The organism is Limisphaera ngatamarikiensis, from assembly GCF_011044775.1.
Taxonomy (GTDB): domain Bacteria; phylum Verrucomicrobiota; class Verrucomicrobiia; order Limisphaerales; family Limisphaeraceae; genus Limisphaera; species Limisphaera ngatamarikiensis.
This window is the reverse complement of sequence record NZ_JAAKYA010000027.1, coordinates 1-57,671: the sequence shown is the minus strand read 5'-3', so window position 1 is coordinate 57,671 and position 57,671 is coordinate 1. Positions and strand designations below refer to the sequence as shown.

Genomic DNA, 57,671 nt, shown 5'->3' with positions numbered 1-57,671 from the left:
TCCCTCCCCGATCCGCAACAAGATCAACGAGATCATCGGCGCCTACAAAAAGAAGTTCGATGATCTGCAGATGCAGTTTGACGAGGAGATGGAGCGGCTGGAGTCGGGCGAGGGCCGCGACACCGGCATCATCAAGTCGGTCAAGGTTTACATCGCCTCCAAGCGGAAGCTGTCGGTGGGCGACAAGATGGCCGGCCGGCACGGGAACAAGGGTGTGGTGGCCAAGATCGTGCCGGAGGAGGACATGCCCTTTTTGGCGGACGGCACGCCGGTGGACATCGTCCTGAACCCTCTGGGCGTGCCCTCCCGGATGAACGTGGGTCAGTTGCTGGAGACCCACCTGGGTTGGGCGGCGCACGTGCTGGGTCTGCGATTCGCCACGCCGGTCTTCGACGGCATCAAGGAAAAGGAGATCCGCGAGTACCTGCGCCAGGCCGGCGAAAAACAGAAGGCGGAAGGCCAGCCCGTGCTGGTCAACGAGGCCGGCAAGGCCATCCTGTACGACGGCCGGACCGGCGAGCCGTTTGATCAGGAGGTCGTGGTCGGTTACATCTACATGATGAAACTGGGCCACCTCGTGGCCGACAAGATCCATGCCCGTGCCGTGGGACCGTACTCCCTCGTCACCCAGCAACCCCTGGGCGGCAAGGCCCAGTACGGTGGCCAGCGCTTCGGCGAGATGGAGGTGTGGGCCATGGAAGCCTACGGTGCAGCCTACTCCCTGCAGGAGTTGCTGACCGTCAAGTCCGACGATGTCCAGGGTCGTACCCGCGTGTACGAAAGCATCGTCAAGGGCGACAACGTGTTGGAGGCCGGCATCCCCGAGTCCTTCAACGTTCTGGTGAAGGAAATGCAGGCCCTCGGCCTGGATGTGCGGGTCGGCATGGCCCGGCCGGCCGAGGCTCCGCCGGAACCGGCGCGTCTCCTCAGCACGTTGTGAGCGACGCACCGGTGACTCCCAACGCCATCGACAGCTTTGCGAGCGGAATTGGCAACCTATGATCAGCACCAGTAAAGAAAGCGCCCGTGAACTCCTCGGCCTGGACAGGGTCAACCAGGTCGAGTACGTCTCCATCTCCATCGCCTCGCCCGAAACCATCCGTTCCTGGTCCAAGGGCGAGGTGAAGAACCCGGAGACCATCAACTACCGGACCTTCAAGCCGGAGAAGGGCGGTCTGTTCTGCGAACGCATTTTCGGTCCCGTCAAGGACTGGGAGTGCTCCTGTGGCAAATACAAGCGCATCAAACACCGGGGCGTGGTTTGCGACCGGTGCGGCGTGGAGGTCACCCTGGCCCGTGTGCGCCGCGAACGCATGGGGCACATTGAACTGGCCGTGCCGGTGGTCCACATCTGGTTCTTCAAATGCATGCCCTCCCGGATCGGGTTGGTCCTCGACATGACCGCCCGCGACCTGGAACGGGTCATCTACTACGAGGACTACCTGGTGGTGGACCCCGGCCAGACCCCGCTGCAGCCCAACCAGTTGCTGACCGAACAGGAACTGCGCGAGGCCCGCGAAACCTACGGGGCCGATGCCTTCGTCGCCAAAATGGGCGGCGAAGCCATCCGGGATGCGCTGGCACGGGTGGACCTGCCCAAGCTCATCGAAAAGCTGCAGCAGGAAATGAACGAAACCCGCAGCAAACAGACCCGGAAAAAACTGGCCAAGCGGATCAAACTGCTGCAGGCGTTCGTGCAGGCCAACGTCAAGCCCGAGTGGATGGTGCTCACCGTGCTGCCGGTCATCCCGCCCGACCTCCGGCCCCTGGTGCCGCTGGAGGGTGGCCGCTTTGCCACGTCCGACCTCAACGATCTCTACCGCCGCGTCATCAACCGGAACAACCGGCTCAAGAACCTCCTCCAGCTCAAGACACCGGAGGTCATCATACGGAACGAGAAACGCATGTTGCAGGAGGCCGTGGATGCCCTGTTCGACAACGGTCGCCACGGCCGGCCCGTCACCGGTGCGGGCAACCGCCCGCTCAAGTCCCTGTCCGACATGCTCAAGGGCAAGAGCGGCCGGTTCCGCCAGAACCTGCTCGGCAAACGCGTGGACTATTCCGGTCGTTCCGTGATCGTCATCGGGCCGGAACTCAAGCTGCATCAATGCGGCCTGCCCAAAAAGATGGCCCTGGTCCTGTTCGAGCCGTTCATCATCCGGCGGCTCAAGGAGCTCGGCTACGTCCATACCGTCCGTTCGGCCAAGAAACTCATCGAACGCCAGACCAAGGAGGTGTGGGACATCCTGGAAGAGGTGACCAAGGGGCATCCGGTCCTGCTCAACCGCGCCCCCACGCTCCACCGGCTTTCCATCCAGGCCTTCGAGCCGGTCCTCATCGAGGGCGAGGCCATCCGCATCCACCCTCTGGTCTGCACCGCGTACAACGCCGACTTCGACGGTGACCAGATGGCGGTGCACGTGCCGCTCTCCATTGAGGCCCAGTTGGAAGCCCGGCTGCTGATGATGGCGCCGCTGAACATCTTCAGCCCCTCCAGCGGCAAGCCCATCATCACCCCCACCCAGGACATCACCCTGGGTTGCTTCTACCTGACGGCCGAACCGCGCACACCGCGCAAACCGGACCAGCGCCTGCCCCTGTTCGGCAGCAAACACGAGGTCCTCTTTGCCTACGACGAGGGCGACCTGCGCACCCACGACCGCATCCGGCTGGCCAATCCGGATTACGGCCGTCAGACCGTCTACGGCGTGCCCGACAAGAAAATCATCGAAACCACCGTGGGCCGGGTCATCTTCAGCGAGGTCTGGCCCGAGGAACTCGGTTTCTTCAACAAGGTCGCCGGCAAGAACGAACTCGGGGACATCATCTGGAACTGTTACAAGGTCTGCGGACACGAAAAAACCATCATCGCCCTGGACAAGCTCAAGGAACTCGGCTTCCGCGAGGCCACGCGGGCGGGGGTCTCCATCGGCATTGACGACATGATCGTGCCGAAGGAGAAACAGAAGATCATCGAGGAATCCCTCCGCCAGATCCGCGAGGTGGAGAAACAGCACCGCCGCGGCATCATCACCTCCGGCGAGCGTTACAACAAGATCGTGGACATCTGGACGCACGCCACCGACGAAATCACCGCGGCGCTCATGAAGACCCTGGAGGCCAACCAGGGCAAACGCGAGTACAACCCCATCTGGCTGATGATGGACTCGGGCGCTCGCGGCAACCGACAACAGGTCCGTCAGCTGGCCGGCCTGCGCGGGCTGATGGCCAAGCCCAGCGGCGACATCATCGAGAAACCGATTCTGTCCAACTTCCGCGAGGGCCTGACCGTGCTGGAGTACTTCATCTCCACCCACGGCGCCCGCAAGGGTCTGGCCGACACCGCGCTCAAGACCGCCGACTCCGGCTACCTCACCCGCAAGCTGGTGGACGTGGCCCAGGATGTCCTCATCCGGGAGACCGACTGCGGCACCACCAACGGCATCTGGGTGCAGGCCATCTACGAGGGCGAGGACGAGGTGGTCCGGTTGTCGGAACGCATCGTGGGCCGGGTGGCCTGCGAGGACATCCCGAACCCGTCCAACCCGAAGGAATTCCTGGTCCGGGCCAACGAGGAGATCGACGAGGAACGGGCCAAAGTCATCGAGCAGATGGGCATCGAACGGGTCAAGATCCGTTCACCGCTCACCTGCGAAACCAAGCGCGGTCTTTGCCAGCTCTGCTACGGCCGGAACCCGGCCACGGGCCGCATGGTGAGCCCCGGCGAAGCCGTGGGGATCATCGCCGCCCAGTCCATCGGCGAGCCCGGCACCCAGCTGACCATGCGGACCTTCCACATCGGTGGCGTGGCCGCGGGCACCTTCAAGCAACCCATCATCAAGGCCAAGTCCGACGGCATCGTGCATTACCATGACGTCCGGTACGTCACCCTCCAGGACGGCAACAACATCGTCCTGAACAAGAACGGGTACCTCACGGTCGTGGACGAGACCGGGCGGGAGCTGGAAACGCACAACATCGTCATTGGCGCGGTCGTCATGGTCCAACCCGGCGCACGCGTCCGCAAGGGCGACACTCTGGCCCAGTGGGACCCGCACAACGTGCCCATCCTCTCCGAAAAGCCCGGACGCGTGAAGTTCCACGACATCATCGAGGGTGTCACCATGCGCTACGAGGTGGACGAAACCACCGGTCAACAGGCCATGGTGGTCATTGAGCACAAGGAGGAGCTGCACCCGCAGATCCTGGTGCTGGACGACGCCGGCGAGGTGGTGGCCAGCTATGGCATCCCGGCCGATGCCCACATCGTGGTGGAGGAGGGCGACGAGATCGTGGCCGGGTCGCTCCTGGCCAAGACCCCGCGCAAGCAGGCCAAGACCAAGGACATCACCGGTGGTTTGCCGCGGGTGGCCGAGCTGTTCGAAGCGCGCCGACCCAAGGACGCCGCCGAAATCTCCAGGATTGACGGCGTGGTGGACTTCGGCCCCACCGTCCGCGGCAAACGTTGCATCATCATCCGGGATCCCAAGACCGGCCTGACCGAGGAGCATCTCATCCCCATCGGCAAGCACATCATCGTCTTCAAGGGCGACATGGTGAAGAAGGGTCAGCAGCTCACCGAGGGCCCGCTCGACCCGCACGAGATCCTGGAAGTCTGCGGCGCCCAGGAACTGCAGGAACACCTGGTCAACGAGGTGCAGGAGGTCTACCGACTCCAGGGCGTCACCATCAACGACAAACACATCGAGATCATCGTCCGTCAGATGCTGCGCAAGGTGCGGATCACCGAGCCCGGCGACACCCAGTTCCTCTGGGGCGAGCAGGTGGACCGCATCGAGTTCGATGAGGAAAACGCCCGGGTCGAAAAAATGGGCGGCAAACCGGCCGAGGCCCAACCGGTCCTGCTCGGCATCACCAAGGCCTCGCTGGAGACGGACAGCTGGCTCAGCGCGGCTTCCTTCCAGGACACCACCCGGGTGCTCACCGACGCGGCCACGCGTTCCAAGGTGGATTACCTGCGCGGTTTCAAGGAGAACGTCATCATGGGACACATCATCCCTGCCGGGACCGGCTTTGCGAAGTACCGCAAGGTCCGCGTCCGGCCGGCGGTGATGCCCACCGAGGAGGAATCCGCGCCCGAACCCGAGCCCTCCCAGCCCAATGCGCTGGAGCAGGTGCTGCTGGGCGGTGGCGACGGTGGCAACAACCCGGCGGAGGAACAGACCGCGTCCGATTCCCGGGAGAACGAGAGCGGGAGTTAGGAGTTGTCAAAATTCGGGGCTTTGAGCAAAATGCACGTTCCTTCGGGCTGCGGGCAGAAGGTCCCGGCCCGAACACGGTAGAAGGTAACCATGCCGACGATCAATCAACTGGTTCGCAAAGGCCGCAAGCGGCTGAAGGCCAAGAGCAAGGCGCCGGCCCTGCAGGGGGCGCCCTTCCGCCGCGGCGTCTGCATTCAGGTCATGACCCGTACCCCCAAGAAGCCGAACTCGGCCATGCGCAAGGTGGCCAAGGTCCGGCTCACCAACGGTTACGAGGTGATCGCCTACATCCCGGACGAAGGGCACAACCTGCAGGAACACTCCATCGTGCTCGTGCGCGGGGGTCGTGTGAAGGACCTGCCCGGTGTCCGCTACCATATCGTGCGCGGTGTCCTGGACTGCGCCGGCGTGGAAAAACGCCGGGTCAGCCGCTCCAAGTACGGCGTGAAACGGCCCAAGGCCACGGCCAAACCGGCCGCCTGATCCCGCGCGGCTCGTCAACCTGAACGGAGAAACATTCCATGGCCCGACGTCGTCGAGCAATCAAACGACCCATTCCACCGGATTCACGGTATAACAGCCCCCTGGTGATGCGGCTGGTCAACACCGTCATGCGCCGGGGCAAGAAAAGCCTGGCCATGCGCATCGTGTACGCCGCCCTCGACAAGGTGGCGGAAAAAAGCGGTGGCGCCAACCCGTTGGACGTGCTCCAACGCGCGGTGGAAAATGCCAAACCGCGGATCGAAACCAAGGCCCGCCGCGTGGGCGGTGCCACCTACCAGGTCCCCATGGAGGTGCCGCCGGACCGGCAGCTCTCGCTGGCCCTGCGCTGGATCGTTGGCTTCGCCGACGACCGGAAGGGCATCCCGATGAAGGATGCCCTGGCCGCGGAAATCCTGGACGCCTACCAGGGCCAGGGCAGCGCCATCCGGAAACGGGATGAGGTCCACAAGATGGCCCAGGCCAACAAGGCTTTCGCGCATTTCCGCTGGTAACCACCGTTCTGATCCACGCCCCGTCGCCTCCAACCCGGCCGTTCGGGGCGTTTTTATTCCCGACCTATGTCCATGCAATCCACTGTGGCCAATAATAAGACCGTCGTATCCGACACCCGATTGAATGCGCCGGACCGTCCGTATCCGCTGGAGCGGACGCGCAACATTGGCATTGCCGCGCACATTGACGCGGGCAAAACCACCACCACCGAGCGAATCCTCTTTTACACCGGCGTCACCCATCGCATGGGCGATGTGGATGACGGCAACACGGTGACGGACTGGATGGAACAGGAGCGCGAGCGCGGCATCACCATCACCTCCGCCGCCACCACCTGCTACTGGACCCAGAAGGAGGACGGCCTGGTGAAGCTGTTTACCGGTGTGGGGCACCGGATCAACATCATTGACACGCCCGGTCACGTGGATTTCACGGCGGAGGTGGAACGGTCCATGCGGGTTCTGGACGGGGCCATTGCCGTGTTCTGCGGCGTGGCCGGGGTCCAGCCCCAGTCGGAAACCGTCTGGCGCCAGGCCACCAAGTATCGGGTCCCCCGAATCGCCTTTGTGAACAAGATGGACCGGGTGGGCGCCAACTTTGAAAAGGCCGTGGACGAAATGCGGCGCCGACTGGGGGCATACGCCTGGCCCGTGGTCCTGCCCCTGGGCAAGGAGGACAATCTGCGCGGTGTGATCGACGTGATCAACCAGCGCGCCCTCATTTACGATCCCGAGGACGAGTTCGGGATGAAATTCGAGATCACCGACATCCCGGCCGGGGAACAGGAACGGGCGCGTCAGGCGCTCCGGGAACTGATTGAGGCGGTGGCCAACAAGGACGACGAGGTGGCGGAGCTGGTGATCGAGGACAAGCCGGTGCCGCCGGCCCTGCTGAAGAAGGCCATCCGACGACTGACCTGCGCCCTGGAGTTTGTGCCGGTGCTGGCCGGGTCGGCCTTCCGCAAGCGCGGCGTTCAGCCCTTGATCGATGCGGTGGTGGATTATCTGCCCTCGCCCCTGGACATCCCGCCCGCCGTGGGTTGGAAACCCGGCACCGACGAGAAGGTCGAGGTGCCCACGACGGATTTCGGTCCGTTTTGTGCGCTGGCCTTCAAGCTGTGGAGCGACCCCTACGTGGGCAAGCTGGTCTTCTTCCGCGTCTACAGCGGGCAGCTCAAGAAGGGCGACGTGATCTACAACCCGCGCACCGGCAAACGCGAACGCGTCAGCCGCGTGATGATGGTGCAGGCGGACAAACGGATCGATGTGGAGAAGGTGTTCGCCGGCGACATCGCCGCCCTGGTCGGGCTGCGCAACATCACCACGGGCGACACCCTGTGCGACGAGAAGTTCGACATCATTCTGGAGCCGCCCACCTTCCCCGAACCGGTCATCAGCATGGCGGTGGAGCCCAAGACGCAGGGCGACCGGGACCGGCTCATGGAAGGCTTGCAGCGACTGGCCGAGGAGGATCCCACCTTCCGCGTGTTCACCAATGAGGAGACCGGTCAGTTGATCATTGCCGGCATGGGCGAGCTGCATTTGGAGATCATCCGCGACCGCCTGTTCCGCGAGTTCAAGGTGGAGGCGGTGGCCGGCGCTCCGCAAATCGCCTATCGGGAAACCATCACCCGGACGGCCACCGGCGAGGGCAAGTTCATCCGTCAGACCGGCGGCCGTGGCCAGTACGGCCACGTCATCATCGAGATCGCCCCGAACGAGCGCGGCAAGGGCATCGAGATCGAGAACAAGATCGTGGGCGGTGTCATTCCCAAGGAGTACATCCCCGCGGTCATTGCCGGTCTCAACGAGGGGATTCAGGGCGGCGTTCTGGCCGGCTACCCGTTGGTGGACCTCAAAATCGCCATCGTCGACGGTTCGTATCACGAGGTCGACTCCAGCGAGCTGGCCTTCAAGATGGCCGGTATCTTCGCCCTGAAAGACGCCTGCAAGAAGGCCAACGTGATCATTCTGGAGCCGATCATGAAGGTCGAGGTCACCACCCCGGACGAGTACCAGGGCGACATCATGGGTGACCTGAACCGGCGGCGCGGCCGCATCACCGGGATCGAGGCCAAGGACACTGCCATGGTCATTTCGGCCGAGGTGCCCCTGGCCGAGATGTTCGGATACGCCACGGCCATACGGTCCCTCTCCAAGGGCCGGGCGTCCTACTCCATGGAACCGCTCCGGTTCGAGCCCGTGCCGTCGCAGATTCTGGAGAAGATCCTCGACATGACCAAGGATCGCCCGGCAGCCCGCACCTGAGGTGCCGGGTCGGTCAGACACCTCCGGGCAGGTGCCGTGCGGCATGCAGGCAGGGTCCTCGTTGTTCCCGCGTCCCCGGAACGACCACACGGTGCACTGGTGCCGGAGGGTCGACGTCCACTGCCGGACAGGACCGGCCTGAGGCCCGGGGCGACGTCGTTCCCGGGGTGTTGCGCACGGCCCGCCGGCAGTGCCAAAGGACCGGTCTGGTGCGCGATTTTATGATTCACACCGCCCGGGGCCGCCCGTTACAGTGGGGTCACAAACGATCCGGCTGCCATCGTTCGGCACGACTTGCAGCAGGGGTGTGTTTATGATCGGGCTGGTATCGTGGCTGGAAAGCCCGGGAGATTGGGGCCGGGCGCTGCTGGTGGCTGTGGGGGCATATGCCCTGGGCTGCCTGGCCGGCGGCTATTACCTGGTCCGATGGACCACCGGGCAGGACATGCGCCGGATCGGCAGTGGCAGCGTGGGCGCCCGCAACGTCAGCACCGTGCTCGGAGCCCGGGGGTTCGCAGCCACCCTGCTGTGGGATGTGTTGAAGGGTGTCCTGGCGGTGTGGGGTGCGCGCATTTTCACCGGAGACCCACGCATGGAAGGAGTGGCGTTGCTGGCCGTGTTGGCCGGGCACCTGTGGCCGGTGCAACTGGCCTTCCGCGGCGGCAAGGGCGTGGCGACGTCCCTGGGCGGTCTGCTGGTGTACGATCCGCAACTGTTGCTGGCCCTGGGTTTGTTGTTTTTGCCGCCCTGGGCCGGGTTGCGGCGTACCATCCTGCCCGGCATGATCGCTTACGCGCTGTTGCCGGCGGTTGCGTGGTTTCTGGAGGCGGATCGGTTCCGTTTCGCCGTTGTGACGGCGGTTACGGTTCTGGTCCTGTTTGCGCACAGGCGAAACCTGGTGGAGGAATGGACTGCGCTGGGATGGGGCGCACGTCCGGCAGTCAATTCCGACAAGGCGTGAGGTACTACCATGCAGGAACGTCAGCCTTTGGTCTTCAAGTTTGCCGGTGAAGACTGGGAGTTTGAGGCCATTCACCGGCTCAACTACAAGACCTTTGTGGAGGAGATCCCCCAGCACGAACGATCCCCCTCCCAGCGGCTGGTGGACAAGTTCCACAACGAAAACACCTACCTGATCTGCCTGTGCGGTCGCGAGCTGGCCGGCATGCTGGCCGTGCGCGGGAACCGGCCGTTTTCCCTGGATCAGAAACTGCCCAACCTCGACAGCTACCTGCCGCCCGGGCGGCGGATCTGCGAGGTGCGGTTGCTGGCGATCGAGAAAAAGTACCGCGGCACCCGGGGCGGTCAGATCCTGGCCGGCTTGCTGGCGTTGTTGTGGCAGCACGGGATCGAGAAGGGCTACGACCTGGCCATCATTTCCGGCACCACGCGCCAACTGAAGCTGTATCAGCACCTGGGATTCGTGCCGTTCGGACCCGTGGTGGGCTCGGGCGAGGCACAGTTCCAGCCCATGTACATTACCCTGGAGACCTTCGAGGTCCGGGCCCGCGAATTCCTGCGGAACGCGCCGGCGCGGTCGTTCCATCCTTCCGCGGTCAATTTCCTGCCCGGGCCGGTGGCGGTGCGGCGCGAGGTACGGCGGGCCTTTGAACAGTCGCCCGAATCGCATCGCAGCCCGGTCTTCATGGCCGACTTCCACGCCACGCGGCGGTCCCTGTGCGAGCTGACCGGGGCGGCCGACTGCCAGATCCTCGTGGGGTCCGGCACCCTCGCCAACGACACGGTGGGAGGACAACTGGCCCTGGAGGGCGGACGCGGCCTGGTGCTCAACAACGGCGAGTTCGGCTCGCGCCTGGTGGATCATGCCCGGCGATGGGGCCTGGATTTTGAAGTGTACGAAGTCCCGTGGGGGGCACCGCTGGATCTGGGTGAGGTGCGGCGTCGGATGGAGAACCTTCCCGGCCTGCGATGGGTCTGGGCGGTCCATTGCGAGACCTCGACCGGCGTGTTGAACGACCTGGACGCCCTCAAAGCGCTGTGCGCCGAGTTTGGCCTGAAACTCTGCGTGGACTGCATCAGTTCCCTGGGCACGGTTCCGGTGGACCTGCGGGGTGTGTATCTGGCCACGGGCGCCAGTGGCAAGGGCCTGCGGAGTTATCCGGGCCTGAGCATGGTATTCCATCATCATCCATTGCGGCCTGCACCCGACCGGTTGCCGCGGTATCTGGACCTGGGCTACTACGCCGCCCAGGACGGTGTGCCTTTCACCTTCTGCTCGAATCTGCTGCACGCCTTGCGGGTGGCCATCCGGCATGTCGATTGGGAACGCCGTTTTGCCCAGGTGGCCGAGCTGGGGGCCGAGTTGCGTCAGCGCCTGCAGGAGGCCGGTTTCCAGATCCTTGCGCCGCCGGCCGTGTCTACCCCGGCCGTGGTCACGCTGGTTTTACCTCCGGAGATTTCGTCCGTGGAACTGGGCCGGCGGATGGAGGAAAACGGTTTCCTGCTCAGCTACAACAGCGAGTATCTACGGCGCCGGAACTGGATTCAGATCGCCCTCATGGGCGAGTGCGCCCGGGAAAAGGTGGTTTCGGTGGTGAATGTCCTGAAGCGGGTGGTCTTTCAGGGGACGGGCGCCCGCCGTGCCGTGCCGGTGGCGGAGTAGGACCGGGTGGTCCCGGGGTTTTGCCCTGCTGGATGGTTCCCGGGGATTGCCGTGCCCGGCCCGGGCAGTGCGAGAGCTACACCAGGCCCTCGAGGATGTGCGGCAGCCGTTCGAGGCTGCGCTGGAGGGAGGCCAGGGCAATGGCCTGATCGGATTCCCTGGGATTCGGGAACAGTACGTGCCAACCGGCGCTGTTCTGGCATTGTTCCCGGGTCACGGGCACGAAATTTCCGCTGCAGCCGATGCCCTCGGCACGCAGAAGAAGGTCCGCCACCTGAACCGACGCCACCAGCGCCTGGTAACGTTCGGCCTTTTCGGGCTGGTGATGGTATCGGGCGGCCTGGATCATGAGATCCGGCAGGCGTTGGCGTTCGAGGTAGAGGCCACCCAGGTTGGCATGGTCCATGCCCAGCACCTCGCGTTCGATTTCAATCAGATCGCGCGTCCCGGCCACGGCCTGACGATGGATTTCGGCAAAATGATCGGGGAAGGCCCATGCCATGACGATCTTGCCCACGTCATGGACCAGTCCCGCAACGTAATCGGACTCGTCCATGGGGGTCTGGACGGTGCTGAGTACCTCGCGGGTGAGGATGGCCACCCCGATGCAGTGTTGCCAGAACTCGCGCCACGGGAACTGGCACTGGCGGGTGAGCCGCTGGAAATCCTCAATGATGGGCGTGACCAGGGCAAGCTGCCGGATTTGACGTATGCCCAGGTAGAAAACCGCCTCTTCGATGCTGTTGACCGGCTGGGCCAGACCGTAATAGACGGAGTTCACCAACCGGAGCAGCCGGGAGGTCAGGCTGGGATCGCGCCGGATGATTTCGGAAATCTGCGCGGAGTAACGCTGTTCCGCACCCAACAGCTCCTGCAACGCCTTGTTGATGCTGCCGAGGGATGGTAGGGAAGGGCACCGCGCCACCTGGGCCTGGATCTGGCTCAGGCTCAGCGGCCGCACGTCTGCTTTGGTCGTGACTTCCTGCATGGCGCCTCAAGGTTTTTGCCAATCCTACATCGGATGGTTCAGCCCTGAACCTAAGGAGAAAATCCGGGTTCGCCCCCTCGGGATATGAACCGGCCCGGGATCCAACTCCTCCATCACCGGGCCACCCCGCTGCGTCGGTCCAGTGCGGGGCGGCCGGGCCGGACAAGGTGTGTCGAAATGTCCCGAAGGGTGGCTGACGGCGCGGGGTGGCGGCCCGTTGCGGCTGTCGCGGATCGGTCAGGAATCCGTTGTCTGGTCCGGGCAGCATTGCGGACCATGGCCCTTTCTGAAAGGGGGCACGAATTTGTGTGAATCCCGGACTGCCCGGGGCCGTCTGGTTTGGTATGACCGCGCCTCAACCCGTTCACGAAATGACCCGACGCACCTTTTTGGGTGTTTTGGCAGGGCTGGCCGCCCTGGGCCGGTTGACGGCCGCACCGGGGCGAAGTCAGGTGCCGGAGACCCGGCTCCGGCGGCTGGCTCCGGGGGCCAATGTCTGCCGGTGGTTCCGTTTCCCGCGACGTGCCTCGGCCGAACATTTCCAGGGTTACATGACGGCCGGGGAAATGGCGTGCATGCGGCAAATCGGTTTGCGACACGTGCGACTTTGCGTGGCACCGGGGGTGATCCTGGACGCGCGGGAGGGTCGGCCACGGCCGGAGGTACTGCCGCATCTGGAGGAGGCCATTCGGCGGTTTCACCACGCGGATCTGGCGGTGGTGGTGGACATTCACAACGAAGACCGGGAGGCGGAGCTGAATCCGGACTGGCAGGCGGCCTTTGAGAAGTTCTGGGATTCGCTGGCCGCGCGACTGGCGGAGCTGGATCCCGAGCTGACCTTTCTGGAGGTCATCAACGAACCGGTGTTTGCCGGACGGGAGGAGGAGTGGATCCGATGGAACGCGAGATTGGTGGCCACGATCCGGCGCAGGGCGGCCGCGCATACCATCATCACCTCGGGACCGAACTGGGGCGGGATCCAGGGTTTGCGGCGGATGGAACCGGTGGCCGACGGCAACGTGGTGTATTCGTTTCACTTTTACGAGCCGTTCATTTTCACGCATCAGGGTGCCACGTGGTCGAGTGAGGAGGTCAAACCCCTGCGGCAGGTGCCGTACCCGTCCAGTCCGGAGGCCGTGGAGCCGTTGTTGGAGGAGCTGGCAGGGCATCCGCGGTCGAGGGCGATGCTGGAGCGGTACGGTCAGCAGCGGTGGGACGGCGAACGGTTGGCGGCGCAGTTTCGACAGGCCATGGAATGGGGCGAGCGGCACGGGGTACCGTTGTATTGCGGGGAGTTTGGTGTGTTTCAGCGTTATGCGCGGCCGGAGCATCGGGCCCAATGGTTCCGCGATTTTGGACGGATCCTGCGCGCGCACGATTTGGGCTGGGCGGTGTGGGGGTGGGACGAGGGCTTTGGGTTGGCGCGGCAACATGTGGAGGGTCGGCCGGTGGTGGACCCCGTGGTGGCGGAGGCACTCGGTTTGCAGCCCGGCTGTTGAGGCGTGGTGGGGCGTTCAAACCGCCGCCAGCCATTCGTTGCACAGGGCCTCGGTCTGCTCGAGCACGGTATCCGTGGCCTTTTGCTGCTTGTCCGGAGGGTAGCCGTGTTTGCGGAGCACGCGCTTGACGAGCACCCGGAGCCGTGCCCGGGCGTTCTCCTTAAAGGGATAAAGGAGGCTTTTGGCAGCACGTCCCGAATGCGTGGCCGAAGCCGCCGATGAACTCGTACTGGTTACCTCGCGCTGCCGGGTTCGTTGTAGGTCAGTGCGAATACCGTATCGGTCAGCCAGCGACGGAACGACTCATTGTCGCTGAACTGCTTGAAGAGTTCGGTGTCGTCCTTGAGCAGCGCAATCATGACCCGCTGAAGAGCCTTGTCGTGCTCGATGCGGGCGTTCTGTTTGTCGGAATGCTTGCGGGCGTTCTGATAGGCGGTGTCGGCCGCTACGCGTGCAGGAATCTCCTCGGTGATCAATTTGCGCACCCGATCGGCGTCGGTCCAGGGGATATTGCCGAACTGCTCGTTAAAGGTCCTGATGATGTTCGAGAGACGGTCGAGCTCCGGTTCGGGCTTGTAACCACCGCTTGCGGTGGGCACCGGTTCGATCTCGGCATCCGCGTCGGGAAGCGCAATCCTCATGGTGGCCTGCTTTTCAACCCGGTAGCTGTCCATGTCGATCGCCTCGAGGATGCCCTTGGACAGGTCTTCCTCTTTGGGCGCCGGCAGCTTGGGTACCAGGAAGTTGAGGAAGATCGATAGCTTCTCCCACTCGGCATTGGTGTAGGGGAGAATCGTGGACAGGAAGCTGTAGGTTCGCAGAAACGCCTTGGCCTTGCCTTTGAAGTCGATCTGAGCGTCCTCATCGAGCTGCTCCAGGTAGGCGGCGACGCAGGCGTCAAGGATCGGGTCGAGCTGGTCGCGATCGGCGCCGGCGAGGTAGCACCGTACCAGTTCATTCACTTGCTCAGGGGCATATACCTGGTAGCCGTCCAGATCCGCCTTGAGGTCGTGCAGCTTGTTCGGGTCGGTTTCGTCGGCGAGAATGGTCGTCCGGTAGTAGGGCTCGAAGGCCTTTCGGATCGTCTCCGGGTCGTTGACGAAGTCGAGGATAAAGGTGTCGTGCTTTTGCGGGTGGGCGCGGTTGAGGCGAGAAAGGGTCTGCACCGCCTTGACCCCGGAGAGATGCTTGTCCACGTACATCGTGTGCAAGAGCGGCTCGTCGTAGCCGGTTTGGAACTTGTCGGCACAAATCAGGAACCGGTAGGGATCTTCCCGGATCTTGTCGGGGATCTGGTTCGAGGGGAAACCGTTCAAGCTGGCCTCGGTGACCTTCACGCCGCCGTATTCATGCTCGCCCGAGAAGGCCACGATGGCCTGATACGGGCTTTTGCGCTCGGCAAGGTACTTCTGAAAAGCGTGGAAGTACTCGATTGCACGCTCGATGCTGCCGGTCACCACCATCGCCCGCGCCTGGCCGCCGATCTTGCCCCTGGCAAGTACCTGCTCATGAAAGTGGTCCACCATGATCTCGGCCTTGAGCCGGATGGCGTACTCGTGCCCCTCGACGAAGCGGCGCAGCTTCTTCTGCGCCTTTTTGACGTCGAACTCGGGGTCATCCTCGATGGTCTTGACGAGCTTGTAGTAGCTTTTGACGGGCGTGTAGTTTGCCAGCACGTCCAGGATAAAGCCTTCCTAGATGGCCTGTTTCATGGTGTAGCTATGGAACGGCCGGTGCTTCACCGTACCGTCGGGCTGCGGATCGGGTGTGCCGAAGATTTCCAGCGTTTTGTTTTTTGGCGTGGCGGTGAAGGCGAAGTAGCTGGCGTTGGGCAAAAGCTTCCGGGACTCCATCAATCGGTTGATCTGGTCCTCGAACGTGTCCTCCTCATCCTCACCAATCGAGCCGGAAAGGGCCTGGTGCATCTTGGCCGTTGTTCGCCCGCCCTGGCTCGAATGCGCCTCGTCGATGATGATCGCAAATCGGCGCCCGCGATGCTCGTTGCCGATGTCGTCGAGGATGAACGGGAACTTCTGCAGCGTCGTGATGATGATCTTCTTGCCACTCTCGATGAAGCGCCGCAGGTCGCCGGAATGCTCGGCGTGCCCCACCGTGGCGCTCACCTGGGCGAACTGCTTGACCGTGTCCCGGATCTGCTGGTCCAGGATGCGCCGGTCGGTCACGACGATGATGGAATCGAAGACGGGCTTTCCATCTTTGGCGAGACCGATGAGCTGGTGGGCCAACCAGGCGATGGAATTCGACTTGCCGCTCCCCGCCGAATGCTGGATGAGATAGCGCCGGCCTGCGCCATGTTCCCGTGCATCGGCAAGCAGCTTGCGCACCACGTCGAGCTGGTGGTAGCGGGGGAAGATTTGCTTCCGCGACCGCTTCCCGGTCTTCGGGTCCTTCTGCTCAACCAGTTGCGCGTAGTTCTCGAGGATGTCGGTCAGGCTCTCGCGGGTGAGGATCTCCCGCCACAGGTAGTCGGTCTTGAGCCCGCGCGGATTGGGGGGATTGCCCGCGCCGTCGTTCCATCCCTTGTTGAACGGCAGAAACCACGACGCCTTGCCCTGAAGGTGCGTGCAGAACCACACCTCGTTGTCGTCCAGGGCGAAGTGCGCCACACACCGTCCCAATCAAATAGCTTCTCGCGCGGGTTTCGGTCGCGCTTGTACTGCTCGATGGCATCATGCACCGTTTGTTTGGTCAGGCGGTTCTTGAGCTCGAACGTGAAAACCGGCAGGCCGTTGATGAAGAGAACCAGATCCAGCGCCCGCTGCCTCTCGTCGCGGCTGTAGCGAAGCTGGCGGGTGACAGTGAAGCGGTTCTGCTCATGGAGCGCCCGCGCGTACTCGTTTCCAGGCGAAGGCGTGCCGAAGAAAAGCTCGATGCGGTGCGGCCCGTGCTGGATGCCGTTGCGTAACACGTCCACCACGCCGCGCTTGCTCACCTCGCCCTGGAGCCGCGCCAGAAACTTCCGCCGCGTGGGACTGTCCTGGTCGAGATCGAGTGCCGCGGCCACCTTGGGCTGGGTGGCACGCAGAAACGCCGCAAGCTGAACCAGATCGACGCAGTACTCGCGGTCGTAATCGGCCGGATCGCCCGGCAACCAGCCCATACCGCCGTAGGGCGCCGCGGTTTCGGCGACGACCGCCGGGGAACCGGCGGCCCGGGGTGTGCAGTCACTGCCCGTCAGCACCCGGCAGATCAGGGTTTCAAGGCCGGCTTCACTGGTGTCGGTGGGTTTCATCGCTTCATTGCGTCACTTCGCATAAACCTTCCAGTTTCTTTAGCCATTCGTTGAAGTGAGTACATTGTTCACGGATGGTTTCGAGGCCGATATCCTTGATGACGAGAGGGCCATGCAATCTCCTCTGGTATCCTCGGAAGTGTTGCAAAATACGAGCAGATGGGTGAGTTTGAGGGCCGTCATTGACTTCTTCCGGCGGGATGCCGCGGATATTCTTCACCAGAGCTTGCAGTTGGTTTTCATATTGGGGCAATACCTTGCCAAGATTCTCAGGTTTCACAAGCACAAGGGTCTCAAACTCGTGCAAGACCAGGAAAGGCAGGAAGCGAGGATCTCCAATATCGTTCGCGAACGCATTCTCCAAGTGGCGTACACGGACGTATGGGGTGCCAGCGGGAAGCGTATCTTTGCCCGGAAAATTATCCGGCAAACCGTAATAATCTATCATCGTTGTAACCAGTGCGGCATTACTATCTCCTAAAAGTCTTTGGATATCTCCTTTAACCTGCGCATAGGAGACAATGCCGCCCTTGAACGTTTGGCCAGATTTTGTGTGCTTGGTGCGAGCCAACGTTGGCTTCAGCTCGATCTGGCACGTCTTCATCAAGTGGGGCGCCAGCACATCTCGCACGAAAGTCTCTTCGGTCTGCCCTTCAACATAAATAAGTACCCTTTTCATTGTGATGGCCGCCCTCCCAGCAGGTTTTTCTCCCACAGATCGCCCAGACCATAATCTTCCAGCCAGGCGGTCATTTCATCTTTGGCGAGACGGCGAAACACCGTTTTCCCTTGGTCCCGGTCAACGACCAGAATGTCTTCGGGCTGGAACTGGTTGACGAGCGTGACAGATTGAGTTGCCAGGATGACCTGTGTGTGCTGCGAAGCACTGTGCACCATGTCCGCAAGCAGAGCAATCGCGTAGGGATGCAGGCCGAGCTCGGGTTCGTCCAAGACAATGGTAGTGGGGAGACGGTCTGGCGGCTGCAAAAAGAGCGTAGCCAGGCAGATGAGCCGGAGCGTGCCATCAGAAAGCGCATGGGGGCCAAAGAGGAGGTCCGAACCACGCTCCTGCCATTCCAGTCGGATTTTTTCCGGGTTGAACGGCGATGGACGCAACACGAAATCACCAAAAAACGGCGCCGCCAAGCGGACCGTTTCCACAATGTTGCGGTAGTAGGCTTGTTGGGTTTCCCGCAGCAAATACAGGTAGGCGGCCAGGTTAGACGCATTAGGGCGCAGGAAGAGATTATCGTGCAAGTCTCCGGTTTGCTTGACTTTGGCTGAGGCACTTGTGTCGTGGAAGTGATACACTTGCCAGGAATTCAGAGCGCTCAAGACGTAATAAGCCACACGGTCGCCGCTTTGCCTCCAATCCATGAGGAGCGTTTCCTTGTGGGCCTGGTCAGAGTGAATGCTGAGGTAGGGTCGCTCATATCGCTGGCGGCTATGAAAATAAACCCCCTCCTCTTGAAAAACCAGAAAATCATCGGCGGTGGGAAGCAGAGTACATTCATATCTGTTGGCCAAGTCCTCATCCTGACGAAACCAGAGTTCGATGTGCAGCCTCTCGGTGGTCTTACGGCCGTAGTGCAGAAGCTGGTCGGCCCCACCAGCCTGCGCTACGTAGGTCTGCAGTTCCCGGCTCACGAGGCGGTTCATGAACCGAAACAGGCTCACGAAGTTCGATTTGCCAGCCCCGTTTGCGCCGATTAGCACATTTATCCGACGGAGTGAAACATCCGCATTCTCGATTGATTTATAGCCTTGAAGGACGATTCGTTCTAGCATGGTCGTTCTCGTTCACCTTTTCCACGGATGCTTTTGGATACGGACGAATGTATCATTCTACGTCTCCCAAGATACGTCTGAAGATGCAATTGTGTCATCGTCGTTGCCCTCAGGTACCTCTATTTCTGTAAGTTCTGATTCAAGCTGCGGCTCCTCAGGCAACCGCGCTGCCACCTCGCGAACGTCCACCTTGCCGGTGACCACATCGGCAATCAGCCGCTCGCGATATTCGCGCAGGAGTTCGATTTCGCGGCGGAGGGCGGCAATGGCGGCGTCGATTTTGGCCGTTTGCGCGTCGAGGTATTCCACGATGGCGGTTTGTTCAGCGAGGGGAGGAAGGGGAAATAGCATTGCCCCAACGAACGTCCAATCGGCTCGGGGCATCTTGGCACCGTAAGTTGAGCTGTTTATGAAATCAATAGCCGGTGCCGATCGCAGAGCCACCTCCAAATACTGAGGTGCAAGAACGGGCCTTGCGCGCAAGACAAAAAACTCACCAACGCAGACGCCACTCTGTTTGGGACGAACAACCTTAGCAAGATATGGCCTAAGCTTTCCGAAAAGAACATCTCCAGCTCGGAAGCGCTTCACTTGACTGTCAAACTGCGCTTCTCCGGTTGGCAACAGAAGGCGACCTGTCCAACTCTCAACGTGCTCTAATGCTATGTAGAGATCCTCATCGGTCTTGAAACTCGTCTGTTCGTTTATGTGATCGACTGCTGTCTTAAGCCGTCGCACCTCCCAATGCTCCGGCACTTGGCCGAGCCACTCGACGCCGGAGTCTTTGTAGGCGGGGTAGGGTTTGCCCGTGCGGACGTCGATTTGGCCGGTAACGGCCTGGTGGATGAGGGCCTGCCGGTACTCGTCGAGCAGTGTGATGTGCCGCTGCCGGGCGTGGACGACGCGCCAAACCCGCCGGTCCATGTAGTCGAGGAAACGGACGATGGCGGTTTGTTCGGGGAGGGGGGGAAGTGAGAAGTAGACACACTTGAATTCCTCTGCCCGCAGACTCCACTGATCCGAAGTAATGCCATACGACCATCGCTCCGCCTCCGCAGCGAATAGGGGTGTACGAAGGAGAAAGTGCATGTAGCGAGGCAAGTTCTCGGCGCTTCTTAGCCGCTGGACGATGTAAGCCGGGCTCACGATTCCACGGTAAGCCGAGACACCAACCGCCCCCTGCCAGGCTCGCATCTTGTTGTACACCAGGTCATCCGGTTGAACGAGTTTGTAGGTGGACTTGTCCTCGTTCGAGGAGTCTTTCTTGGAGCTGGTCGCGAGCAAGTGCTGCTGACGGACTACGCCGCGTTTGATGGTTACCGACAGCATCTGTTCGTCAGGGTGACCACGGTCATTGATTTCACGAAATACCGCGCGTCCCGGCAACACCTCCCAATGCTCCGGCACTTGGCCGAGCCACGGCACCCCGGAGTCTTTGTAGGCGGGGTAGGGTGTCAGCGCGTCGATCATAATTCGTCCTCCCCATCGCCCATCTGCTTCTCGAAGGCTTGGCGCACGAGTCCCATGACATAGGGCAGATCCTCGGCGCGACTGAGCATAACTTCGACGTCGCCATTGCCCCAGCGGCCAAGGTTGCTGACGTCTCGACATATACCGCGCGGGTCGTGCACCTCATGGAACTTCATGTTGAGCTTAAGACGCAGGCGGCTCTTCTGCGGCACCACGTCCACGAAGTTTGTTTCGGCCTTATAGGCGACGTACAGCTTGAGGAACTCCTCGGTGATGCAGGGGTCGAGAGCGAGTACTTCCCTGCGAAAGGCCTGGAAGAGATCGGCCATGGGGCCAGAGACCAGGTAGGGGTGATCCTCGATTGTGTATGCCGCCTGGACTTCACGCTTCGGACGGTAGCGCTCGAGAACGTCCTCAGAGAGACTGGGAGCGGGCCAGACCTCGAGGGCACGCTTCGCCAGCCGATCGGCACGAGCTCGTATTGCGTCTGCGTTCCAGACCTCCACCTGGGCAAGCCCCTTGTTCAACCAAAGCGGGCTTTCGCGAAAGCCGCCGGACATGTCGCGCTTCTCGGGAAAGGGCCGGTCGCTGTACTCGGCGTTGTATCCGGTCAGGGTGAGATTGCCGAGGGTGTGGAGCCAAGTCTGTTGGATGCGTTGCCAGTCGGGGCCAAGGGCATCGCGCCATGCCTGCGAGAGATTTTCATTCTGTGGCAGGATGTGCTCAACAGTGTATTCCTCCGTCGGCACCGGCTCCTTGCGGCCGTGGTTCTCAAGGCGGCGCAACAAGTAGGAACGGCTACGGAAGTTGTAGAGATCGCGGACCTTGAGTTCGCGTTCGAACTCGTCGTCGCGCGGGAATCGCCGATAGGACGGGAGCAGCAGGAAGTGCGCTTCGATGCTCTCGAGGTACCGCTCCTTGTCGAGGGCGCGCCGGAAGGTCGCAAAGGTCTTGTTGAGCGAGTTCGTGGGGATGCCGCAGACGGCGCGCCGGAAGACGTAGGACTCGACCAGCCGCACCGCCCGCAGAAAATCCGAGTGTGAGAGGATTCCCTGCCGGTAGTCGTCGTACAGCTCGAGCAAGAATGGCCAGGCGACGTCGACCTTGAGCTCACGCAGGTCGCTGAGGGCGGCGCTGAGCGCCTTGTCCTGCTCCTTGCCGAGCGCCATAGCGCAGTAGTGGCTGGCGAAGCGGTGGATTTCAGCCACCAGGGAATCGATCCCCGCAGAATCGATCCCCGCAGCCGCCACCTCAGGACGACCGGCGTACGCCTTGAATGTCTCGTAGACTTCGTTGAGTTTCGGGATCTCGCCCGTCTTGAGCGTCAGAAAGTGGCGCATGAAGGCATCGAACTCGCGACTGTATGCTTCCTGGCCGAAGGCATGTTCCATAGGCTGCCAGTGGTCGGCGTAGAGGCGGTCCTGGTGCTCGGGCTCCAAGCCCATCAAAATGAAGTTGCGGATTAGGTCCGCCTGCGTCAGCTCAAGCCCGGTTGAGTTCATACTCTCGAAGATGAGCTGCGGGTTGTCCTTGTCGCGGCTCAAAGCGATATCCACGATCACGAGCTTGGCGAGCCCGTGGCAGAGTGGCCTCAGATCGTCACCGAGATTTTTAACCTGCTCTTGGAAGAACTCAAAGTTCTTAGCGATGCGGATCGAATGCTCGGCAGGAAGAGCCTTCTGACGCACCAATGCAAGCAGGGTATCGCGGTCGGTATCTGTGAGTAGGAGTTTGTAGGCGCGGTCACCCTTCTCCAGCGGATTCAGCAGGTAGTAGTGGCGGATCTTCTCAGCGGAGAAGCCCTCGACCGGCTCTCCATCACCGATGTGTCGCGCCAAAGCCTCTAGGAGAAGGGAGATCGTGGTCAGCCGCTGCTGGCCGTCAATGACGAGCAGGGGCGCTTGGCTAGTGACCTGATAGAGTCCTTTTTCGATGTAGACGATCGATCCCAAGAAGTGGGCAGCGACCTGCTCGCTCGCACCAGTGCGCAAGATATCGTCCCAGAGGCGGCGACACTGGCGCTCACCCCAGGAGTAGGTGCGTTGAAAGATAGGCACGATGAACTGCGGCGATTTCCGGAGGAAGTCGAGAAGTTTCGCTTCGGTGGCCTTCATACCAAGTGCCCTCCAAAAATGTCGTTTAATAACCCTTGCACCTCCTTCTCCACCGCGAAGAGGTCGGCGCGGATCTCCTCGAGCGTGCGCAGGGCCTTGGGTTTGTAGAAGTAGCGGTTGAAGTTGATTTCGTAGCCGACCTTGAGGCTGGCCGGGTCGTACCAGGCGTCTGGCGCGTAGGGCAGCACCTCACGGCGCAAGAAAGCTTCGATGGCCGTGCGCTCGTCCTCCGCGCTCGGCAGGTGGCCGGGCGTATGGCAGGCTTGGCACTCGAGGAACGGGATCTGCTCGGTGTCGCGCAGTTCGGTGTCGGGTTCATACTCCACCACCCGGGGCTTGCCGTGAATGGTCACCTCAAACAGGCCGCGCAGCGGGTCAGGCACGGTGCCGGGTTTGTGAAGCTTCTTGATCACCGGCGGCGCGTCGTCGGCACGCTCGGCCGACTCCCGAAGCGCCTTGAGCTCCCTGGGGGTGTAGGCGCGCTCGGGCTCGATGCCTTTCAGGCGCAACGGGCGCTCCACCGTCACCTTCCAGTAACCGAAGGCGGCGTTGCGGAGGATCATGGAGTGCTCGGTCTGCTCGAATTGGAGGAAGGTGTCCACAATGAGGCGGATCTCCTCCTCACCGAGCTCGCGGTTTTTCTTGCCGAGGTTTCTGGACAAGGGCTTGTACCACTCGGTGGCATTGATGAGCAGGACGCGGCCTTTGCGGCGGGCGGGTTTGCGGTTGGTGAGCACCCAGACGTAGGTGGCGGTGCCGGTGTTGGAGAACATGTTGAGCGGCAGGGCAACGATGGCCTCGAGCCAGTCGTTTTCGATGATCCAGCGGCGGATGTTGCTTTCGCCCTGGCCGGCGTCCCCCGCAAAGAGCGACGAGCCGTCGTGGACCGCCGCGATGCGACTGCCGAGCGGGGTGTCGTGCTTCATCTTGGAGAGCATGTTCACCAGGAACAGCATCTGTCCGTCGCTCGAGCGGGTGATGAGCGACAGCTCCTCGCCCCGGTGTTGCACGACAAAGCGCGGATCTCTGATGCCGTCCTTGCCGCCCATGCGCTCGAGGTCGCTCTTCCAACTCTTGCCGTAGGGCGGGTTGGAGAGCATGAAGTCGAAGGTGCGGCCGGGGAAGGCGTCGTTGGAGAGGGTCGAGTGTTCCGGCCCGCCGACGATGTTGTCGGCGGCATCGCCTTCGCCCTTCATGAGCAGGTCGGCCTTGCAGATGGCGTAGGTTTCGGCGTTGATCTCCTGGCCAAAAAGGTGCACCGAGACCTGTTTGCCGCGTTCGCGCGCCAGTTGCAAGAGGGTTTCCTCGGCCACGGTGAGCATCCCGCCGGTGCCGCAGGCGCCGTCGTAGAGCAGGTAGGTGCCATCGGTGATCTGGTCGGCGATGGGCTCGAAGATCAGGCGGGCCATGAGTTTCACTGCGTCGCGCGGGGTCCAGTGTTCACCGGCTTCTTCATTGTTCTCTTCGTTGAAGCGGCGCACGAGCTCCTCGAAGATCGTGCCCATCGCGTGGTTGTCGAGGCCGGGCAGCCGGACGGTGCCGTCGCTGTTGAGCACCGGGTAGGGACTGAGGTTGATCGAGGGGTCAAGGAACTTTTCGATGAGGGCGCCCAGTGCGTCGGCTTTGGCCAGGCGGGGGATTTGGTTGCGGAACTCGAAGTTGTCGATGATCTCCTGGACGTTGGACGAGAAGCCATCCAGGTAGGCGCGGAAGTCGGCCTCCAGTTGCTGGCGGTTACCGCGTGCCTTGAGATCGCGCAGCGTGAAGGGAGAGGTGTTGTAGAAGGCCTGACCGGCGGCCTGGCGCAGGGCGGCGTCCTGGTTCGTAATGCCGGCTCTGTCGAGCGCGGCCTTCATGTCGAGCACCGCCTGTTTGGTGGGTTCCAGGACCGCGTCCAGTCGGCGGATGACGGTCATGGGGAGAATGACGTCGCGGTACTTGCCGCGCACGTAGAGGTCGCGCAGGACATCGTCGGCAATGCCCCAGATGAAGTTGGTGATCCAGGTGAGTTGGCCGTTTTCCATGTCAAACGTTCCTCCAGAAAGGTTGCAACGTGTTCACGGTTGCGCTTCCTCCGGTTCCTCGAATAGCTCGAGGTACGGTTCGAAACGAAACCGCCGGTTGCGCGCGTGGCCGGTGATTTCGCGCAGCAGGCCGATTGCTTCGAGGCGGTTGACGATCTGGTTTGCGCCAACGGGGGTGATCCCGAGCCAGTCGCGCACGGTGGCCATTGTGATGATGAGGTGGTCAAACAAGTGGTCCATCCCACGGTGGCCGTTGGCGGCAGCACGACCGAGGTGTTCGGTGATGCGGTTTCGATAGTCCTCACGCATACGCAGGATGGCGGCGGCGGTGGCTGTGGCCGCGGCACTGACTTCGGCCACGCCGCGCAGGAAGAATTCGAGCCAGCCCTCCCAATCGCCCGCGTCGCGCACGGCTTGCGGGCGGTCATAGTACCCGGCCCGGTGTCGTTTGAAATAATGCGAGAGGTAGAGCACGGGCTTCCTGAGGAGGCGTTTTTCGGTGAGGAGAAAGGTGATCAAAAGTCGCCCGGGGCGGCCGTTGCCGTCGAGCAAAGGGTGGATGGTCTCGAACCGGGCATGGGCCCGGCCCACCTGGATGAGTGGCGGCAGACTTGGGTCGCTGAGGAGGAATCTTTCGAGGTACGCGAGTGCCTGCGACACTTTGTGCGGCGGCGGGGGGACGAACGTGGCCGTGCTGGGCGTGGCACCCGCCGGGCCGATCCAGTTTTGACTCGTGCGCAGTTCCCCCGGTGTGAGCCGCCCGCCGCGCAGCCCTGCCATCAGCATGGCGTGAATTTCGCGGATCAACCGCACCGACACCGGCAGCTCGGCCGGGCGCGCGAGGCCATGGTTCAGGGCACGCACGTAGTTGGCCACTTCCTGCACGCCTTTGGGCATTTCGGGATCGAACAGTTGCGCCTCGGCGGCCGGCAGGTTTTGTAACGACGACCCGGTGCCTTCGATCCGGCTGGAGAGCACGGCCTCCTTGCGCACGTACATGAATACGAACAGATCGGGATTGGGCAGGGTGAGCACGGCGCCATCCAACCGTCCCAAGGCGCAGTCGGCAGCGGAGGGCGCCTCCTGCAAGGAGCCGGACAGGGCGAGAGGAGGGTCGGGCGGCAGCGGCGCGGGGATGAAGGCGCGGTAACCAGCGGGCTGGCGCACAGAACGACCTGCGCGTGTGGTCTTGTTATGGGTCGCGTTGATCATGGCGCAGGAGCGGCCCCTGAGCTAAACGCTGCGTTTACCATAGAAAGCCGTTCGGCATCGAATCAACGTTGCATTGAAAACCCCGGCATGCGCGGCATGGCTTCGATGGCCGCTTCCAGCTCTTGCTGCCTCTGCCTGCTGTTTTTGGAGTTGCTTCCCGAGCCGCGCCATCTTCTCCCCAAAGGGCTCATGATCATCGTCGCGGACTTCGGCACCGACATGCCGGCGGGGGTACGGACCTGGCCGTGCTTGCGCACCTCCTTGAGCGTTGGGTTCTTGCAGAAGCCGGGGATTTCCCGGTGCTGGCCCGCGTTGTGTTCGCCCTGCCAGGCGTGGTTGGTGCGGGCAATGTTCTGGATCTCCTCCTTGGTGAGTTCCCGAGGGACGCGGTCCATCATCCGGCCCATCCGGCGGGCGTCGATGAAGAGCACCGCCCCCCGGCGGTCCCACAGCGGCTTTTTCTGTCCGGCGGGTGGCCGAGTCGCTGGTTGTTCAGGGCCGGGTAGGCGTAGTCCCTGGCCAGCAGGCCCTTGAGGGGCGGGTTGTCTCGTGCCACCGCCTCCATGGCCTCGTCCACCATCTGACCGATGGTGGGCTGGAGGGGGTTCTGCCGCAGGCACTCCCAGTGGGCTTGGGGATCTTTCACTTTATCCAGCAGCACGCAGTTGTGGAGCCATGAGATTTGGGCAAGACCCTCTTGCACAATTGGGCGATTCAACCGGGCGGTGGCAGGGGCGAATCTGCCGGGACTCTCTGTGGTTTCGGCTTGTTGGATTCAGCGGCCATACCCCGGCTCCTCCAATCGTTTCAGCAATCGTTCCATGGGAGGTTTGAGTGCCGGGACGTCGCGCCGGGCAGTATCCCAGACGAGATCCCGGTCGATATCGAAATAGCCGTGGACCAGGACATTGCGCATACCGATGATTTTGGTCCACTCAATGTCGGGCGCCAACGCCCGCACTTCCTCGGGCAGTGCCCTTGCGGCCTCGCCGATGATCTGCAGGTGCCGGACAAACCAGCCCTGCAGGAGCTCGTCCTGCTCGAAGGCGGCCCGGCCTCTATCCAGATAGCGCTCAATGGCCGCGATCGACTCCAGGATGTCCCGTATCCGTTCTTTGGGGTCTCTCACAGCGGCACCGACTCCTGAACCACGCGGTCACGGATCCGCACCTTGAGCCCGCGTTCGGTCACGACGTCCACCGGGCAGCCGAGCAGTTGCTCCAGATCGTATTGGAGCCCGCCCAGGTCGAAGAGGGTCCGCCCCGGTTCCAGCTCGACAAGGAAGTCCAGGTCGCTTTGTGCGTCCGCTTCCCCACGCGCCACCGAACCGAAGACGCGGACATTCCGCGCGCCGTACCTGGCGCAAACGAGCAAGATGTCTTCACGCTTTTCTCTGAGTAGTTGTTCAAGGGTCATAGCGAAGTCCCTCTTGGCTCCGCCAGATCGCTTCCGCCAGCCGTCCGGCCATGGCCATCTGGTCACGGAGCTGTGCGGTGAGGCGGCGCATCGTCTCGTCAAAGGGCTTGTCGTGTCCGACATCCACCACCGTGCCCACATATCGTCCCGGGGTGAACGTACCCGTGCTGGCGGATCTCCTCCAGCGTGGCGCTCTTGCAGAAACCGGGGACGTCCCAGTGCTGGCCCGTGTCCTGTTCGCCCCGCCAGGCGTGGTAGGTGCGGGCAATGTTCTGGATCTCCTCCTTGGTGAGCTCCCGCTGGACGCGGTGCACCATCCGGCCCATCCGGCGGGCGTCGATGAAGAGCACCGCCCCACGGCGGTCCCGCAGCGGCTTTTTCTGTCTGGCGGGTGGCCGAGTCGCTGCTTGTCGAGGGCCGGGCGGGCGTAGTCCTTGGGGAGGACCCCCTTGAGGGACGGGTTGTCTTGTTCCACGGCCTCCATGGCCTCGTCCACGATTTGCCCGATGGTGGGCTGGCGGGCGTTCTGCTGAAGCCGCTCCCAGCGGGCTTCGGGCGGTACCCAGAAGACGTTCGCGGCCCGGTACTCGTCGGGGTCTTCCGGGTCCGCGTAGGGCTCCTGCTCGAGCCGCTTGCGGTGCTCCTCGAAGGCGTCGGAGATGTACTTCAGGAAGATGAGGCCGAGCACCACGTGCTTGTATTCGGCCGCGTCCATCGAGCCGCGGAGGGCATTTGCTGCCTGCCAGAGGCTGGGCTCGAAACCGAGGTTGGCCCCCGTGGAGGCGGGGCGGTTTTTCGAGCTGTTTTGCCTGGTTCTGGTTTTGGGCATGGTGAAGAGTTGGTGCAGCGGTTCAGGGTTGTACCGGGAGGGAGGTGTTTCCGGGTGTTGAGGTTTGGTGGGCTTCCTGTGGGATGGAGTTGGTCCCTGGAGGATTGGGCCATTGCCCTTTCATTGCGAGGGTCAGTGGTGTTGTTGGCCGTGCTGTCATGGGGTGCTGCGGTTTGTGTTGCGCGCGGCGATCGTAGCAAAGGAGGTTCGCACGAGGAAGGGCGCAGGCACTGGTGGTAGGGGTTGGGGCGATTGGTTGGGTGGTGGTTGGGCGGTGCCGGGTTGGTTAGAAGGATTGTTTGGATGTACGGGGCTTGTGTCCGTGTAAAACCCGGTGTGCGGTGGCCGCGCCGGGCGGGTCCGACCCCGGGTGTTGGCTGGTTTTCACGGTTGCGGGGGCGGGGACGGGTTGGGGGCGTCCTCAGGGTCGGGCGAGGACGGCCTGGCGTTCGGCGGGGGTGAGGATGCGCCAGTGACCCGGGGGAAGGGAACCGAGCCAGAATTGGCCGATGCGGACGCGGATGAGGCGGAGGGTGGGGTGTCCGACGGCGGCGGTCATGCGGCGGACCTGTCGGTTTTTGCCTTCGTGGAGTTCGAGGGCGATCCAGCAATCCGGCACGGTTTTGCGGTATCGGACGGGCGGGTTGCGTGCGGGCAGGATGAACGGGGGCTGGGGGCCGAGGGCGATGGGGTGTTGGGCGGGGTCGGCTTCGGGCGGGAGGATTTGGGGTGGTGGTTCGAGGAAACGGGCGCGGCAGGGTCGGGTGAGGTGGTTGCCGATGCGCACGCCGCGTTCGAGCTGGCGGAGGGTTTCCGGGGTTGGGATGCGTTCGATTTGGACCCAGTATTCGCGCGGGTGTGCGTGGCGCGGGTCGAGGATACGTGCGGTGAGGGCGGGTTCATCGGAGAGGAGGAGAAGGCCTTCGGAGTCGGCGTCGAGGCGGCCGATGGGGTAGACGCGGGGTGGGAACCCGAACTGTGCGAGGGTCAATTGGCCGGGGTGATCGGGTGTGAATTGGGAGAGGACGCCGCAGGGCTTGTGGAAGGCGATGAGCATGGAGGGGGTGCGGGCTCAGGGTGTGCCTTCGACGGGGACGGCGTGGAGTCGGGCGAGTTGTTGGAGGGCGTGTTGGAACCAGGCGGGGTCGGGCAATGCGTAGGGTCGGAAGGTTTCGATCCAGCCTTCCTGTCCGTGGAAGAGGAGGGCGCGGTGGAGGCCGAGGCGGTTGGCCTGGGGTGAGTCGATGAGGCTGGCGGAGTCGTTGGCGCTCATTTGGAAGAGGACGCGCAGTTCGAATTCGGCGATGGCCTTGCGGCTGAGCTGGCGGAGGAGGTTGGCGTAGGTGTCGCACGTGAGGAGGACGTGGCAACCGAGGTTACCGCCCTGGGTGATGAGGCGGTCGAAGATGAGGCCGGGGTGTTCGGTGGCGGCGTCGGAGTCGAGGGCGAAGGCTGCGTCCTCGTCGTAGCGGAGTTTTTTGTGGTACTGGATGCGGTGGACGAGGAGGAAGAGTTGGGGCTGGTCCGGGGCGGGGTTTTCGGTGCGTTGTTGGATTTCGGCCAGGAGGGCGCGGAGGGTGTGGTCGGTGTCGGAGGGTCGGACGAGGTGGGCGGGGTGTGGGAGTTGGGGCAGGAGGTTTTGGAGCAGGCGGGTTTCGGGTGCGTCGGGCGGGCTGGCATCGAAGAAGTAGAAGCGTGCGGCGTGGCGGGGGAGTTGGGCGGCGAGCATGATGGGGGCGAGGGCGAGCATGGTGAAGGCGGGTTCGTCGCGGGGTCCGATGATGAGGAGGTGATTCCCGCTCTGGCGGCGGAAGGTGATTTCGGTGGGGCCCTTGATGGCGTTGGGTTCGCCGAGCCAGAGTCGCGGTGTGGTTGAGGGTTGGAGTGCGGGTGCCGAGAGGAGTTGGCGGAGGGGGCGGTTGGAATCGATGTGAGCGGGTGCGTTGCCTTCGAAGACGACGGGCTCGCGTGCGGCGAAGCGGCGGCCGTGGTGGGGATGGTTTTCGGCCAGTTGGCGGATTTGGCGGAGCCAATGGTCGCGTTCGTCCTCGGGGAGCCAGACGACCTGGAAGGGGCTGTTGCCCTGGAGGGCGCCGCCTTCGTCGTTGTAGATGGCCTCGCCGGGGCGTGTGAGGTGGCGCGGGGCGGGGTTGTCTTCGTTGAGGATGAGGAGGGCGTCGGCTTCGTTGCATTGGAGGGCGATGCGGACGACCATTTGGCCCATGGTGGAGCGGGCGAGGGTGTAGGCGCCGCCGAGGGTTTGGGAGCCGAGCAGGACGTGGATGCCGAAGGCGCGGCCCTGTCGGACGATGCGGTCGAGCAGGAGTGCGGCGGTTTGGGCGATGCGGTCGTCCTCGACGAAGAACTCCTGGAATTCGTCGATGAGGAGGAGGATGCGCGGGAGCGGTTCGGGTGGGTTGAGGCGGCGGTAGCCGGGGAGGTCCTGGACGCCGAGTTTGCGGAACAGGTCGCCGCGCCGGCGCAGTTCCTCGTCTACGCGTTGGAGCACGCTGAGGCCGAATTCGCGGTCGCTTTCGATGGCGACGACGCGTGCGTGGGGGAGTTTGTGGGTGGCGTAGCATTTGAATTCGACGCCCTTTTTGAAGTCGACGAGGTAGAACTCGACCTCGTCGGGGCTGTACCAGAGGGCGAGGTTGGTGATGATGACGTGGAAGAGGGTGGATTTGCCGGAGCCGGTTTTGCCGGCGACGAGGCCGTGCTGGCGGGTGCCGCGGCCGAGGGCGAGGTATTGGAGTTTGGTGGCGCCGGTGCGGCCGATGGGGACGCGGATTTCCTCGGTGGCGTCGGCGGACCAGAACTGGTCGGGGGTGGGTGCGGCGTCGATGAAGGGGGTTTCGACCCTGAAGGCGTCGCGGCTGTTTTGGCCGATGCGATGGAGCAGTTCGGTGGCGAGGTCGGGCGGGGGCGGGGATTCGAGTTCGAGTCGGGTGCCTTCGAAATCGGCGTCGGCGAGGCGGAAGGAATCCTGGTGGGCGACGATGCGGCGTGCGGCTTTGCGGAGTTCGTCGGGGACGAGTTCGGGCGGGTTGGGTCGGCGGAGGTCCCAGTGGAGGAGGAGGTAGACGCCGCAGCGGGGCCCGCTGGTGGCGAGGCTGAGGAGGCGTTTGACGGCGAGGTCGGTGAAGTTGACGGGGAAATGGGCGACGACGAGGAAGTGGTATTTTTCGGCGAGGCGGCCGGCGCGTTGGTTGTATTCGGTGAGGGTGGCGTAGTCGTTGCGGAGGTACATCTGGGTGACTTTTTCGATGTGTTCGTTGAGTTCGGCGAGGCGGTCTTCGATTTGGGCGGGCTGGGTCCAGATGCGGCCGTGGATGAGGCGGTCTTCGTAGTCGGCCAGGTGCATGAGGCCGGCGAAGTTCTGCCCGAGGCCGACGGGGTCGAGGATGGTGAAGGCGATGCGGCCCGGGGGTGCGGCGGTGAGGAGTCGGAGGATGAGGTTGTTGAGGGTGGCGATGGCGGTTTCGGCGCCGGTTTGGGCGGTTTCGAGGATGAGGGAACCCTCGTGGGGCAGGGTGAGGAGGAGGGGGAGTCGGAGTTCGTGGGGTTGGGGGAGGGCGAGGCCGTGGGCGGTCAACTCGGTGCCGCAGAGGGCGGGCAATGCGACCGAGAGGTGGGCGAACAGGGCGGCATGAGGGAATTCGGGGGGGGGTGACCAGTGGATCCAGACGGGGTCGGACCATGGCGGGAAGGCGCGCTCGGCGGTGCGGGCTTGCTCGAGGAGTTGGGCGTGGAGGGGCAGGGCGGTTTGGTTCCATTCGGTGCGGATTTGTTCCCATCCTTCGCGGTGGGCGTCCTGGAGCCGCTGGAGCTGCTGGCGGGTGGCGGTTTCGAGGGTCTGGCACTGTCGTTGGAATTCCTCGTCCAGCCGGGCGAGCTGGTGGGCGAGGTCGGTTTCCAGTTGTTGGATTCGGAGAGCGTGGAGGCGCTGGTTGGTCTGGTGAGCGCGGCGTGCCTGGTGTTCGATGCGTTCGATGGCCTCGTTTTGGAGGTGGCGGGTTTCTTCGCGGAGCTGGCGCCAGCTGGCGTTGAGGGTTTCGATTGTGCGGTGGTGGAGGGTTTGAATGGCGGTGGTGCGGGCCTGGTATTCGGTTTCGGCATGTTGGGCGGTGGCCTCGATCCATGCGGCGCATTCGGCGAGTTGGCGGCTCAGGGCGAGGGCCACGGGCCGGGTCAGGCTCCGGCCCACGGTATGGAGCAGGGGCCAGAGGAGCAGGGCGGCGGTCCAGAGGCCCCAGCTTGTGGGGCTCAGCGTGCCGGGGTGGATCCTGAGGAGGCCGAAGAGGATCAGGGCGGGGAGCGTGGCGGTGAGGATGACGCCCAGCCACCATGGGCAGTATCGCAGGAACAGGGGCAGGAGGAGTCGGCGGCCTTTTTGGAGGGTTTTGTCGAGTTCCCGCAGGCGGGTGTCGAGTTCGGCGTTGAAGGTGTCGAGGGAGGGTGCGGGCCGGGGTTGAGTGGCGGGGGCGGTTTCGGTGCAGAGGCGGACGAGGGCGGGCCAGGGGGTGAGGAGCAGGCAGGCGTGTTGGAGGGTTTGGTGGTGGAGGTGCCGGGCCTCGGCGAGCCGGGCTTGGAAGGCTTCGTGGTCGGCCTTGGCGGTTTGGAGATCGGCGTCGCGTTGGCGGTCGGCCTCGAGTTGGGCGCGTTGGATTTCGAAGGTGGTGCGGGCGGCCTGGGACTCGATGCGTGCGAGGGTGTGCTGACGCTGGTTTTCGGCGGCGCGTTGGATGCGTTGCTCGCGGTGGTGGAAGGTGCGGTCGAGGAAGGTGCGACGTTCGCGGGCATGGGTTTCGAGCCGGGCGCGGCCGGTGTCGTGCTGTTCGCGGGCGACGCGGAGGGCTTCTTCGTGTTGGTACCGGACGCGGTGGGTGCGTGTGGTGAGGTCTTCTTCGAGGTGGCGGGCGCGGGCGGCGAGGTCGCGGGCCAGCGTCCGGAGTTGTTCCAGTCGGGCGAGGGTGTTGGTGATGGAGGGGAGGGGGTTATTCACAGTCGCGATGGAGTTGTTGGAGGAGTCGTTCGAGGGCGTCGAGGGCCGAGACGGTTTGGTTGACCTGTTGCTGGAGTTCGTTGAGGTAGCGTTGTTCGAATTCGAGGGCTTTGGCATCGGTCCAGAAATTGCGGGTTTGTTCCCATTCGGAACGCAGTTCTTTGAGCAGGCCGAGGAGACGGTTTTGGGCGCCGGTCATGGTTGGCCGGGAGTTGTGGGGGTTGGGGTGGGGGGTTGGTTCGGGTGGGCGGTTTTGTCGGTGGTGTCGGTGGTGTCGGGGTTGGCTGGGGTTGCGGGGGATCCGGTGGCGGCGGCGGCAGGATGCAGTTCGGCGTAGGCGGCGAGGGAACGGACGGCTTCGGTAAGGAAGTTGAGAGCGCGGCCGAGGTCGTGGTCGAGGTGGTGCCGGAGTTTTTCGATTTGGCGGGCCTGGGTTTGGATGCGGGGTTCGAACTGTTGTTGCCAGGAACGGACGCGGCGGAGGCGGTGTTCGACGTCCTCGATGGCACGGCGGAGGCGTTGGACGGCGGCCTGTTCGGCGGGGGCGGTTTCCTGGAAGGGGGAGAGTCGGGCGGAGAAGAGTTCCTGTTCCTTTTGCTCCAGCTGGCGTTGCAGTCGGCGCAGTTCCTGGCGGTGTCGTTCAGGGCACTCGTGATCGAGCCAGTTTCGGGTGCGGGTGAGGGTTTCGGAGACCTCATCCAGGATGCGGCTGGCGCGGTCGCGGAAGAGGATGAGGCGGTTGCGGAACGCCTCGATGGCTTCGATGGAGGTGACCCGGGCCTGGTCAGCCATGGATCAGTGTTGTTTGAGGTATTCCTCGATGCGCTGGGCCTTGCGCAGGAGGAAGGGTGCCTGGCGGTTGGAGGCTTCGATGAATTTGCGGAGGACCTTCATGGTGTCGCGGAATTCCTCGGCGAATTTGGCGTGTTCCTGGTCCTGCCAGGTATCGCCCAGGGCGTTGAACCGTGCCTGGAGGGCGGCCATGCGGTTTTGGAGTTCGACGTTGAAGCGTTTGAGTTCCTCGGCGAACCTGCGGACCTCCTCCGGATCAATGATGGCTTGTGCCATGGTTCCATCCTCGTTTCGGGCCCGGGGCGACGGTCCGGGCCTGACCGGCTCGGGCCGGGCCGGTTGGCCACGAGGGCAGAGTAGCAGGGAGCGGGGCGTGAGGCCAATCGGAAGTTGGCGGGGGCGATGGCGGTTGGGTCGTGAGGGGCGGGGTGGTGGGGCAGGCGGGCGATCATGCGGCGATGCCGCCGGGGAGCCGTACGGGCCGGGCGGAAGGAGCGGTCCGCGGTTGGGTCGCGGAGCGGGCCGGGATCGGACCGGCGCGGTTGGAGGGTCAGGCGGCCTTTTGCTCGGGGACCGGCACTTTGCGCATGCGCGCGGTGAAATCGTCCACCTCTGCGATGGATTCGCAACCGACGGTCAGGACATCCACGCAACCGAGCTGCAGGACGAACCGGATGGATTCGTCGCGTTTGTCCGGGTCGTTGCGCAGACGGCCCTCGCCGACGAGTTTCATGCCGACGATGCCCTTGCCGGCGGCTTTGATTTCGCGGAGCACGGGGACCACCTCCGAGGGCGGGCCATCCATGCTCATTTGGAAGGGGTTGATGCGTGCGTGGACCGAGTCCACCCAGGGTTCCCTGGCGGCGGCTTTGAGGGCCTCGAGGGAGTGACAGGAGACGCCGTGGGCGCGGATGACGCCCTTTTCCTTGAGCCTGGCCAGGATCTCCATCTGACGGCTGAGTTCCTTCGGCCAATCCGGGGAGGTGACGCAGTGGAGCAGGACCAGGTCAATGTAATCCGTCTTGAGTTCGCGCAGGAAGCGTTCGACGACCACATCGGCGTCGGGTCGTTCGGGTTCGGGGATGCCGCCGGGTCGGAACCAGATTTTGGTGACGATTTGGAAGCGGTCCCGTGGGACGCCTTCCAGGGCGGGGATGAGGTAGGGATGGGTGCCGTAGAGGTCGGCGAGGTCGAACAGCCGGGTGCCGCGCTCGTAGGATTCGCGGAGCAGGGCCATGAGTTTCTCGCGGCCCATGCGGGTGTGGTTGGATTGGCGGTTGCCGCCGCGCATGCCGGTGCCGAGGGAGAACCGCGAGGTGCGAATGCCGGATTTGCCCAGGGTCACGGTTTCGAAAGGATCGAAGTAGCGGGGTCGGTCTTCAGCGGCGCGGAGCCAGGGACCTGTGAGTGCGACGGCACTGGCGGCCAGGGCGGTGCGACGCAGGAATTCCCGGCGTGGGATGCGACCGGTCCTGGTGTTGGCTGTGGGGTTGCGGTTTGGGTTTCGGACCGCTCCGGGTTGGGACTGGTTCGGCGTTTGCATGGCAGGCTAATGATTGCCACAAGGCCGGCTCGGTTGCAACCCGGCGATGGAGTGAACGGGCCGGGGGGAAATCGTGGTCGCGGCCGGGTAAGGGCCGGGGGTGGGTGGTGGTGGGTCGGGATGGGGCCGGACCTTTGGATTTGATGCTAAGGGTACCGTTGCATTAGCGTTCGCGACGGTTGGTGCGGTGTTCCGCCCGGCCCGGCGCGGGCCGGCCGGTGTGGGCACCGGATTCCGGGGCCGGGAAGGTTGCATGAATCGAGGAAAGGTCAGATCGCGGTTGCGGAGTCTGGATTACTCGGTGGTCCAGCAGTGCATGCATTGCGGCTTGTGCCTGCCCACGTGTCCCACGTACGACGCCACGAAGGTGGAGCGGCACAGTCCACGGGGTCGGATCGCCCTGATGCGGGCCATTGCGGATGATCGGTTGGAGCCGACGCGGGCGTTTGCCGAGGAGATGTATTTTTGTCTGGGTTGTCTGGCTTGTATGACGGCGTGCCCGGCGGGGGTGAATTATGCGGAATTGTTCGAGCAGGCGCGGGCCGAGGTGGAGGAGCGGCGGTTGTTGGATGGCCCCGTTCGGCGGCTGGTGCGCGCGGTGACGATTCGCTGGCTGTTCATGGCGCCCGGGCGGTTGCAATGGTTGGCGCGCCTGTTGCGGTTGTATCAGAGCACCGGGCTGCAGGCGTGGATCCGGCAAAGTGGGTTGTTGGGATTGTTGCCGGCGCGGTGGCGGGAGCTGGAGGCGATGACGCCCCGGGTGGCCCCGGCTTTTTCGGATGAATTGATCCCGCCGGTGATGGCGCCGAGGGGGCGACGGCGTTATCGCGTAGCGTTGTTGACGGGGTGTGCGCAGGACGTGCTGTTCAGCGAGGTGAACCGTGACACGGCGGAGGTGCTGGCCTGGAACGGTTGTGAGGTGCACACGCCGCCGCATCAGCACTGCTGCGGCTCGCTGCACGCGCACAATGGCGAACTGGAGTTGGCGGCGGAGCTGGCGCGGCGGAACCTGGATCAGTTCCCGCCGGAGCGGTACGACGCGATCATCAGCAACGCGGGCGGGTGCGGCTCGCATTTGAAGCATTACGGCCGGCTTTTGGCGGGGGACCGGCGGTATGCGGAGCGAGCGCGTTTGTGGGACCGGAAACTGAAGGATGTGCATGAGTGGCTGGCAATGATCGGGTGGAGACGTCCCCGGGCTGACGGTCAGCCGTCCGTTGTGGTGACGTATCATGAATCGTGTCATTTGTCGCACGGGCAGAAGGTGGTGGAGGCGCCGCGGGCGATTTTGCGCAGCATTCCGGGGGTGACCCTGGTGGAGTTGCCGGAGGCGAACTGGTGCTGCGGGAGTGCCGGGATTTACAATCTGATCCAGCCGGAGATGGCGGATCGGTTGCTGGAGCGGAAGATGGCGCACATTCGGAGTACGGGTGCGACGGTGGTGGCCAACGCGAATCCGGGCTGTTTGTTGCAGTTGCAGAACGGGGTGCGGCGATCGGGCTTGCGGCTGCGGGTGGTTCACCCCATGACGTTGTTGGCGGAGGCGTATCGCCGGGCCGGGGCGTGCGAGGAGGGGTGGGCGGCGGAGCCCGGGGTGCATGCCCGAGGTTGAGCTGGCGAAGCGGTGGACCGGGCGGGCCGGGGAAAAGGATGAATGGTGCGCGCGAGAGGATTCGAACCTCCACTCCTTTCGGAACCAGATCCTAAGTCTGGCGCGTCTACCGATTCCGCCACGCGCGCGACCCGCACCTTTTAGCATGCGTCAGGAGGCGTTCGTTCTCAAGTCCGCCCGAGGTTTGACAGGGTTTGGGCCGGCGGGCGGGAGTCCACGGGACGGCTGAGGGTTTGGGTTGGGCGGACGGGCCGCGGGCCGGGCGGTTCGGGGGTGGATGGCCTGCTCGTGACCGGGTGCGTGGCGGGTTGGTTCAGGGCATGAGGAGTCGGAAGAACCGGGGTGCGGGCGCGTTTGAAAGCCGGACCTCGTACCAACCGTTTTTGAGGGTTGGGGTGGCGGAGACGGGTTCCCAGAGCACGGGTGGGTTGAGGTTCGTGGTTTGCTGGAGGATGAATCCGGCGGTTGTGGCGGGCCAACGGAGGAGGAAGGTGCCGGTTCCGGCGGCGGCACGAACTTCGAGCCGCGGGGCGGCCAGAACGGGGATGGCCTGGCTGAATTCGGACGTGTTGCCGCGGGGGTCGGTCGCGGTGGCGGTGAGTTGCAGGCCCGGGAACACGGTGACCGGCAGTGTGACGGCGATGATGCCCCGACAATTTGCGCCGGTGGTGACGGTGGCCTGGCCCAGGGGCCACATGCCCTCACCGTAGCCCGAAGGTTCGTTGGTGGGGTGCGCGTAGAACCAGAGCACGTAGGTTTGATTGGGCGCGCTGTCGAGCCACCCGCGAATGGCCAGTGCAGATGCGGAGGCCACGGCTTGTGTCAGGACGGGGAAGTTTTGCTGGAAGTTGGCTCCGGTATCCGGGTCACAGGTGTCGTTCGGGGTGACGCCGTCGTTGCCGAGGTCGATGCCGAGGCCGTTGGGGGAGGCGCCGCCGTTGCTGAAGATGGCGTTGCCGGAGATGGTGATGTTGGTGGAGCCAGCGCGGATGCGAATCCCGTCCCAGCCGCTGCTGCGGGCCCAGGCGATGCGATTGGCGGCGAAGGGTGAATTGCCTCCGATGAGGTGTTGGGAGCTGTTGGTGAGGAACTCGATGTTGTGGTAGAGGTTGCCCAGCGGGCTCCAGCCGTCGGCCTGCACGCCGATCCAGTTGCCCTGGATGAACCAGCCGCGGGTTTCAGGGCCCGCCAGGTAGAGGCCGTTCCAGTTGTTGCCGGAGATGAGGTTGCGCGCGCCGGGGAGGTCGCCGCCCACGATGTTGTTGGGCGCGTTGTAGCCCGAGATACCGTCGCGGCCGTTGGGTCGGGCCCGGGTACCGGACCGGTCGGTGCCGATCTGGTTGCCCTGGATCCGGTTGCTTGTGGCCAGGGTGCCGATGAGGTAGATGCCGCTGTCGGCATTGCCCGAGATGAGGTTGCCGGCGCCGGGGTCCGGTCCGCCGATGAGGTTGGCCGGGGCGTTGGTGAGGCCCACGCCGGCGACCTGATTGCCCAACGGGGACTGGCCCTGGGAGTCGAGGCCGATCACGTTGCCCGCGATGACGTTGTTGGAAGCGCTGCGTTCGACCAGGAACACGCCGTTTTCGAGGTTCCCGCTGATGACGTTGCCGGCGCCCGGTGTAGCATCTCCGATTTGGTTTTCCGGGCCTTCGATGCGCACGCCGGAGAGGCCGTTGCCCAGGGGTTGCCGTCCCCGTGCATCCGTGCCGATGAAGTTCCCGAGGACGCGGTTGGCCCGGCAGGTTGCGCCGGCAAGGTACACTCCGTTGCCGAGGTTGCCGGAGATCAGGTTGCCCTCGCCCGGCAGGGTACCGCCGACGAGGTTGTTGGAGACACTGTTGATGAGGACGCCGTCGAGCTGGTTGGGGAGGGCCGCGGTGCCGTCGGGGTCGGTGCCGATGCGATTGCCGAAGACCACGTTGTTGGTGGCGCCGGCGCCGGAGAGGAGCACCCCGCTGAGCCGGTTGCCGGAGACGATGTTGGAAGGGCCGATCCGATTGGCGGGGGCACGGAAGATTTCGATGCCGCGGCCGCCGTTGGCCAGGGCGTTGGTGCCGGAGGCGTCGGTGCCGATCCAGTTACCGGCCAGTTGATTGAACGAGCCGCCCCCGCCGGGGCCGAAGGTGATGTGAACGCCGTTGGAGGAGTTGCCGGAGATCAGGTTGCCGGAGCCGGGTTCCAAACCGCCGATCCAGTTGCTGGTTGCCCCGAGGATGACGACGCCGAACAGGTTGGCGAGTGGTTTGGTGCCGGAGGCGTCGGTGCCGATCCGGTTGCCGACCACGCGGTTGAAAGCTGCGCCGGGATACATGAGGTAGACGCCGGCCTGACCATTGCCGGACAGCAGGTTGCCCGCGCCGCTGTGGGTACCACCGATCAGGTTGCCGGCCGCGGCGGAAATCAGGATCCCGTTTTGAAGATTGCCCAGCGCATTGGTGCCGGTGGCGTCCACGCCGATGTAGTTTCCTTGAACCACGTTGCCGACGGCCAACGGGTCCAGGATGAAAACGCCGCCCTGGTTGCCGCCGGCGATGACGTTGCGCTGGAGGGGTTCGGGGCCGCCGACGCGGTTACCGGCGCTGCGAATTGTGATGCCGCCCTGCTGGTTGGGGGCTGCGGTGCGCCCGTCCGGGCGAAGCCCGATGTAACATCCCTCGACCACGTTACTGGAACCGAATTCGATGCGGATGCCGTCGCCGCTGAACCGGTTGATGCAGAGCGCGCGGATCACACAGTTGGACGTCAACAGGTAGAGTCCGTGGGCGTTGGCGCCTGCTGCCGCGCCGTTCAGTTCGATCAATGGGGCGCCGTTGTAGCCGGGTTGGGTGCTGCCGTCCACGGTCAAGGGTTCGCGTAGGGCGGGCAGCGGGCTCAGGAGGTTTATGGTGAACGGTCCGGTGCCGGAGATTTGAAAACGGATGGAGTCCGGCCCCGGATTGTTCTCGGCGTCCAGGATGGCCTGCCGTAGCGAGCCGGCCCCGCTGTCGCCGGTGTGAGTGACGGTGTAAATGGCGGCTTCGACCGTTCTGTTGACGAGAACGGCGCAAGCCAAGAACCACGCAAAGTATCCGGCCCGACGTTTCCGGTGATCCCCCACCCAATGGCGTGTTCCCATGGCGACGTGGGCACTGTAACACAGGGTCCGACAAGGGCAAGCGAAGGTTCCGTCGCGCTTCCGTGTGCGCTTCCCGGTCGGCTTGGCGGATTTGATGTGGGCGCGGTGCTTGAGGCCGACCCGGCCGGGGTCGCCGGCAGCGGGGTTCGACACGGTTGGCAGGTGCGTGCCGGATTGGACGCGGTCTGTTGGGTTCCTGCTGCGCTCCTGTGCAGGCTTCTCCGAGACGGGCCTTTTGCGTTGAGCCGACCGTGTGGGTGCCCTAGCCTGCCGCGCCATGCGAGTGTTGGTCACGGGAGGAGCGGGTTACATCGGATCGGTTTGCACGGAACTTCTCTGCGACCGGGGTCACGAGGTCATCGTGTACGACAGCCTTTGGCAGGGGCACCGGTCAGCCGTGGATCCGCGGGCCCGGTTCATTCAGGGGCGGCCGTTTGAGCCGGGGAATATTGCGACGATGATGGCCGAGGTGCGGCCCGAGGCGGTGTTGCATTTTGCTGGTGACATTTTGGTGGGCGAATCCATGCAGAATCCCGGCAAGTACTTTCGGAACAACGTGGCCTGCAGTCTGGAGTTTTTGGAGGCGGCGCGGGCCCAGAACGTGCGCAAGTTCATCTTCAGCTCCACCGCCGCCACGTACGGTCATCCCGAGCAGGTTCCGATTACCGAGGACGCGCCGCAACGGCCGGTGAACCCTTACGGGGAAGCCAAGCTCATGTTCGAGCGCATTCTCACGTGGTATCACCGGATCCACGGGCTGGAGTTTGTGGCTTTCCGATACTTCAACGCCGCCGGCGCCACGGAGCGCCATGGGGAGGATCACCGGCCCGAAACCCATCTGATTCCCAATGTGTTGAAGGTGGCTCTGGGCCAGAAACCCCACGTGGAAATCTACGGGACCGATTATCCCACCCCCGACGGAACCTGCATCCGCGATTACATTCACGTGGTGGACCTGGTGGAGGCGCACATTCTGGCCCTCCAGCCCGGCATTTGTGGCTTCTACAATCTCGGCAATGGCGGGGGCTACTCCGTCCGTGAGGTGATTGCCGCTTGCGAGCGTGTGACCGGCCGGCGCATTCCGGCTGTGGAGAAGCCGCGGCGGCCCGGCGATCCGCCGCGCCTGGTTGCCTCGGCGGCCAGGGCCATGCGGGAACTGGGTTGGAAACCCCGGTGGCCGGCGTTGGAGGACATCGTTGCCACGGCGTGGGCCTGGCATCAGAAATATCCGGATGGCTATCCGGACTGAGGGTTTGTGGGGGCGTTACTGTGCCCGCCCACGCGGGGGATGCGTGGTTACAGACGGGGCGGTTCGACGCGCCGCGTCGGCAGACTTTGCGGTTGTCCTTGTGCGCGCGTCCGGGCACAGGCTTTCCGGGGGACGGTCCTGGTTGAACCCTGCGTTGGGGACATGCCGGTTTTTTACCCCTTACGTTTATGGGGTGGTGCCCGGCCTGTGTGACAGGGGCTGCCGCCATCACCTCCGGAACCGCCTCAGCGAACTTCTTGATGTTTTGGTCCAGAGCTGTTGAATCCGGTGGTCGAGCGGGATTTGGCATCGCCGGGGTGAAAGTCCGCGGCCGATCCCGGGCTGCAAGGAAAACCGGGATACGCCCTTGCGTCCCGGGCTCCACAAAGCCTTTGACAAACGGGCTGCCGGCGGTAGATTGGCCTCAGTTCGGTGGGGTCGTAGCTCAGTTGGTAGAGCACCACAATGGCATTGTGGGGGTCAGGGGTTCGAGTCCCCTCGGCTCCACCAGTTTTCTTTTGCCCCGGCTGCGGAGCCGTGACCGGTCTCCCAACGCCTGATCCTTCCGGTTCCGAAATCGGTCGTGGGCTGGTGCAGTTGACAACCCGGCTTTGGGGTGCAGGGGACTGAGGGGATCGTGGGGCAGGGGCGCGGCGGAGGAGAGGGAACGGTCTTGGGCTGCGGGCGGGTGTGCCGCCGCACCGGCCGCGCCACGCCGTCACGTTCGGGCTTGTCCGTCTGCGGATTGTTGAAGGATCTGCTTGAGTTCCTCCACGGACGGGACTCTGCCGCTGACCTTGACGGCTCCGTTGACGACGAGGGCGGGCGTTAACATTACGCCCAGGGCCATGATCTGCCGGAGGTCGGTGATTTTCCGAAGTTCATAGGTCAGGCCCAACTCGCGTGCCGCCTGTTCCGTTCGTTCTGCGAGGGTTTGGCACTTGGCGCATCCGGTTCCGAGAATCAGCAGCGTGTTCATGGCATCTGGTTGTTTGTAATGGGCCGGGCTCGGGACCTTCGCTCGAGCGCCGGGCGACTTTTGCCGGTTCGGTTTGGCCCCCGGCTCCGCGAGGTTGCCGCGGCCCTGCCACCGGGCTTGTGTGTGCCGGGCGCTTGCGGGGGCGGACTGTGCTCCGGCCGGCCCGGGTTCGGCTGCAGGGTGCAGCCGACCTTACCTGTTTCATCATTAGCCAATCAGCTAACTCATGTCAACCGGCCGGTGCGTGGCCGGCCCTTGCGGTATCCGGTTGCGGGGCTGACGTTTGCGGCAAGGCGCGTGGGACCGCGGTGTGCCGGGGTGCGTCGGGAGAACTCCAGCCCGGCATGGAGGGGGTGGCGCCGGCACTCGTCCGGGGTGCGGGGCCGCCGTCCGGCCCGGAGCCGCGATGTGCTCGGGTTGGGCGGGCAGGAGGGGGCTGTTGGAGCGGCGTCCGTGTTGGCGTCCCGGTTCGCGCTTCGCTGTGGGCGTGTGTGATTGAACCGAAGGGGCGCGTGTGCGTTCCTTCTTGTGGGAATGGGCGACGACGGCCAATGGACGGAGGAACTGTGGGAGCGCGCCCGGGCGGGCGATCCGGTGGTTTGGGATCGGCTGTTTCGGCGTTATCAGTTGCCGCTTTTTGTGTGGGTCCGGGAGATGGTGCAGAACGAGGCCGATGCTCTGGACATTGTGCAGGAGACTTTCATGAGGGCCATCCGTCATGTGGGAGAATTGCGGGATCCGGCGCGGGTTGGCGCGTGGCTGTTCCGCATTGCACGACAGCGGTGTTGGGATTGCCTGCGCCGCAGGGGTCGCGAACAGGGTCGGACCGCCGTCCCGGCCGAGGAGGAGTTGGAGGGGACGGTCCCGATGGCTGACTCGGAGCCGCTGCCGGACCAGTGGTTGATCCGGCGGGAGGACGAAGCCCGGTTTTTTCGTGCCCTGGCTGCTTTGCCGGAGCCTCAGCGGGCCGTGGTGGTGCTGCACTTTCTGGAGGAATTTCCCTTGGAAGAGATTGCCGCGATTCTCGATGTGCCGGTGGGTACGGTCAAAAGTCGGCTGTACCACGCGCGTCGTCGTCTGCGGGCCGAATGTGCCGAAATGCTGAACCAATCCGGATCCACCCATGAGAACTCCGCGTGAAGTATTGTTCGATCGCCACCGAGCCGTGACCCCTCGTTTGGACGCGGTGCGGGAGCAAGCGGTTCGTGCCCTTTCCCGGCACAGGCCCGCGCCCGAAGCGGCGTCCGGTTGCGCGGGGTGGCACCGGTGGTTCCGGGCGTTTCTGCCGCCACGGCCGGTACGCTGGGCTCTGGCGGTGGTTTGGTTGATTACAGGGCTCCTGCAGGGCTGGGTGGCATGGGAGGTGCGGATGAATGATCTGGCGGCCGCGGCAGTGCAGAGGCCCCGACTCTCTCGCGCAGAGCTGCAGGAGCGGGCGCTGTTGCGTCAGCGGCTGTTGGAGCCTTTGCAGGATGTCCTTGTGGGCGGGACGACGCCGGGTGCTGAACCGCCTTCCCGTGAAGTGGGGGCGCCGGAGCCGGTGTCGTGGATGATGCGACCGGGCGGTTTCTGCCCTGTGTAAGCCGCCCTGGATGGAGAGCGCGTTATGAACCAAAACTCGGATTCTTCCATGGTTTCGAGCACCCAAAAGGTCCCCGGTGGGCCCGGGTCAATCTGGCGCAAGGCGCTCCTGGTGCTGCTGGTTTTGGCTTCCTGTGTGGCGCTGTTTTACGGCGTTGAGGACTACCGGGGCTGGCGTGCGTGGAAGAGGGAGGAAGCGCGGCTGCGTCAGGCGGGGGAACCGCTGACCTGGCGCGAGTTGCTGTCGCCGGCGCCGCCTGACGAGGAGAATCTGGCCGCGGCACCCGTTTATGCGGAGCTCTTTGAGGCAATGAAGGACTGCCTGACGGCGCCGGGGCTGAGCGACCGGCATGAGGCCATTACCCGTGCTTCCCGAAGGGCCAAAATCGAGTTGGAGCTGCCCGGCTACAGAATCCCGGGTGGAGGCATTCCCACTTGGTACAGGGGTCTTGTCGTGGACATGGAGGCGATCGCCAATGCGTATCGTCATCCGGACCGACCCGATTGGGTGGAGCGCCCGGTTCCGGTGGCGCCCGAAGGGGCGCCGGCTGAGGAGCAGGTGTTGATGGTCCTCGGGCTTTACGATGAACAGTTTCGGGCCATTGAGGAGGCGGCGCGACGGCCCCGGGCGTGGTTTCCCGTTCGGTACGAGGACGGTTTCAATGCCCTGTTACCCCACCTTGCGGTTCTACGAAGTCACATTCATGCCCTGGTCCTGCGAGGTTTATGCCATTTGCGGCAAGGTCGGCCGGAGGCGGCCTTTCGGGATTACATGACCGCGCGTCGTTTGGTGGCGGCTCTGGAAGAGGAGCCGTTGTTGATAAGCCAGATGGTGCGCTGGACAGAACAGATGTGGACACTGCAGGTCCCGTGGGAAGCCATGGTGACCGGGGCTTGGGACCGTGAGCAATGGCGGGCCTGCGATGCGGAACTGGCCCGGGTGGATTTCCGAAAAGACCTGGCGAGGGCCATCTTTGGTGAGCGCATCTCCCTGCTGAGTACGCTGGAGTCGTTACGAAGGAGCCGTGATACGATGATGGCTGCCGTGCTTCCGGAGCAGACGGATCGAACTGTCGTGGATTGGACGGTTCGGCTGATGCCTGACGGATGGATTTGGCAGAACATGGCCCGGTTGAGTCGGTTTTACTCGAGCGCTCTTGATCTGGCCGCTGAGACCCACCGGTCGGTACCGGACTGGAACGCCTTGGAAGGGTTGGAGGAGTCTGTTCGTAAGGGGAGGGGCGGCGTGTACGATTTCCTGGTCCACCTGACCGGCCCCTCGATCGTTCAATGCATTCGACGAGCTGTCACGGCGCAGACCGGTGTGAATCTGGCCCGGACCGCCATTCATTTGGAACTTTATCGGCTTGAACATGGGGAGTATCCGGAAACTCTGGCGTTCCCGGGTGGTACACCCGGTTGGGCATTGGATCCCTGGGATGGGCAACCGTTGCGGTACCGTCGGGAGAGTCCCCGGTCATTCCTGCTTTACTCAGTAGGTTGGAACCGCCAGGACGATCAGGGTAAGCCCCCATTAAGCCGGCGCCTTGTGGGTGGGAATAGGTCGCTGTGGGGCGACCTTGTCTGGCGCGTGCCGGCTCTGGCCGGGCCCGACTCTTCGACCCATCCGCCGCATGCCCGGACGGGTCCGCGTTGAAGGGGTTGGGGGCTTTCGAAAATCCGTGCTCGATTCAGCCGAGAGCCTCGGCCTCGGCCGACAGCACCGCCTCACACATGGCGGCGGCGTCCGGCGCCGCCAGCAGGGTTTCAATCATGGCCGTGCGCTGGGCCAGCAAACAGAGCCGCGCCAACAGGGTCAGGTGCGAGGCGTCATCCAGGCAACAGAGCAGGAAAAACAGCCGGGTGGGTTCCTGGTCCGGCGCACCGAAATGGATGGGATGGAGCGTTCGGCCCAGGGCGATGAAGGCGCGTTCAAACCGCCAGGGTTGTTGAACCCGGGGATGGAGGAAGGCCACACCGCCCGGCACGGCCGTCGAACAGAGTTTCTCGCGAGCTTCGAGGCTTTCGACCAACTCGGCCGGGTCATGCACCCAACCGGTGCGGGTTGCCACGGCCACCATCTCGCGGATCACGGAGGGACGAGTCCGGGCCGGGAGGGCCGGTTCCACCCACTCGGGTTGAAGGAGGTCTTGCAACAAGGGTTGTCTGGCCGCTGCGGTTCCGCGGCGGGGCGGATGCAATTGCGCCAGTTCATCGGCGTCGGCACTCAGAATCCGTTGGGAGGCCCAGTCCTCCAGCTCGGCCTTTCGAAAGACAATGCGGCCGGCACGACGCTCAAAGGGGATGAGTTGTTTTTTGACGAGGCGCTCGATCTCCTGCACCGGCAGCTGCAGGAGCTGGGCGGCTTGTTCGATTGTCAGGGTGCGGTACGGCATGCGCTGGCTGGAATGTCGGCCGGCCGACCCTGCCCGTCAATGTTCAAGCGGGATCGGTTGACTCGTCCAGCCGCCCCAGCAGGCGGAGCAGTCCGTCGAGGATTGTGATCGGGTGCGGCGGGCAGCCGGGGATGAACAGATCCACGGGCAGGAATGTGCCGACGCCGTTGTGTTGATCGGCATGGTCCACGTGGGGTCCGCCGCTGATGGCGCAGGCGCCCATGGCGATCACGAGTTTGGGGGGCGGCACGGCTTCATAGGTCTTCAGCAGCGCCACGCGCATGTTTTCCGTGACGGGGCCTGTGACCAGCAGGCCGTCGGCGTGCCGGGGTGATGCGACGAATTGGATGCCGAACCGGCTCAGGTCGAAGACGACCGTGTTCAGAACGTTCACATCCGCTTCGCATGCGTTGCATCCGCCGGCGCTGACCTGGCGCAGCTTGAGCGACCGACCCCACAATCGCCGCGCTTTTTCGTCCAGGGCACGGGCCAGTCGGAGGGCTTCGCCGGTCATGACGAGGTCCTCCCGGGTGCGGGTGGCCAGACGGTATTCCCGGGTGAAACGGATCGCCTTGCCGGGGCAGGACCGCTCGCATTCCGGGCAAAAAAGGCAGCGACCCAGATCGATGCGGATCCGGCCGTTCACCCGGGTGATGGCTTCGGTCGGGCAGACCTCCGTGCAGGCCTGACACTCCGGCGGACACTGTGCGGGGTTGGGGACGGGCCTGCCCCGGAACCGTTCCGGCAACGTGGGGGGTGCATCCGGGAAAGGGATGGTTCGGTGTCCCTGGCGGAGTTGGGTGGCGACGACATTGAGCACGGGGATTTCAGAGGTCATGGCCGCAGTAGCTGAGGTTGAAGCTCTTGTTGCAGAGAGGAAAATCGGAGATTTGCTGGTCCCGCAGTGCCATTGCCAGGCCGGCCCAGTTGTGGAAGGAAGGGTCCACGATTTTGTCGGTGGCGAACCGGCCGTTTGAATCCGTCAAGACCACGTGACAGATCTCGCCGCGCCAGCCCTCCACCAGGGACACGACCGCTGCGTGCGGCGGGAGCGCTTTCAGTTCGCTTTGCACGGGACCTTCCGGCAAAGCGTCGAGTTGCTCGCGGATGAATGCGACACTTCGCTGGATTTCCAGCCAGCGCACGTAGGCGCGGGCGAACACGTTGCCGGTGGGGAACGTGGACACCGGAATCTGGACGAACTGGTAGATGCCATGGGGGAACTCGTGGCGCACGTCGCGTTCGATTCCGCAGGCCCGCGCCGCCACGCCCACCAGGCCCAGGGCCAACGCCGTTTCCCGCGTCAGGGGGCCGGCATTCTCGAATCGCGCGCGTACGGAGGACGTATTCCACAACAGTTCGATCGCGTCGGCTGCATCGCGAAACGCCAGCCGTTGTCGGAGTTCCGCCACTCCGCCGGGGTCGAGGTCAAAGCCCACCCCGCCGGGGCGGACCAGGCCGCGCCCAAATGTGTGGCCGCAACATACACCCAGCCCGCCTGCCGGACAGACTCGTGTTCGTCTGCAAAGGTGACCAGGAAAAACGAGGCCAGCGCCATCAACTCCCAAACCACCAGGAACAAGACGGCGTTGGAAGCCAGGACCACCAGCACCATGCTCGCCACGAGCAGATTGAAGAAAAACCACGATGGCCCGAGAGACTTCCGCGCCGGCGCCGAAGCCAGATACTCCGCGCCATACACCGCCGCCAGCACGGACACGAACACAATCACCAAGACGAACCAGGCCGACAACCCATCCAGTCGCAGGGCCAGCTCCCCCCACGGTACCGACCACGGCGCCCTGAACGAGAGGACCTCACGCCCGGCCAATACGCGGGCCGCCGGAACCGCAGCCAGGATCCCGCCGAAGACCGCTCCCAGCACGGCCACCGACGAACTTGTCGTGCGGGAACGCGAGGCCAGGCACGCTCCGAGGCCCGACACAACCCAGACCGCCAACGCCAACACCATGAAGGTCATGGCGCACTCCTTTCCTGTTCTGCAGGTGCGGATTGAATCCGGGCCGCCTCCAGGCGCCGGCTCAGATCGCGTACAGCAGCAAGGATGGCATCCCGCCCGGCGGCCTCCTGGACCACCCGTTTGAAGTGCTCGTCCCTGAGCGCAAAGGCCAGGCGCGTTAGAAGGTGCAGGTGGGCGCGCACGGTGGGGCTGACCAGGGTGAACACCGCATGGACCGGCTGTCCGCCCAGCGCGCCGAAACCCACCGGCCTCTCAAGGAAACAAAGCGTGATCATGGGCCGGTCCACATGCAACGGTCCCCTCGGGCAGGCGAAGGTACTCGACCACGTTGGCCAGCACGGCCTCCTTGTCGGCTCTGCCAATCCGGTAAAAAACACCGCCGGCCTCGAGGGCTTCCGCCAGGGTTGGCAAAGGCCCCGCCGCCTCGGGCTCGTCAAAAATCTGCGGTCCCACGTTAATCTTGTGGGCAGTGGCCCACTCGATCAGCTCAGCCCGGTTGAATCGGAACTGGCCGCCCACCCGATGCGCCGGAAATGTCGCCTGCTGGGTCACGTGAAGACAGCGCTGAACCCCTGCGGCAAAGGCGGGAGATTCGTCGTGATCGATGAGGTAAGAGGTTGATGCAGAATGAGTAAAGCGTTGTAGCGGACCGGCGAGGGAGCACGGTCTTGACCGCGGAAAAAGGCGTTTCTGCGGATCGGACGGCGGTGCACGGACGTCGCACGGGCCCCGGGTCATTCTTTCGGGCCTGCGACGCCGGGGCAGGGAATGTTAGCGGATGGAAATGGCTGAAGGAAGGGGGATCAGACGCACCCGACGGAAATGGATTTCGCCGCCTTCCGACTGAAGGCCAATGGGTCCGGCGGCCCGGGTTACGGACCGGACGTGATTCACCAGCTGGCCGTTGATCCAGACGGTGTATTCGTCGTCTTTGGCCAGGATCTCGACCTGGTTCCATTCGCCCGGTGGTTTTTCGGCGTCCACCAACTTGCGCACGCCGCTGATGTCACCCACGGCCGGGCTGCGACCCTCGAAGTGGCGGAGCTGCCCGGCACCGATGCGCATGCCCTGGAGGCCGATTACGTCGCCGGCGTTGCCGTGGCGGAGCTGGACCTCGACGCATCGGGGCAACGGACGGGGCGGCGGCTGGATTCGGGTGAGGATGCCGCTGTTGGAGGGTTCTTTTCCGGGGGCCCAGCGGTATTCGACGAAGAGCCTGAAGTTGGTGAAGCGCTGGGTGGTTTGGAGGAAGCCGGTGGGTTTACCCTGGCAGATCAGGATACCGTCGCGCACGGACCACACCGCCTCCATGGGCACGGTGGGGTCTTCCAGCACATGGGTCCAACCGGCCAGGTTTTGGCCATTGAAGAGTTCCAGGGCTGTGTCGGCCGGTTGCGGGGTGCGACAGCCTGCGTTCCACAACGCCACAGCAAGGGCTGCGACAAGCGGCAGGACCGTCCCGGGCAGCCGTGTGCCCGGCCGTGTTTCAGAAACGGTATTGGAGGGTGGAAGCGACCCAGTGGGCCTCGTAGTTGCGGCTTTGGCCGAAGGTTTCATCGCGGTGATGAACGTAGCCGTAGCGGAGGGTCAGGCGCAAGTGCGGGCTGAGGCGCCTTGTGCAGGTGGCGGTGACGCCCTGTTCCTCCACGCCGGCTCCCAGGGGGAGGCCGTCGGCCCAGGTGTCCTCGAAGTTGTCGGACCGGTAGTAGAACCAGCCCGTGTTCAGGTCGGTGCGGTCGTCCACGACGAACAGGGCGTTGAGCTGGGCCATCCAGTAGTTGTTCTGGGAGGCCAACAGGGCCCGGGTTACCTGGCTGGCCGGGGTTTCGATTTCACTCCACACGTAGCTCCAGCTGCCCTGCAAGGTCAGTCGCGACCACGGGGTGAACCCGACGCTTTGCTGGACGATGTGGGAGGTGATGTCGGCGGACTCGGTTTGGCCCAGGCCGGAAGCGGTGTCGGGGCGGGTGTCCACGGTGGACTGCTGGAATTCGTATCGGGTGATGAGGTTCAGTCGGGTCCAGGGCCGCAGTGTGAAAACCGCGTGGGCGTCCCATGTATCGAATCGTTGGTACTCGAGGTAGGCGGGGTACCGGTTGAAACTGTTGTTGGCGGTGCTGTCGGTGGTGTGGTCGTACTCGTAGCGGTTGCGTTTGAAGTAGGCGCCGGCCTGGAGGGTGGCCCAGCGGGTGGCGTACCAGCGTGCGCCGAGGCTGTATTTTTGGAAGAAGCGGCTGTCGTCGGTTTTGCGCTGGACGGGTGCCACGCCGGTGCCGCCCACGAGGCTCAACCCGCCCAGTTCATCGAGGCTGCCGTCGCTCTGGGTCCAGTCGGCCACGGCTTGGAACGACCAGTTGGTGAGGCCGGTGTAACGGATTTCCAGTCGTTCGCGCACGTCAATCAGATCGCGTTCGGACCGGGCGGAGAAGAGGCTGCCGGCGCTGCCGAGGGTGCCCTGGCCGGAGGTGTTGGCGTCGGCATCGAGTTTTTGGACCCGCAGCGAGGGGATGAGGGTCCAGTGGGCGTGCGGCTGGTACATGAGGTTGGCGTTGAAGACATGTTCCCGTTGTTGGGCGCCGCCGGTCAGGGAGGTGTAGCCGAGGGGGTAACCCGGGACGTAGCCCACGTCGAAGTCGGTGCCGTAGATGCGGCTGCCGTCGAAGTCGCTGTCCAGGTTTGCGTGGAGGTAGCCCGTGGAGAGGAAGAGGTTTTTCCGCAACCAGGTTTCCGTCCAGGCATGTACGCTGAACAGGTCGTATTGGGTTCCCTGGCGGTCGGTGAGTTTTCGTTCGACGGGTTCGCCCGGGTATTCGAGCACCTTGCGGGCGTTGTCGAGGTCGGCGGTTTCGTACCGCAGGCCGAGGCCGACATCGGTCTGTTTGATCCGGTGTTTGACGTCCAGTTCGAAGGTGTCCACCACTTCGTCCAGGTCGTAGAAGGCCGGGCTTGTGCCGAGGGCGCGGTTCGGGTTGGTGGTGGAGGGATGGGCCATGCCCCAGGTGGTGGAGTCGCGTGTGCCTTCGCGGGTGCGGTGACGGTAGCGGAAGGTGACCTGGGGCAGGTTTTCACGGGTCAGACCGGCTTCCACGCCCAGCTCGGTGCGGTCCAGTCCCCACACGTCTTCGCCGGGGAAGGTGTACCAGTGGTTGTCGGGGCCGTAGCCGCCGCCGGCTGCCGGGGACCAGAGTCGCGATTGGGAGGCGTGGAATCTCAGGAACCAGGCTGCCTCTTTGGTGAGGTCCAGCGTCAGTCGGTAATCCCGTTCATCGAACAGGGCGCGGCCGTCCAGGCTGAGCTGCAGACCCTTGGCAACCTCGGCCTGGTAATGCAGGTCCCGGATGCCGCCGAAGACGCCGTCGCGGAGCTGGTGTCGGGCCTGGGCTTCGGCCCGGTTGCCGCGCGTGAGGAGGCCACCGAAGGCGAACTCGATCCAGTTGTTGTAGTTTTCGGCACCGCCTTCGAACCACTGCTGCGGGGAGAGCATTTCGGTGCCGGGTGCGTCGGTTTCTGCGGAGTCGGTTGTCGAAGCTTTTGAGGCTTCCGTGCCGGGCGGGGTCGTGTCCGTTCCGGTTTCCCGGGCTGCGGCGCCCGGGGAAAACAGCGAGACTGCCGGCGCCAGGAACAGGCTGGTCCACCACGGCACCGGCCGGCGGGTTCGAATCCGGGGCTGGGATTGGGGACGGGCGGATTTCATGGGACATCAGAACCGGAGCGAGGAATTCACACGCGAGCCGTGCACGGCTTCGTGACAACCGGCTGTCCAGCAGGTGCCCTGGCGCACGCGGGTGGTGTGGTCCACCCCGCCGATCCGCAACACGCCGCCCTGGACCTGCTGGAAGTGGCAGCGCAGGCAAAGATTGCTGTCGCGGGTGATCAGCAACTTGGGATGGATGCTCCCGTGGGGTACGTGACAAACCGTGCAGCCTTCCCGCAGCGCTTCATGCTCGAAGACAAAGGGTCCGCGCTGGGCCGGGTGACATTCCAGGCAGTTTTCCTCCGCGGCGCGCAGGCGGGTTCCCCCGGCCACGTGCGCGCTGCCCTTGTGGGGTGGATGGCACCGGGTGCAGGTCATGTCCCCTTCGGGCAGGGGGTGATGGGATGGGAGATTGAACTGTGCCCGGACGTGGCCGTGGCATTGGTAGCAGACCGTTTCGACGGCCCGTTGCTCGGGCCGGGCTGTCATCGGATGATCGCCCGGGGGCAGCGGCCGGCCCGGGCTGAAGCTGTAGGGTGGCTTGACCTCCCCGCCGGATTCCACGTGCAGGCTGCCCGGTCCATGGCAGGACTCGCATCCCACGGCGACGGCGCGGGGTCCGGCAACCATCAGGCGGGCGTGATCGGCCGTGGCAAAGTCCCGCACGATTTCCTCGTGACAGGTCTCGCATTCCTTGTTGCCGACGTAGGTTGCGCCGGGCACCTCCGGCAGGGTGACCACCGCCCGGTTGACGGTGCGGCAGGCCAGACCGGCCAGGGCAACGGCGGCGCAGGCCGTGAGGATCCCCGGGGCTGATCGCAGCAGGCTGCGGCCGCGTCCCCGTCGGACGTTGTCCGGCTCACCAGCCGTGTGATGGAGGTCGCTCATGGTTGTGCCTCGGGAGTTGAAACGGGCCATGGGGCCCCTGAGGTCGTGGAAAGTTGCAGTTCCTGGGCCACCCATTGGAGGGCCGTGTCCAGGAGCAGTGCCGCGTGCGGCCCGTTGTGCACGCCGTGACTGCCGTCGTAGGCCACCAGATACAGGTTGAATCGTGCCTTCCGGATTCGTTCCGGGATCAGGGCCTGTTCGTCCTGGGCCGGGTTGGTGCTGCTGCGGGGGCCGCGAATCTGCGGGGACCCCGAAGGGTTGGAAAGGCTTCCGGGGATGTCGTACTCCCAAGCCAGCGCACCGTACTTCCTCAGTGGTTCGGGCGCACGGGTGAGCGCCCACACATCCAGGGCCGCCTTTACGCGCTGGATTTGCATCTGCACCAGCGATTGCGTGAATTCAGCCAGTGTTTCCGGCTGCGGGTGGCAGCTCCGGCACGAATCGTAGGATTCAACCCGGAATGTGTGGCCCGAAAAGGCCGGGTGCGCGGCGTCCTGACCGCCTTCGGTGGCCATGTGACAGCTCACGCATTGTTTCTCCAGGAACGCGTGGGCGGCCGGGCGCGATGCCACACCCGCCGGTGTCAATCCCGCCGTCCCGAGCAACATGTTGTATTGCGGTGAATGATGGGGCGGCCGGGTGTTGGAGGTCCAGGAGGCGCCACGCTGGTTGTGGCATTGGGCACAGAGCTGGATGTTCGGATTGTAGGCCGTGGCAAAGTTCGCGCCGGTGCCGAGCGAGTAATCGGCAAACGATACCAACGGATTCCGCAGCTGGGCCGGCTGACCGGTGTCGCGGTGCGGGTCGTGGCAAACCACGCAGGTGACCGGCATGTTGGCATCGCCCGTAACGGTGGCCACCGGATCGGCCCCCTTCAGCAGCGCCAACCGCGCCGTACCCGAGTGGCATCGACCGCAGGCGTTGATCCGGCCGGAGGGGTTCATGTCCTCGGTCACCACGGCGTGGGAGGAACCGGCCCATTGCTCGAAATGTGTCCGGTGGCTGTCGGCGTTGTGACAACCGCCGCACATCTGGGCGGCGACCTCGACCCGTGGCCGGAACAAGGGATCGGTTTCATTGGCTGCATGCATGCCGGCCGGGCCGTGACAACTCTCGCACTGCACGCCACCCAGGTGGGGTGTCAGGGTCCGGTTGATGAACCCGCCGGGCAGGCCATAACCCACGGTGTGACAGGGCAAACAAGCCGGATTATCGGCCTGTCCCACCCGTTCCAGTGAGGCCAGGGCCGCGGCGTGCCGGGTTTGCATTTCCTGCGCATGGATGTCGGCATGACACGTGGCGCAGGCCTCCGCCCCGGCATAGCTGGGGGCGGGCCCCGCCACGCGGAAAAACGCCGCCTGGGCCGGGGCCGCGACGGTTGTTACCCGGAGATGGTTGGTCGCCGGGGTCAACGGGCGCCACGGTGCGGTTAGATTGGTTCGATATTCGACGCGGTAGTAGCCCGGCGGACCTTCCCAGGTCAGGCGCAGGCCGTTGGTGGTGAACTCGATGCCGGTCAGCACGGGCAGGCCGGGCATGCCACCCCGCACGAGACGGTTCAGGTGCGGCGCTTGTGCGGATGCCGTCACACAGCCCGCCAGAACCCCGGCCACCATGGCCCGGAAGCTGAGACGAAGGGCACGGCAACCCCGGAACCAACCACGACCGGGTACAGGCCGGACCCCGAGGCGTACTTCCGTGGGCGGAATGGCACGGGACCCGGCGCCGGATCGCGCCCGGGCGCTCCGACAATGGGTGAGCCGGACCATAGTCACTCCCAGCCTGGAGACCCCACAGGGTGGGCGGCCAAACGTTTATTGCCGAACGCTTCCCCATACTTGCCGTCAGGGGTGGCGGAAGGGGGCGTGAGGGGCGGGGCGGACGATGCGGGAAAAGCAAAACCGCCGCAGGCGATGGTGGAGCGAGCCTGCGGCGGCGGAGTTTCGAAACGGTTCCGTAGGCCCGGGCGGGTCAGGCGATGCCGACCAGGTAACCGAACCGTTGTTTGAACTGCTCGGGTGTCATCTTGACCACGGCGGCCAGGCGGGCCAGTTGGGAGACGTCCTCAAAGTCGGACCGTTCGAGTCGGATCATGTAGTGGAGGGCGCACTCGTAGGATTCGCCGTCCACGTTGACCCGGCGCACGGTGAACCGGCCGGTCTGCGGATTGAGCATTTTTTCGAACGGCAGCGGCAACATCTTGCCGTCGATGAAGCTGATGATGGCGCCGTACTTGGCTGCGTCGGCCGACAGGATGAACTTGATGGCGCCGTAGCCGAGGTCGCGGGTGTATTCGGCATCGAAGGGGATCGGGTCGGCGCATCGCAGTTCGTACCCGAGGTCCTTGTCGATGAAGCTGATCTTGAGGCCGAGCGGCTCCAGCCGGGCCATGAGGGTGTCCTTGACCAGTCGGCCGAAGGCGATTTCGCCCAGACGGAGATGGCCGTGGTCGTCCCGGATGACGCGGCCGTAGCGCTCCAACTGCCCGCCGGGCACGGCGTTCTTGAGGCCCTGTTCGCCCATGGCTTCGATCAGGCCCTCGGCCAGGACCACCACACCGTAGTATCGGCCCATGGCCCGGCGCTTGATGATGGACCCGATGATGATGTCGCAGACCTCTTCCAGGGTGACGGGGCGGTCGCGGAACTCCTCGGGGATGATGGTCAGGGTGGCTGCTGCAGCCTTACCGATCCCGAGGGCCAAGTGTCCGGCCGACCGGCCCATGCTCACGACGATGTACCAGCGCGAGGTCGTCTGGGCGTCCTCGCTCAGGTTGCGCACCAGTTGGACCCCGTAATGCCGGGCGGTTTCGAATCCGAAGGTGGGTGTGGATCCGGGCAGGGGCAGGTCGTTGTCAATGGTTTTGGGCACGTGCGCCACCCGGATGCGGCCTTCGGCGCGCTTGTAAACCTGGCTGGCTGAGAAGGCGGTGTCGTCCCCGCCGATGGTCACAAGGGCGGTGACGCCCAGCTTGTTCAACACATCCAGCACGTTGTGCATGCTGGTTTCGGATTTGGCCGGGTTCGTCCGTGCCGTGCCCAGGATCGAACCCCCGCGCAGGTGGATGTGTTTGACGTCGTCGATGGTCAGGCGGGTGTACCGCTGGCTGTCGCCTTCGGCCAGGTACTTGAACCCGTCACGGAACCCGATGACCTCGAACCCCTGATTGATGCCCTCGATGGTGGCGGCGGCGATCACCCCGTTGATCCCGGGGGCCGGTCCACCTCCGACCAAAATGCCCAGTTTGCCTCGGTTTGTGTTTGCCATAAATCGTCTTCAGCTCCTTTGATCGTGACGCGGCCGGGTTTCAACCGGACTTGTAAGGCCCGGGCCCGACCCGTTCCGCCGTAGTCTGCCAAAAACCGTCCTGACGTCAAAACAACTCCGTGATGGAGCCGGTCCCGCCGCGCCGGGGGAAGGACCGGATGCGATCGGTTGGACGCGCTGGAATCGCGCGGCTCGCGGCAGGGAATCGCGTAGAGGCCGGGCGGATTACGGCATGGCCGGCTTTTCCGCCGCGAGGGCTTTTCGGATCGCCTGTGCCAGGTCGTCAGCGGTCCAGCGGTTGCCCACAAGGATCTCGCGCACGCGACCGTCGGCGCCGATGACGGCCGTGCGGAGGTTGTGCGCCCAGCCACCGTCCTCGCGCCAGAACGTCAACCCGAATTGCTCGGCCAGGGCGGTGACCTCGATCAGCGCGCCGGTGGCCAGGGTCCAACCTTCCTCCGGCACGCCGTGGCTCTGGCCGTAGGCCCGCAGCACCTGGGGGGTGTCGAATTCGGGATCGAAACTCACAACAAGAAAGTGAACTTTCGCAGGAGCGGCAGCGTCGGCGGCAAGGGCGTGCCAGGCCCGGACCAGCTCCTGCATCGTGCGCGGGCAGAAGGTGGGGAAGGGGCAGCGCGTGTAGATGAAGGAAAGGACCAGCACGCGTCCATGGAAGTTGGTGGTGCTGAAGGGTTGGCCCCATTGGTTGGTTAGCGGGTAGTGCGGCAGCAGGTCGCCGGGTTGAAGCGGGTCCACGTCCCGGACCAGCCGGAACGGTCCCGTCAGCGGCAGACGGTTGGTGGCGGGGGTATTGACCTTTTCCAGAGTTTCGATCCAACCGTCCGTCTCGGTCACCACCAGCCGAAACCGGATCGAATCGCCCGATGCCAACCCGGCCAGCAGGTTGGTGTCACGCACTGCAAAGGGCATGGTCATGGCCCGCATGTACCCCGGGATTTCCTCATGCCGTACGAGCAGGTTGCTGCGGGCCGGGTCCAGCTCGATTACAACCCCGCGCACCTCGTAATGTCGGGGGGCCAGGGGCGGGCCTGCCGCAGGCCCGAGTGGTTGGGAGTCGCGCGAACAACCCGCCAGCCCCAACGCCAGACAACACGCCCAGACCCGGATCCTGTTCCTATTCATCCTCCTCAAGAGCCTGCGACAACCGCAGGAGAACGGCAAGCCCGCTACCCCGGGCCCGGCTCGGAGCCCTGTGCGCAGTGGGGGCGCCCCGGGGCGACATCCCAAGGGCAGACCGGCCGTTGGAGGCACTGGTCGGCGGGGGCCAATCCAGTGGTTTCCCCAAACCTTGGCCATCGCCTGAAGTATTGCACCGGCGGGTGAAGTTTTCGCCGGCGGGTGAAGATTTTTTTGGGTTCGGCGTTGAATATCGTCGCGCGCCATGCGGCAACGAGACACGCCGAGCGTCACCAAACGCTCGCCCAGGATCCGCTTCGAGTTTGTTGCCTCTCAAAAGCAGTCCACCCTGGGCGGATTGCCCGCCTTGGAAGCGCTGGCCCAGCAGTTTGACCTCTGGCAAAAAATCCGCGCCCTGCCCGGACTGGACCCGCGCACCCGCACCTCCCACGGCTACAGTCCCGAGCTGATCGTGGCCCAACTGATCTACTGCTTCTGCTCGGGCGGGGCCAGCCTGGCCGACGCCGAACGGCTCAACGACGAGCCACTGGTGCGCCCGTTGGCCCGCGTCAAAAAGTTCGCCGACCCGACCCAGCTGGGCCAATGGCTGCGCCAACAATCCGACACCTCGATTGCCGCGCTCTGGAACCTCAACGCAGAGTTTGTGCAGTGGGTCATCGACCGGGCCGACCCCGCCCGCTGGACCTACGCCGGACGCGCGGAAGCGTTTT

At 64.2% G+C, this 57,671-nt stretch carries 45 protein-coding genes, 2 tRNA genes and 4 pseudogenes (1 of these 51 running past the window's edge); 15 read left to right on the top strand and 36 right to left on the bottom strand.

Translation table 11 applies throughout. The features are described 5' to 3' along the window. The 7 genes from rpoB to G4L39_RS04545 all read left to right on the top strand — a co-directional run. Positions 1–940, top strand: the 3' end of a protein-coding gene (gene rpoB / locus G4L39_RS04575) for a DNA-directed RNA polymerase subunit beta (RefSeq protein ID WP_165106264.1). Its footprint begins 2,954 nt before the window's first position; 940 of the gene's 3,894 nt are visible here — the last part of the coding sequence; the start codon falls outside the window, past its left edge; it ends in the stop codon at positions 938–940. A 61-nt stretch (positions 941–1,001) separates the two neighbouring features. Beyond that, complete coding sequence (gene rpoC / locus G4L39_RS04570) at positions 1,002–5,222, top strand: DNA-directed RNA polymerase subunit beta' (RefSeq protein ID WP_425485734.1); 4,221 nt, start codon at positions 1,002–1,004, stop codon at positions 5,220–5,222. Positions 5,223–5,312: 90 nt separating this feature from the next. Then, on the top strand, positions 5,313–5,705 hold the full coding sequence (gene rpsL, locus G4L39_RS04565; RefSeq protein ID WP_165106262.1) for a 30S ribosomal protein S12: 393 nt from the start codon (positions 5,313–5,315) through the stop codon (positions 5,703–5,705). Between the two features lie 38 nt (positions 5,706–5,743). Further along, the gene (rpsG, locus tag G4L39_RS04560) at positions 5,744–6,217 is read left to right on the top strand and encodes a 30S ribosomal protein S7 (protein WP_165106260.1); all 474 of its coding nucleotides are present in this window, start codon (positions 5,744–5,746) and stop codon (positions 6,215–6,217) included. A 66-nt stretch (positions 6,218–6,283) separates the two neighbouring features. After that, positions 6,284–8,485, top strand: coding sequence for an elongation factor G (gene fusA / locus G4L39_RS04555; protein ID WP_240893802.1), 2,202 nt, complete (start codon positions 6,284–6,286; stop codon positions 8,483–8,485). Positions 8,486–8,798: 313 nt separating this feature from the next. Then, positions 8,799–9,446 carry a glycerol-3-phosphate acyltransferase gene (locus tag G4L39_RS04550; RefSeq protein WP_165106258.1) on the top strand — a complete coding sequence of 216 codons (648 nt, stop codon included), beginning with the start codon at positions 8,799–8,801 and terminating at the stop codon, positions 9,444–9,446. Positions 9,447–9,455: 9 nt separating this feature from the next. Then, positions 9,456–11,108: an aminotransferase class V-fold PLP-dependent enzyme gene (locus tag G4L39_RS04545; protein ID WP_165106257.1), complete on the top strand. Its 1,653-nt coding sequence runs from the start codon at positions 9,456–9,458 to the stop codon at positions 11,106–11,108. Positions 11,109–11,184: 76 nt separating this feature from the next. Here G4L39_RS04545 and G4L39_RS04540 read toward each other — a convergent pair whose 3' ends face one another. Continuing rightward, positions 11,185–12,096: an HDOD domain-containing protein gene (locus G4L39_RS04540; RefSeq protein WP_165106255.1), complete on the bottom strand. Its 912-nt coding sequence runs from the start codon at positions 12,094–12,096 to the stop codon at positions 11,185–11,187. Between the two features lie 371 nt (positions 12,097–12,467). On the opposite strand from G4L39_RS04540, the gene G4L39_RS04535 reads away from it, so the two are divergent. Continuing rightward, the gene (locus G4L39_RS04535) at positions 12,468–13,595 is read left to right on the top strand and encodes a glycoside hydrolase family 5 protein (protein ID WP_205880783.1); all 1,128 of its coding nucleotides are present in this window, start codon (positions 12,468–12,470) and stop codon (positions 13,593–13,595) included. 15 nt (positions 13,596–13,610) lie between these two features. Here the strand turns inward: G4L39_RS04535 and G4L39_RS15885 are convergent. From G4L39_RS15885 to G4L39_RS04440, 20 genes and pseudogenes are all read right to left on the bottom strand, one after another. Then, a pseudogene (locus G4L39_RS15885) lies at positions 13,611–13,757 on the bottom strand (type I restriction enzyme endonuclease domain-containing protein); the annotation flags it as partial. Positions 13,758–13,828: 71 nt separating this feature from the next. Next, a pseudogene (locus tag G4L39_RS15725) lies at positions 13,829–16,848 on the bottom strand (type I restriction endonuclease subunit R). Between the two features lie 4 nt (positions 16,849–16,852). Then, the gene (locus G4L39_RS04520) at positions 16,853–17,527 is read right to left on the bottom strand and encodes a DUF4276 family protein (protein ID WP_165106252.1); all 675 of its coding nucleotides are present in this window, start codon (positions 17,525–17,527) and stop codon (positions 16,853–16,855) included. Continuing rightward, positions 17,524–18,636 (bottom strand): AAA family ATPase, encoded by a 1,113-nt coding sequence (locus tag G4L39_RS04515; protein ID WP_165106250.1) that lies wholly within the window; start codon positions 18,634–18,636, stop codon positions 17,524–17,526. The genes G4L39_RS04520 and G4L39_RS04515 overlap by 4 nt, the downstream gene beginning before the upstream one ends. 57 nt (positions 18,637–18,693) lie before the next feature. Further along, complete coding sequence (locus G4L39_RS04510; RefSeq protein WP_165106249.1) at positions 18,694–20,106, bottom strand: restriction endonuclease subunit S; 1,413 nt, start codon at positions 20,104–20,106, stop codon at positions 18,694–18,696. Further along, entirely contained in the window at positions 20,103–22,220 is a 2,118-nt protein-coding gene (locus tag G4L39_RS04505) for a GmrSD restriction endonuclease domain-containing protein (protein WP_165106247.1), read from the bottom strand. The genes G4L39_RS04510 and G4L39_RS04505 overlap by 4 nt, the downstream gene beginning before the upstream one ends. Beyond that, positions 22,217–24,244, bottom strand: a complete 2,028-nt coding sequence (locus G4L39_RS04500) for a type I restriction-modification system subunit M (RefSeq protein WP_165106246.1) — start codon at positions 24,242–24,244, stop codon at positions 22,217–22,219. Before G4L39_RS04500 ends, G4L39_RS04505 begins: the two co-directional genes overlap by 4 nt. Positions 24,245–24,277: 33 nt before the next feature. After that, positions 24,278–25,456, bottom strand: a complete 1,179-nt coding sequence (locus G4L39_RS04495; protein ID WP_165106244.1) for a Fic family protein — start codon at positions 25,454–25,456, stop codon at positions 24,278–24,280. A gap of 62 nt (positions 25,457–25,518) precedes the next feature. Then, a complete protein-coding gene (locus tag G4L39_RS04490; protein ID WP_205880779.1) occupies positions 25,519–25,887 on the bottom strand; it encodes an N-6 DNA methylase in 369 nt (122 codons plus the stop codon). Next, positions 25,851–26,159 carry a hypothetical protein gene (locus G4L39_RS04485; RefSeq protein ID WP_165106242.1) on the bottom strand — a complete coding sequence of 103 codons (309 nt, stop codon included), beginning with the start codon at positions 26,157–26,159 and terminating at the stop codon, positions 25,851–25,853. Before G4L39_RS04485 ends, G4L39_RS04490 begins: the two co-directional genes overlap by 37 nt. A gap of 72 nt (positions 26,160–26,231) precedes the next feature. Further along, positions 26,232–26,585, bottom strand: coding sequence for a HepT-like ribonuclease domain-containing protein (locus G4L39_RS04480; protein WP_165106241.1), 354 nt, complete (start codon positions 26,583–26,585; stop codon positions 26,232–26,234). Beyond that, positions 26,582–26,872 carry a nucleotidyltransferase family protein gene (locus G4L39_RS04475; protein ID WP_165106239.1) on the bottom strand — a complete coding sequence of 97 codons (291 nt, stop codon included), beginning with the start codon at positions 26,870–26,872 and terminating at the stop codon, positions 26,582–26,584. The genes G4L39_RS04480 and G4L39_RS04475 overlap by 4 nt, the downstream gene beginning before the upstream one ends. A 98-nt stretch (positions 26,873–26,970) precedes the next feature. After that, on the bottom strand, positions 26,971–27,189 hold the full coding sequence (locus G4L39_RS15880) for an N-6 DNA methylase (RefSeq protein ID WP_425485733.1): 219 nt from the start codon (positions 27,187–27,189) through the stop codon (positions 26,971–26,973). A 77-nt stretch (positions 27,190–27,266) separates the two neighbouring features. Next, positions 27,267–27,701 (bottom strand): annotated as a pseudogene (locus tag G4L39_RS15875) (type I restriction-modification system subunit M N-terminal domain-containing protein); the annotation flags it as partial. A 421-nt stretch (positions 27,702–28,122) separates the two neighbouring features. Then, positions 28,123–28,758 (bottom strand): pseudouridine synthase, encoded by a 636-nt coding sequence (locus G4L39_RS04465; protein ID WP_165106238.1) that lies wholly within the window; start codon positions 28,756–28,758, stop codon positions 28,123–28,125. A gap of 15 nt (positions 28,759–28,773) precedes the next feature. Beyond that, positions 28,774–32,706 carry an FtsK/SpoIIIE domain-containing protein gene (locus G4L39_RS15720; protein ID WP_165106236.1) on the bottom strand — a complete coding sequence of 1,311 codons (3,933 nt, stop codon included), beginning with the start codon at positions 32,704–32,706 and terminating at the stop codon, positions 28,774–28,776. Further along, a complete protein-coding gene (locus tag G4L39_RS04455) occupies positions 32,699–32,905 on the bottom strand; it encodes a hypothetical protein (protein ID WP_165106234.1) in 207 nt (68 codons plus the stop codon). The genes G4L39_RS15720 and G4L39_RS04455 overlap by 8 nt, the downstream gene beginning before the upstream one ends. Beyond that, positions 32,902–33,498, bottom strand: a complete 597-nt coding sequence (locus G4L39_RS04450) for a hypothetical protein (protein WP_165106233.1) — start codon at positions 33,496–33,498, stop codon at positions 32,902–32,904. Before G4L39_RS04450 ends, G4L39_RS04455 begins: the two co-directional genes overlap by 4 nt. Before the next feature lie 3 nt (positions 33,499–33,501). Continuing rightward, positions 33,502–33,774 carry a WXG100 family type VII secretion target gene (locus tag G4L39_RS04445; RefSeq protein WP_165106231.1) on the bottom strand — a complete coding sequence of 91 codons (273 nt, stop codon included), beginning with the start codon at positions 33,772–33,774 and terminating at the stop codon, positions 33,502–33,504. Positions 33,775–34,048: 274 nt separating this feature from the next. Then, positions 34,049–35,041: an aldo/keto reductase gene (locus G4L39_RS04440; RefSeq protein WP_165106229.1), complete on the bottom strand. Its 993-nt coding sequence runs from the start codon at positions 35,039–35,041 to the stop codon at positions 34,049–34,051. Positions 35,042–35,294: 253 nt separating this feature from the next. Between G4L39_RS04440 and G4L39_RS04435 the strand changes: the two genes are divergently transcribed. Then, positions 35,295–36,653: a (Fe-S)-binding protein gene (locus tag G4L39_RS04435; protein ID WP_205880777.1), complete on the top strand. Its 1,359-nt coding sequence runs from the start codon at positions 35,295–35,297 to the stop codon at positions 36,651–36,653. A gap of 43 nt (positions 36,654–36,696) precedes the next feature. Here G4L39_RS04435 and G4L39_RS04430 read toward each other — a convergent pair. Together G4L39_RS04430 and G4L39_RS04425 are read right to left on the bottom strand one after the other, a co-directional pair. Beyond that, positions 36,697–36,781, bottom strand: a tRNA-Leu gene (locus tag G4L39_RS04430). 185 nt (positions 36,782–36,966) lie between these two features. Then, complete coding sequence (locus tag G4L39_RS04425; RefSeq protein ID WP_165106228.1) at positions 36,967–39,768, bottom strand: right-handed parallel beta-helix repeat-containing protein; 2,802 nt, start codon at positions 39,766–39,768, stop codon at positions 36,967–36,969. 277 nt (positions 39,769–40,045) lie between these two features. Here G4L39_RS04425 and galE point away from each other — a divergent pair, with 277 nt between their 5' ends. Further along, positions 40,046–41,017, top strand: a complete 972-nt coding sequence (gene galE / locus G4L39_RS04420; protein ID WP_165106226.1) for a UDP-glucose 4-epimerase GalE — start codon at positions 40,046–40,048, stop codon at positions 41,015–41,017. Between the two features lie 434 nt (positions 41,018–41,451). Further along, positions 41,452–41,527, top strand: a tRNA-Ala gene (locus G4L39_RS04415). A 208-nt stretch (positions 41,528–41,735) separates the two neighbouring features. On the opposite strand, the gene G4L39_RS04410 is transcribed toward G4L39_RS04415, so the two are convergent. Then, positions 41,736–41,996 (bottom strand): thioredoxin family protein, encoded by a 261-nt coding sequence (locus G4L39_RS04410; protein ID WP_165106224.1) that lies wholly within the window; start codon positions 41,994–41,996, stop codon positions 41,736–41,738. Between the two features lie 534 nt (positions 41,997–42,530). On the opposite strand from G4L39_RS04410, the gene G4L39_RS04405 reads away from it, so the two are divergent. The 3 genes from G4L39_RS04405 to G4L39_RS04395 are packed head-to-tail and all read left to right on the top strand — an operon-like array spanning position 42,531 to position 45,234. Further along, the gene (locus G4L39_RS04405; protein ID WP_165106223.1) at positions 42,531–43,136 is read left to right on the top strand and encodes an RNA polymerase sigma factor; all 606 of its coding nucleotides are present in this window, start codon (positions 42,531–42,533) and stop codon (positions 43,134–43,136) included. Further along, the gene (locus G4L39_RS04400) at positions 43,120–43,578 is read left to right on the top strand and encodes a hypothetical protein (RefSeq protein WP_205880776.1); all 459 of its coding nucleotides are present in this window, start codon (positions 43,120–43,122) and stop codon (positions 43,576–43,578) included. The genes G4L39_RS04405 and G4L39_RS04400 overlap by 17 nt, the downstream gene beginning before the upstream one ends. 24 nt (positions 43,579–43,602) lie before the next feature. After that, entirely contained in the window at positions 43,603–45,234 is a 1,632-nt protein-coding gene (locus G4L39_RS04395; RefSeq protein WP_165106219.1) for a hypothetical protein, read from the top strand. A 34-nt stretch (positions 45,235–45,268) separates the two neighbouring features. Here G4L39_RS04395 and G4L39_RS04390 read toward each other — a convergent pair whose 3' ends face one another. The 12 genes and pseudogenes from G4L39_RS04390 to G4L39_RS04340 all read right to left on the bottom strand — a co-directional run bounded on the left by G4L39_RS04390 (position 45,269) and on the right by G4L39_RS04340 (position 56,946). Beyond that, positions 45,269–45,973 carry a PTS sugar transporter subunit IIA gene (locus tag G4L39_RS04390; RefSeq protein WP_165106217.1) on the bottom strand — a complete coding sequence of 235 codons (705 nt, stop codon included), beginning with the start codon at positions 45,971–45,973 and terminating at the stop codon, positions 45,269–45,271. 43 nt (positions 45,974–46,016) lie between these two features. After that, positions 46,017–46,793: an NADH-quinone oxidoreductase subunit B family protein gene (locus G4L39_RS04385; protein WP_425485732.1), complete on the bottom strand. Its 777-nt coding sequence runs from the start codon at positions 46,791–46,793 to the stop codon at positions 46,017–46,019. A 7-nt stretch (positions 46,794–46,800) separates the two neighbouring features. Next, positions 46,801–47,412, bottom strand: coding sequence for an NADH-quinone oxidoreductase subunit D-related protein (locus G4L39_RS14915; RefSeq protein WP_343203296.1), 612 nt, complete (start codon positions 47,410–47,412; stop codon positions 46,801–46,803). Positions 47,413–47,651: 239 nt separating this feature from the next. Continuing rightward, positions 47,652–47,945, bottom strand: a pseudogene (locus G4L39_RS14910) (proton-conducting transporter membrane subunit); the annotation flags it as partial. Between the two features lie 5 nt (positions 47,946–47,950). Beyond that, entirely contained in the window at positions 47,951–48,229 is a 279-nt protein-coding gene (locus tag G4L39_RS14575; protein WP_240893798.1) for a PTS sugar transporter subunit IIA, read from the bottom strand. Beyond that, positions 48,207–48,506 carry a MerR family transcriptional regulator gene (locus tag G4L39_RS14570; protein ID WP_205880774.1) on the bottom strand — a complete coding sequence of 100 codons (300 nt, stop codon included), beginning with the start codon at positions 48,504–48,506 and terminating at the stop codon, positions 48,207–48,209. Before G4L39_RS14570 ends, G4L39_RS14575 begins: the two co-directional genes overlap by 23 nt. A gap of 219 nt (positions 48,507–48,725) precedes the next feature. Beyond that, on the bottom strand, positions 48,726–49,382 hold the full coding sequence (locus G4L39_RS04365) for a 3-keto-alpha-glucoside-1,2-lyase-like domain-containing protein (protein WP_165106212.1): 657 nt from the start codon (positions 49,380–49,382) through the stop codon (positions 48,726–48,728). A 58-nt stretch (positions 49,383–49,440) separates the two neighbouring features. Continuing rightward, positions 49,441–51,648: a TonB-dependent receptor gene (locus G4L39_RS04360; protein WP_165106210.1), complete on the bottom strand. Its 2,208-nt coding sequence runs from the start codon at positions 51,646–51,648 to the stop codon at positions 49,441–49,443. Between the two features lie 6 nt (positions 51,649–51,654). After that, positions 51,655–52,536, bottom strand: coding sequence for a cytochrome c3 family protein (locus tag G4L39_RS04355; protein ID WP_205880773.1), 882 nt, complete (start codon positions 52,534–52,536; stop codon positions 51,655–51,657). Further along, positions 52,533–54,152, bottom strand: coding sequence for a multiheme c-type cytochrome (locus G4L39_RS04350; RefSeq protein ID WP_165106209.1), 1,620 nt, complete (start codon positions 54,150–54,152; stop codon positions 52,533–52,535). Before G4L39_RS04350 ends, G4L39_RS04355 begins: the two co-directional genes overlap by 4 nt. A 355-nt stretch (positions 54,153–54,507) precedes the next feature. Beyond that, positions 54,508–55,803 (bottom strand): diphosphate--fructose-6-phosphate 1-phosphotransferase, encoded by a 1,296-nt coding sequence (pfp, locus tag G4L39_RS04345; RefSeq protein ID WP_165106207.1) that lies wholly within the window; start codon positions 55,801–55,803, stop codon positions 54,508–54,510. A 225-nt stretch (positions 55,804–56,028) separates the two neighbouring features. After that, the gene (locus G4L39_RS04340; protein WP_165106206.1) at positions 56,029–56,946 is read right to left on the bottom strand and encodes an SCO family protein; all 918 of its coding nucleotides are present in this window, start codon (positions 56,944–56,946) and stop codon (positions 56,029–56,031) included. Positions 56,947–57,205: 259 nt separating this feature from the next. On the opposite strand from G4L39_RS04340, the gene G4L39_RS04335 reads away from it, so the two are divergent. Next, positions 57,206–57,671: hypothetical protein (locus tag G4L39_RS04335; protein WP_165106204.1), on the top strand; the 466-nt coding region annotated here is incomplete at its 3' end.

Bases quoted from the DNA above. Each gene is read 5' to 3' on its own strand.
- rpsL (WP_165106262.1), top strand. From the start codon at position 5,313: ATGCCGACGATCAATCAACTGGTTCGCAAAGGCCGCAAGCGGCTGAAG.
- rpsG (WP_165106260.1), top strand. From the start codon at position 5,744: ATGGCCCGACGTCGTCGAGCAATCAAACGACCCATTCCACCGGATTCA.
- fusA (WP_240893802.1), top strand. From the start codon at position 6,284: ATGTCCATGCAATCCACTGTGGCCAATAATAAGACCGTCGTATCCGAC.
- G4L39_RS04550 (WP_165106258.1), top strand. From the start codon at position 8,799: ATGATCGGGCTGGTATCGTGGCTGGAAAGCCCGGGAGATTGGGGCCGG.
- G4L39_RS04545 (WP_165106257.1), top strand. From the start codon at position 9,456: ATGCAGGAACGTCAGCCTTTGGTCTTCAAGTTTGCCGGTGAAGACTGG.
- G4L39_RS04540 (WP_165106255.1), bottom strand. From the start codon at position 12,096: ATGCAGGAAGTCACGACCAAAGCAGACGTGCGGCCGCTGAGCCTGAGC.
- G4L39_RS04535 (WP_205880783.1), top strand. From the start codon at position 12,468: ATGACCCGACGCACCTTTTTGGGTGTTTTGGCAGGGCTGGCCGCCCTG.
- G4L39_RS04520 (WP_165106252.1), bottom strand. From the start codon at position 17,527: ATGAAAAGGGTACTTATTTATGTTGAAGGGCAGACCGAAGAGACTTTC.
- G4L39_RS04515 (WP_165106250.1), bottom strand. From the start codon at position 18,636: ATGCTAGAACGAATCGTCCTTCAAGGCTATAAATCAATCGAGAATGCG.
- G4L39_RS04510 (WP_165106249.1), bottom strand. From the start codon at position 20,106: ATGATCGACGCGCTGACACCCTACCCCGCCTACAAAGACTCCGGGGTG.
- G4L39_RS04505 (WP_165106247.1), bottom strand. From the start codon at position 22,220: ATGAAGGCCACCGAAGCGAAACTTCTCGACTTCCTCCGGAAATCGCCG.
- G4L39_RS04500 (WP_165106246.1), bottom strand. From the start codon at position 24,244: ATGGAAAACGGCCAACTCACCTGGATCACCAACTTCATCTGGGGCATT.
- G4L39_RS04495 (WP_165106244.1), bottom strand. From the start codon at position 25,456: ATGATCAACGCGACCCATAACAAGACCACACGCGCAGGTCGTTCTGTG.
- G4L39_RS04475 (WP_165106239.1), bottom strand. From the start codon at position 26,872: ATGACCCTTGAACAACTACTCAGAGAAAAGCGTGAAGACATCTTGCTC.
- G4L39_RS15880 (WP_425485733.1), bottom strand. From the start codon at position 27,189: ATGGTGCACCGCGTCCAGCGGGAGCTCACCAAGGAGGAGATCCAGAAC.
- G4L39_RS04465 (WP_165106238.1), bottom strand. From the start codon at position 28,758: ATGCTCATCGCCTTCCACAAGCCCTGCGGCGTCCTCTCCCAATTCACA.
- G4L39_RS04455 (WP_165106234.1), bottom strand. From the start codon at position 32,905: ATGACCGGCGCCCAAAACCGTCTCCTCGGCCTGCTCAAAGAACTGCGT.
- G4L39_RS04450 (WP_165106233.1), bottom strand. From the start codon at position 33,498: ATGGCTGACCAGGCCCGGGTCACCTCCATCGAAGCCATCGAGGCGTTC.
- G4L39_RS04445 (WP_165106231.1), bottom strand. From the start codon at position 33,774: ATGGCACAAGCCATCATTGATCCGGAGGAGGTCCGCAGGTTCGCCGAG.
- G4L39_RS04440 (WP_165106229.1), bottom strand. From the start codon at position 35,041: ATGCAAACGCCGAACCAGTCCCAACCCGGAGCGGTCCGAAACCCAAAC.
- G4L39_RS04435 (WP_205880777.1), top strand. From the start codon at position 35,295: ATGAATCGAGGAAAGGTCAGATCGCGGTTGCGGAGTCTGGATTACTCG.
- G4L39_RS04425 (WP_165106228.1), bottom strand. From the start codon at position 39,768: ATGGGAACACGCCATTGGGTGGGGGATCACCGGAAACGTCGGGCCGGA.
- galE (WP_165106226.1), top strand. From the start codon at position 40,046: ATGCGAGTGTTGGTCACGGGAGGAGCGGGTTACATCGGATCGGTTTGC.
- G4L39_RS04410 (WP_165106224.1), bottom strand. From the start codon at position 41,996: ATGAACACGCTGCTGATTCTCGGAACCGGATGCGCCAAGTGCCAAACC.
- G4L39_RS04405 (WP_165106223.1), top strand. From the start codon at position 42,531: ATGGGCGACGACGGCCAATGGACGGAGGAACTGTGGGAGCGCGCCCGG.
- G4L39_RS04400 (WP_205880776.1), top strand. From the start codon at position 43,120: ATGAGAACTCCGCGTGAAGTATTGTTCGATCGCCACCGAGCCGTGACC.
- G4L39_RS04395 (WP_165106219.1), top strand. From the start codon at position 43,603: ATGAACCAAAACTCGGATTCTTCCATGGTTTCGAGCACCCAAAAGGTC.
- G4L39_RS04390 (WP_165106217.1), bottom strand. From the start codon at position 45,973: ATGCCGTACCGCACCCTGACAATCGAACAAGCCGCCCAGCTCCTGCAG.
- G4L39_RS14575 (WP_240893798.1), bottom strand. From the start codon at position 48,229: ATGATCACGCTTTGTTTCCTTGAGAGGCCGGTGGGTTTCGGCGCGCTG.
- G4L39_RS04360 (WP_165106210.1), bottom strand. From the start codon at position 51,648: ATGAAATCCGCCCGTCCCCAATCCCAGCCCCGGATTCGAACCCGCCGG.
- G4L39_RS04355 (WP_205880773.1), bottom strand. From the start codon at position 52,536: ATGAGCGACCTCCATCACACGGCTGGTGAGCCGGACAACGTCCGACGG.
- G4L39_RS04350 (WP_165106209.1), bottom strand. From the start codon at position 54,152: ATGGTGGCCGGGGTTCTGGCGGGCTGTGTGACGGCATCCGCACAAGCG.
- pfp (WP_165106207.1), bottom strand. From the start codon at position 55,803: ATGGCAAACACAAACCGAGGCAAACTGGGCATTTTGGTCGGAGGTGGA.
- G4L39_RS04340 (WP_165106206.1), bottom strand. From the start codon at position 56,946: ATGAATAGGAACAGGATCCGGGTCTGGGCGTGTTGTCTGGCGTTGGGG.